This window comes from Streptomyces sp. BBFR102 (assembly GCF_051397025.1).
Classification (GTDB): domain Bacteria; phylum Actinomycetota; class Actinomycetes; order Streptomycetales; family Streptomycetaceae; genus Streptomyces.
This window is the reverse complement of the sequence record NZ_CP195757.1, coordinates 283,334-338,482: the sequence shown is the minus strand read 5'-3', so window position 1 is coordinate 338,482 and position 55,149 is coordinate 283,334. Positions and strand designations below refer to the sequence as shown.

Genomic DNA, 55,149 nt, shown 5'->3' with positions numbered 1-55,149 from the left:
GTCGGCGTATGCCGAGAGGTCTTCTTTCCGCTCCAGATAGAGGCTACTCGTCAGGTGGTCAAGAACGACCAAATCCAGATCGTTCATGTTCGGAAAAGAGAAGATAACGAAAGGGCCGGTGAGGCCGATGTGTTCTCCCGAGGTGAACGGCAGCACCTGGACCACGACATGGGGGAGCGCGGCCGCCTCCCGCAGCGCCGCCAACTGGCCGCGCATCACCTCCGGGCCGCCGATCCGGCGGTGCAGCACCGACTCGTCGATCACCGCGCTCAGCTCCAACGGCCGGTCGGCCCGCAGCACCTCCTGGCGCGCCAGCCGCACCTCCACCAACTCGTCCACCTGCGCCTGAGGCACCCCTGCCAGGGAGGCCCTGGTCACCGCCCGCGCGTACTGCGGGGTCTGGAGCAGCCCCGGTACCACCGAGGTCTCCAGTGTCCGCATCCGCGTCGCCTGCGACTCCAGGCTGATGAAGTCCCGGTACTCCGGGGGCAGCACGCCCCGGTAGCGGTGCCACCAGCGCCGGTGCTCCCCGTCCCGCTCGGTGCCGGTCAGCGCCACCAGCAGTTCGCGCAGCCTCGGCTCGCGGACGTCGTAGGCGTCGAGCAGGCGGCGCACGTCCTCGGGCTTCACCCCGCTGCGGGCGGTCTCGATCCGGCTCACCTTCGACTGGTGCCAGCCCAGCAGCCCGGCCGCCTGGTCGCTGGTGAGGCCGGCGCGGCCGCGCAGGGCCTTCAGCTCGGCTCCGAGTTTGCGCCGGCGCACGGCGGGTCCGTTCCGCATGCGGGTCTCCTTCCGGTGGCCGTTTCGGTGCGGGCGACGCCGCCCATGGCACACCCGTGGGAGGGGCCGGATGCGGTCGCCCGTCGCAGAGTTCACCGCATCGAGCGACAGATATATGCACATCTTGAGGGATCGGCTCACGTGACGGACGACACAGTGGCAGTCTGACGTGGAGGCAACCGGTCCCGCCACACCCCGAGTTCATCCGTCCACGGGGCCGCGACCGGCTCCGAGGAAAGGGCGACGCAGCCATGGCAGACCACCACGAAGCAACCGTCACTCTGCCGAGCGATCCGGCCTCGGTCTCCGCCGCCCGCACCCACGTCCTGACCGTTCTCTCCGAGTGGGGCCTTCCGGCGGACTCCGAGGCGGCGGACACCGTCCGCCTGATCATCTCGGAGCTGGTCACCAACGCCGTCCAGCACACCCAGGGCCACTCGCCGACCTTCACCGTCTCCATGGCGCTCCACCAGGACGAGCGGCTGCGACTCGGCGTCACCGACAGCCATCCGCGCTGGCCCAGAAGGCTTCAGGCGGCGGTCCAGGAGGACAGCGGCCGGGGCATGGCCATCGTCCGCTGGCTCACCGCCGAGCAGGGCGGCCGGCTCACCGTCGTGCCGACCGCGGAGGGCGGCAAGACCGTCCGCGTCGACCTGCCCTGGCCCGGCACCGTCGGCGGCTGACCCGTACGCGTACGTCCGGGGCGTACGGGCCGGCCGCCGGCGGCGCCGCTCAGTTCACGCGCCCGTACCGCACGCTGCCGGTCCAGATCTTCTCCAGCCGCACCACCGCGCCGCTCTTGGGGGAGTGCCAGATCTTGCCGCCCCCGGCGTAGAGGCCCACGTGGTAGACGTGGCCGCCGGAGTGGAAGAAGACCAGGTCGCCCTTGCGCCGACTGGCGGCGGAGATCCGTTTGGTCCGGTTGTGCTGCTGCGCGGCCGTCCGTGGCAGCTTCTTGCCGGCCTTCTTGTACGAGTAGAGCGTCAGCCCCGAGCAGTCGAAGCTGCGGGGGCCTGTCGCGCCGTACCGGTAGGGCGAGCCCTTCATCGAGGAGGCGATCTGCAGCGCCTTGGCGGCGTGGGTGGCCGCCGCCGCCTCGGGCGCGGCGCCCGGGGCGACCAGGGTGGTGCTCATCGCGGCGAGGGAGAGGGCCGATACGGCGCCGGCCCGGGAGAGCAGGGACGGGACTCGATTGCGCTCAGTCATGCGTAACCCTTCGTCAGCCGCCTGTGAAGGATGACCTGTCGGGTTCGGACCTGCGAAGTCGCCCGGCCGCCGCGGCGGCTTCACCCCAAGGGCCGTGGGAGTCCGTCGCCGGTCTCCTGGGCCCGTCGTGCCTGGGTCCTCCACTCCTGCCGATCCACTCGGTGTCGACCTGTCGTCCGGACGGCGGCAGGACTCGGCGTCCGCCCGGACCGCCCCGCCGCTGCGGCGGGGGCTTGTCGTCCTGACGGATCTTCACGTACGAGGGCGGCGTTTTCGGGGAGGAGGGGGCGGTTTGTGAGTTCGGCCTCCCCTGCCCTGTTCGAGTGGGCACGGTGCGGGGCCCGGGCGTGTCCACGTCGGGACGCAGGGCCGGACCAGCGGCGGAGCGGCCGACGCGTAGACGGGGGCGGACCGCGTGCGCAACCCGGAGGGGCCGGGAAGAGGGGCCCGGAATACACCGTCCGGGGGTAGCCCGTACGGGCCGTTCCGGGCGTGGCGCGCCGGGCGTGTGGCGGGTTGTGCGCTCCGCCGCGCGGTGAACGGCGCTCGGCGGGGGCGGGGGAGCGCGACGGGCCCCTCCGCTGACGCCCCACCGGTCCGGAGGGCGTGCCCGGCGCACGGCGACGGCGGCCCCCGCTGTCCGGCTCCGGTCCTGATGAGACCCAGTCCCGCCGTCTCCCGGAGTGGGACGCGTGCCTCCGGTGTCGCCGCCCCCGCACCCGTCGGGCAGGGCTGTGCGGAGCCTCGGCGCCCCGGTTCACGGCGCGGCTGCGGCAGCGGCCCGATCGGCCCGTGGCACACACGGATGTCGCGGACACCGCACAGGATCCGCCGGATCCTCTAGCCCTTGCGGCTGCCGATCAGCTCATCGGCGAGGCCGTACGCCACCGCCTGCCGGGCGTCGAGGTGCAGGTCCCGTTCGATGTCCTCGGAGATCCGTGCCCGGTCGCGGCCGGTGTGGCGGGCGAGCAGTTCCTCCAACAGGGCGCGCATGCGCAGCAGTTCCTCCGCCTCGATGGCCAGGTCGCTGACCTGCCCCTCCACCGGGTCGGTCAGTGCGGGCTGGCGGATGACGGCCCGGGAGCCCGGCAGCATCAGCCGCTTGCCCGGAGCGCCGGCGGCGAGCAGGACGGCCGCCGCCGAGTTGGCCTGTCCGAGGCAGGTGGTCGCCACGTCGCAGCGGACGTACTGGAGGGTGTCGTAGAGCGCCGTCATCGCGCTGAAGGAGCCGCCGGGGGAGTTGATGTACAGCTGGATGTCCCGGTCGGGGTCGGCGTGTTCGAGGTAGAGGAACTGGGCCATGACGTCGGTGACGCAGGCGTCGTCGACCGGGGTGCCGAGGAAGACGATCCGCTCCGAGAAGAGCTTGCTGTACGGGTCCTGCGTCCTGGTTCCCTGTGAGGTGCGCTCGGTGAACTCGGGGAGGTGGTGGCGGGCGGTGGCGCGCTGCATGGAGGACCCCAGATCTCACGGACGGCGGTGCGGCGCTCGTTCGCCGCATCATCTGTAAAAAATGTACAGGACGTACATGACGTTATGATGGGCGGCATGGCGTACGAGATTCCAGTGACGCAGGCGCGCGCCGAACTGGCCGAGTTGATCAACCGCGTCGTCTACGGCGGCGAGCGGGTCGTCGTGACCCGCCACGGCAAGCCGCTGGTGGCGCTGGTCTCCGCCGCCGACCTGGAGCGGCTGGAGGCCGCCGCGGGCCGGGCCGCCGAGGAGCGGGGGGCGGCCGGGGACGAGGTCGTCAGCACTGTCTCCCACCTCGGCGAGGGCGGGGCGGGCGCCGCGTGGAACGAGCCCCGGCGGTACGGTCTGACCGCCGAGCACGGCGACCCCGGAGTCCACTGACGCGTGGTCGGCGGCCGTTCGGCCCCGAGTCCCGATGCCCGCGCCTGCTCCCCGCATACGCTCCAGCCCCGGGCCCGGGGCGATCCGCCGGTCCCCGATTCGCGAACTGGACGGGACCCAACGCCGCCGAAGCGGCGGCGCCTCGTCATCCGCCGCCACCGTGCTCGCGCGGGGAACGGCCAGATGCGGCCGGCGGTCGGCCGGCTCCGCGACGGCCCCGTGGCGGGCGGCGTGGGGCCGAGCAGCGCGAGGGCGCGCACGCGTCGCAACCCGACCCCGCGCGAGCAGGGGCCGGCCGTCGTCCGGCTCGGCCGCCGTCACCGCTGTCCTGCCCAGATTACGCGGCGGCCTCACCGGGTACGGCGTACGGCTCGTGGTGGGCCACGGCGCCCGCCTCGGCCGAATGCCGGAACGCTCGTCCCGGCGGCCGGGAGCGACCGGGGGCCGCCACCCGTGCCGAGGTCGAGGGGCCGAGGGCGACGTGCGGGTCGTCCTGCGCGAGGAACAGCCCCCAGCCGGACCGGCGGCCCCGACGGGACCCAGACCAGCCGCCTGGTGGCGCGCCGCGACGGGCGGACCCCGCTCGACCGGGAACCCGTCTACGGCCTCGGCGCTCCGGGAGGCTGGAGAAGCCGTGCCCGAGCCCGCGCTCCCCGGCTCCCTCCGCACCGGCTTGGGCGCCGGGGACGACGGTGCGCCCCTGTCAGAACCAGTGCAGGCAGTGCGGGGGGCGTTCGGTGCGGAACAGGGCGTCGGCGCGGGCGGCCGCTTCGGGCCGGTGGGCCCGGACGTGTCCGGCGCGTATCAGCGTGCTCGGGGCGGTGCCGCCCAGGTAGAGGGAGCCGAGGTCGCGGATGTCCAGGGACAGGTCGGGCTCGCGGTCCGTCGGGACGCAGTCGGCCCTGCCGTCCCGGACGGTCAGCAGGTGGCGCCCGCGCTCACCGAGGAACGGGTCGTCGACGTCGAGGACCAGCTCGCCGTCGAGGGACCAGCCGCGCGCGGTCAGCGCGCCCGGGACGTCCAGCAGCCGCACCCAGAGCCAGTCGGTGTCGCCGCTCACCTCCCCGGCGCGGAAGTCCGCGAACTGCCAGCGCAGCGGGTGGCCGGCCGGAACGTGCCTGAAGACGACCTTCGAGACCAGGTCGTGTCCGAGGGCGAACCGGGCCAGGGCGGTGAAGACGGTGTCGTCGGTGGCGATGGTCTCGTCCACGGTCAGGGTGCCCGCCTCGACCGCGTAGCTGGCGTAGCCGTCCGGGGTGCCGTCGGCGTCCCGGTGGACGGCGATGTAGCGCGGCGCCGGGGAGACCGGCGGCTGGCCCGCGCGCAGCTCCCACCAGCGGTGCGGGCGGGAGAGCGCGCCGGGCTGGGCGCGCCGGTACCGGTCGTAGACCTTCTCCAAGAGCTCGCCGCACTCGGCCCGGCGCAGCACCTCGACCGAGCCGGTCTCCGGCGCCGGGGCCCCGCCCCGCGCCCGGGGGGCGGCGAAGGCGGCCTGGTGGCGGGTGACCGTCAGTTTGGCCGTGCAGGTCGCCGGGCCGTAGCCGAACCTGCCGTAGATCGGGGCCTCGGAGGCCAGCAGGACGGCGAGGGACTCGCCGCGGGCCCGCAGGTCCGCGAGTTGCTGGCGCATCATCGCGCTGAGCACGCCCTGACGCCGGTGCGAGGGCAGCACACCGACGGCGCTCACCCCGCCGACCGGGACGAGGGCCCCGCCGGGCAGCGTCAGCTCGAAGGGGTACGTGGCGGCGGTGCCCACGGGCTGCCCGTCCGCCGTGGCGGCCAGCAGGCAGCGGTCCGCCTCCAGCGCCGACCACCACCGGCCACCGCCGTCGACCGGGGCCTCCGGGAAGAGCCCGAAGGCGGCATGGAGAGTGTCGACGAAGACCTCGAAGTCCTGGTCGGTCGTGGGACGGATCTCCATGCGGGTGCTGCCTCCTCGGAGCGGCGGAGACCACGGCTCGTGGTCCGTGGTCACAGTGCCGCACCGACCCGTGGCGGGTGCGCGTGGGTGACGGCCGGGCCGACGGTACCCCGCTCACTTCCCGGGTCGGAGACCGGCCCGCCTGCTCCCCTGGGGCGCTGGTCCTCCTCGGCTTTGACCTCGGGGGCTTTGCGGTCCACGTACTCCTGGCCGGAGAGGGCGAGGACCGCCGTGAAGAGCTCGTCGGTGACAGCGCGCAGGACGGCCTTCTCCTCGGCGAGCCCGGCGTGCCGGGAGAAGCCCGGCGGCTCCCCGAAGCGGATGCGGCGCGGAGTCGGGAGATTCCGGCCGGGTGGCTGTGCCCCCAAGGCGCGGCGGGGTCAGCGTCTGCGGGCCAGCGCCAGCCGGCTGCGGCGGGGGGTGCCGCGGCGCAGCCGCACCTCGGCCTCGCCGTCGGTGACCCGTACGTCGAAGGCGGGCTGCGGTGCGGTGGCGGGGCCCTCGACGTTCCAGCCGTCGGAGAGGCGGAAGACACTGCCGTGCCAGGGGCAGGTGACGCAGCCGTCGCTGATCGTCCCCTCGGAGAGCGGGCCGCCCAGGTGGCTGCAGTGGTCGGCGATGACCGAGAGCGTGTCGTCGGCGTCCCGCACCACCAGGACGGGGAGGTCCTCGATCATCCGCCGGACCGGTCGGCCCAGTGGGATCGTGGCCAGCTCACCCAGGCTGTGCCAGCCCGGCGAGACCAGGTGCGGGAAGCTCTCGGTGTGGTTGGCGCCGGAGGCCTGGCGGAAGGCGAGGTGCCCGCCGATCGCCCCGCCCGCCCCGACCGCGGTGAGTCCCGCCAGTGCCAGCATCCGCCCGGTGGCCTCCCGGCCGATGAGCCGCGCGCCGAGCGAGCCCGCGTAGCAGAACACCCCGGCCGAGTTCAGCACGGCGTGCGCCAGGCCGACCCGCAGCTGCTCCTTGTGCAGGTCCGCCCAGTCGGCCCAGCCGGTGATCGCGGCCGGCCCCGCCCCGGCCAGACCCACCGCGATGAGCACCCGCGAGGGCACCTTCGCCCCCGGCACCAGGTCCAGGACGGCCGAGGAGAGCCAGGCGCCGACCGGGATCTGCACCATGACCGGGTGCACGGGGTGGCCGAGCCACTTGCCGTGCAGGACGTCGCGGGCGGCCCGGGAGAGCGGCAGGGACCGCACCCCGCGCCGCAGCGGCTCGGCGACGGCGTCCAGGACCGAGGCCCGCTCCAGCCGGTCCATGGCACGCAGTACCAGGCCGGGGCGCTCGTTCTTCGGCAGGGCGCGGCGCAGCGCCGAGCGGACCTGTGCCGTCGTCGTCTCCGCGGTGATCATGTGGGACTCCCTCAGGGTCGGCTGCGGCGCCGGGCGGCCCCGGCGGGCGCCGGGCCCCTGGCCGTCGCGCCCATCCTGGGACGGCCCGCCGGGGCGCGCACCCCGGCCGGGCCGGGGCGTCACGGGTCGGCGCCCCTCTCGGGCGGGAAAATCGGCAGGGGAAGCGGGAGGGATTTCCGAGGCGGGACGCGATGAGAACAGGGCCGAACGGGTACAAATACCCCATGAGCGCACACTCGATCACCGCGAAGTCGCGCGTCACCCCCGGAATGAGGGGCGGTGGCGGGCCGCAACCGCAAGAGACACCCCCGGCCGAGGACGGCATCGGAGGCACCGGCCCCCGGGAGACCTACAACCCCACCAAGGGCTGGGCGGGCGGGCCCCTGGCGGCGATCATCGCCGTCAGCCTGCTGATGGCCGGGTTCTTCCTGGCCTACGCGATCATCATCCTCTGAGGCCGGGGCGGGCGCGACGCTCCTGGGGCGTGACCGGATCGTTCCGGAGCGAGCCCCGATCGTGCCTGCCGCAGGGCGGTCTCCGCAGGCCACCCTGGTTCCCATGAACCGCGCCCTCATCGTCATCGACGTCCAGGAATCCTTCCGCGCCCGACCCGGGTGGAGCCGCATGGCCGACCCGGGCATCGCCCGTTCCGTCGACCGCCTGGTGGCACTCGCCCGCGACCGCGGCGACCTCGTCGTCCGCGTTCTGCACTCCGAGCCCGGCACCGGCGACGTCTTCGACCCCGAGCAGGGCCACGTCCGGCCGTTCGCCGAACTCGCCCCGCCGCTGCCCGGCGAACCGCTCCTCACCAAGACCTCGCACAACTGCTTCACCACCACCGGGCTCCAGCGTCTGCTGACGGAGGCCGGTGTGAGCGCGCTGACCGTCTGCGGCATCCGTACCGAGCAGTGCGTGGAGACCACCGCGCGCGTCGGCAGCGACCTCGGCTACGCGGTCACCTTCGTCACCGACGCCACCACCACCGAGGGTGTCGGCGGACTCAGCGCCACCCAGATCGTGGAGCGCACCGAGGCCGTGCTGCGCGACCGGTTCGCCAGGATCGCCACCGTCGCCGAACTGGAGGCCGAAAGGGCGGCCGAGCGCACCACCGGACCCACCGGGCTGGCAGTATCGGCCGGGTGACCCACGTCGTCCTCCTCCTGCTGCCCGGCGTCCACCTGCTCGACCTGGCCGGACCGGCCCAGGTCTTCAGCACCGCCACCGATTTCGGCCACCCGTACCACCTCAGCTACGTCGCCGAGCGCGAGCAGATCGTCAGCGCCCAGGGGCTGCCGCTCTCGGCCACCACCGACTGGCCGCGCCTGGGCGCCGACGACCTGCTGCTCGTCCCCGGCCGCCGCTCGATCCGTCTGGGCGGCGGTCCCTGGTTCGGTCCCCGGGTCCGGGATGGGCTGCGCGCCCACCACGCCGCCGGGGGCACGGTCGCCAGCGTCTGCTCCGGTGCCGGGGCGCTGGGCGAGGCCGGGCTGCTGGACGGGCGGCGCTGCACCACCCACCACGAACTCCAGGACGAGCTGGCCGCACGCCATCCCCGCGCGACCGTGGTCCGCGACGTCCTGTACACCACCGACGACCGGGTGGTCACCTCGGCGGGCATCGCCAGCGGCATCGACCTCGCCCTGCACCTGCTCGCCGAACGCCACGGCCCGGCACTCGCCGCCCGGGTCGCCCGCGGCATGGTCGTCCACGCTCGCCGCAACGGCCACGAACCCCAGGCCAGCGTCATGCTCCGGCACCGCGCCCACCTCGACGACGCCGTCCACCGCACCCAGGACCTGATCGACGCCCGCTTCGTCGAACCCCTGCCGCTGGCCGACCTCGCCGCCGCCGCCCGGGTCAGCCCCCGCACCCTGACCCGGCTCTTCGCCCGGGCCACCGGAGGGCTGACCCCGCTCCGCTACCAGCAGCAGCTACGGCTGGAACACGCCCGCCACCTCATCGGCCAGGGCACCCCTGCCGAGACCGCCGCCCGCGCCGTCGGCTTCAGCGACGCCCGCATGCTCCGCCGCCTGCGGCACCGGGTAGCGGCCGCGGCCTGAGGCACCCCTACGGAACCCGTGCCACCCCCACGTAGAAGCCGCTGCGCTCCCTGACCGGCGCGGGCTCCTTCCGGTACCAGTCGGTCGCCGTGACCAGCCCCGGCGCCGCCAGCTCCAGCCCCGCGAAGAACGGCTCGACCTCGGCACGGGTCCGCATCCGCAGCGGGATGGCGCCCTCCTTGTAGGCGTCCTTGGTGCTGCTCTCCAGCTCGGGGTGCTGGTCGGCGGTGCCGTGTGTGAGGACCAGCCAGCTTCCCGACGGCAGCGCGTCGACCAGCGCCCGCGTGATGCCGTACGGGTCGTCGTCGTCCGGGACGAAATGGAGCAGGGCGATCAGCGACAGGGCGATCGGCCGCTCGAAGTCCAGGACGGAACGGGCGTGGGCGAGGATCGCCTCGGGGTCGCGGACGTCCGCCTCGATGTAGTCGGTGACACCCTCCTCACTGCTGACCAGCAGGGCCTCGGCGTGGCGCAGCACGATCGGGTCGTTGTCCGCGTAGACCACCCGGGCCGAGGGGATGACGGCCTGGACGATCTGGTGGAGGTTGGGCTCGGTGGGGATGCCGGTGCCGATGTCGAGGAACTGGTCGATTCCCCGCTCGGCCAGCCAGGCCGCCGCCCGGTGCATGAAGGCGCGGTTGCGCGCGGCGTTCCCCCGCGCCTCGGCCGGCAGCTTCTCCCCGACCTCCTGGTCGACGAGGTAGTGGTCCTTGCCGCCGAGGAGCCAGTCGTAGACCCGGGCCGGGTGCGGCCGGCTGGTGTCGATCGCGGGCTTGGGCGTTGCCGTCATGGGCTGCTCCGGTGAGGCTCGGAGGTATGGGACGCGGAACGGGCCAGGCGCCGACCCGGCCACCGGCGTCTACCTGAGGGCCGCTCAACTCCCTTGCCTGGCGGGCGAGGTGCGGCACGGCCGGACAGGCGGGCCCCGGTCAGCCGGATTATGTCATCGCTCACCTGCTCGATTCCGCCGGGGCGGACGGCGTCCGGGCCCCGGTGCCTCAAGGAACAGGTCTCCGGGCTGACGGAACGCCTCGCCGCGCGTGACGCGCGGATCGATGGACTCACTGGCTTCAGGGGGCGGGCTCTGTCGCAGCTCGCTGCCCAGAGGATGGAGGTCGAGCGGCTTCGCGAGTCCTGGCCGCGCCGTCGAATGTCCGTGCTCTGCCGAACAGTTCAGGAGCGAGCGTGCCGTCTGGCCCGGGAGTCCGAACGACGCCCGGCCGCCCTGCGGGACGCCGGAACGGTTCCCGATCCCCGTGCCGGGCACGGCGCGGTACGGGTCGTGCGGCTGACCAGCCGTTCCTGGCCGTACGAATGAGCTTGATCGCCGAGCGCGACCAACCCCGCCTTGCGCATCCTGCGGTTGAGCCTGAGCGGCAAGGGGGACAGGGCCGTGACCACCGCGCCCCGATAGGTTGGATCGGGCCGTCACAGCACACGGTGGCCTGCCGTGCACTTCTCGGAAACGTTCCACGGACGAGAGGCGTTCACAGTGCGGCGAACTCTGCGATACCTGCTCTTCGCGGCTGACACCGGTTTCCCGGTCCTCGCTGTGACGGCCGTACAGGGTGTCGCTCGCCTGCCGTTCGCCGCCGCCCTGTACGCCGACGCCGTGATCGGCCTGTGCTGGCTCGTCGGCGAGGCCCTCCTCCTTCGGCGCCGGCCACCGGACCCACCCGGCGACGACGCGCCCGGCTCCGGTCACCATCGCGCCGTACGGTCCTCCACTGACGGTGAGCCCCTTGCCCGGCCTCACCGGGGCAGTCGCTACCGTCTCTGATCCGGCCAAACTCCCGATACACCGGTCCTCGTCCGCCTGTGCTCTGCGAGCATGACCGGCGACCCCTTGCCGAGGAGCACATGTTGACCAAGGTGACCAGGACTCAGGTGAGTTCGGCCGTCATGACCCATCCCGTTCGCCTCGCTCAGGCGCAGGACCTCGCGGACCGGCTGGGGCTCGACAGCCTGGCCCTCGACCCCGATCCGCAGGGCCCGCCCTCCGCCCTGCGCACCGCTCTGGTCGCCTGGTCGGCAGCGTCCCCCGGTGCGAGTCACCACCTCGTCGTCCAGGACGATGTCGAAGGGCCTGCCGAGCTTCTGGAGATCGTCGCCGAGGCCGCTTCCCGGTTCCCTGACGAGGCGCTGGTCTTCTACACCAACTGGCATGCCCGCAATGGTGGTGCCGCTCGCCTCGCCGCACTCGCGGGTGCCTCCTGGGTGCGGGCCGTTCCCGACGAGTTCACTCCGTCCCTCGCCGTGTGTCTGCCGGCAGCGACGGCCGCCGCCTTCCGGGCGTACGCGCAGGGCAGTGCGGAACGGCATGACGACGAACTGTTCTCCGTCTTCTTCCGGGGACGGGGCAGGATGGGCCTGCTCGCCGTGCCGAACATCGTCGAGCACATCGGGACCAGCAGCATCAACGGTCACGCGGCGCAGGGCATCCGGCTCGCGGTCTGTCCCACTTCCGCAGCCGACGCCGGCCCCCTGCTCGCCCGCGGGCGGGTTCTGGAGGAGCCAGGCTGGGTCCCGTACATGCGGTACGGGGAGGGCTACATCCGGCTGCCCGGCCAGGAACGGGACGCCGACGGCGGTCGCGGCCACCACGACTGGCACGAAGCCCTCCCCGCGACCGGGCTCACAGAGGAGAGCATTCACGCCATTCGGAAGGCTCGCCTGCCGGAGGACCTCGCCGCTCAGGTGGCGGGTACCTTCGGCAGGTCCTTCGCCGAGGAGCTGTGGACGCACTGCCTGCTGCTCGGGCGGCAGGCCGCCCGCGCCGCCCGCAGCCTCGGGCCCGCCCTGGGCAACGTGCCCGACGCCGCCGTCAGCAGGATGCGGCGCTCGGCCATCGCCACAGCCGGGCCCGCCGGGCTGCCGCCCGAGCGCCGTCCCGAGGCGGGGCCGCAGGAGGTCCGGGTGATGGCCGCCCTGGCGCAGAGCGCCGTCCGGGCCGGGGAGACGCTGCTCTAGGCGGAGACCTGGTGGGTGATCCACACCCCGGGTTCCCAGTACGTGCCCCGGTCCCGTTCCCGGTCGACGCGGAGCGGTGCGAGTCCGCCGGGGAAGACGTAGTCCCCGTCTTCCGGGAAGGCCATGCCCGTCCAGCCTTCCCACTCGGCCACCGTTCCGGTGATCCGCGAGGAGTGCCCGGATGCCGCCGCGACGGTGCCGCCCGCGCCCACCTGCGTACGGATCCACGGGTCGAACGGGGTTCCGTCCTCGCGGGTCCACACCGCGTACCTCTCGATCGGCGCGAGCGGGTACCGGTCCTTCCAGGTGGGCCTGACGGGTACCAGGACGGTTCTGAGGCCGGCGCGCAGGGCCGTGTCGGTCATCGCGTCGAGCAGGACCTTGGACAGGCCCCTGCCCTGGTGGTCCTCGGCGACCTCGATGCCCAGTGCGCACAGCGCCCCGGGGGCGCGTCCGGCGTCCCGGTCGGCGAAGGCCCGGGCGATCGAGTCGTCCAGGCCCGGGCCGAGATCCGCCGCCGTGCCGTCCCAGCTGCGGGGCAGTGAACGGCCCGCACCGGCGATTACGTCGCGCTCGTCGTCGTACAGGAGGAACTGGAAATCCGGGAACTCGTCGAACAGCCGGTTCCAGTAGTCGTCATTGACGTCGCCGTGCAGGTTGTAGTCGGGCACCACGCCGGCGAACTGGTCCGGGATGCGGTCCCACAGCTCGGGTCGTTGGGTGTGGCGTACCAGCGTCAGGGCCATCGGCTCCGGCTCCTTCCTATGCGGGGACTTCGAGGTCCCAGACGATGACGATGGGCAGTCCGTCCCAGGCGGCGCGGGCCGCGTCCGCGATGTACTCCTCGTATCCGCCGGGTGCGAGCCGTCCGTTGAACACCGGCTCGTGGCAGGCTCGCACGCGCAGACCGGCCCGCCCGAACGCCTCCAGGTAGCGGCCCGGCAGGTGGACGTGGTTGCGGACGAACGCCAGCTCGTCGGAGCCGCGTACGAAGAGGCACTGCCCCTGGAGGGCGATCACGAACGGATGCATATCGGTGACGACGATCCTCCCGCCCGGCCGTACCACCCGGGCGAGTTCCTCCGCGCCCGGGGCGAGTTCCGGCAGATGGGTCATGGCGAGAGAGCAGACAGCCAGGTCGACGGAGTCGTCGTCGAAGGGCAGCTTCTCCAGGTTCCCGAGCCGGAACTCGGCCTCCGGCGCGTTCACGCGGGCCTTGTCCAGCATCTCCGGTGACTGGTCCACACCGATGACGCGGTGGCCCCACTTGGTGAGTGCCCGGGTCTGCCGCCCGGTGCCGCAGGCGGCGTCCAGGGCCACGCCCGGTGCGAGGCCGTCCAGGACCGAAGCGACGACCGGCTCCTCCACCTCGATGTAGGAGCTGGGCAGCGAGTCGTACACCGTCGACCAGGCTGCGTACCCTGTCGCCGCGTCGAGTTCGCTGACGGTGGCGCCACCGTCCGGCAGCAGATTCTCCGCACCGGGCTCCGCGAGAGCGAAACGGCGGATCTCCGCCACCCGTTCCTGGAGGAAGGCGTCGTCGCCGTCCACCGCGTGACGCAGCAGCGCGAGCCCCTCGATGCCCAGCAACAGCTCCCGTACCCGGAATTCACCACTCATACGAGCCCCTTACCGATCTGAGGACGGTTCCGTCTCCTGATGCATTCCGCAGTACCCAGAAGGTTCGAAGGGGATTCAGGGAGAATCCAGCGTGTCCGAAAACTCGGTTGGAATGGCCGGTTGGCCGCACCGTTGTCGCCGGACCGTCGGCTGGCTAGCATGAATCACATGATCGAAGGTTATCTTGAGCGTGAAAGTGTCACCGTCGGCGACGAAATATCGTTACACGTCTCCACCGACTCGCCCCGTTTCCGGCTCCGATTCTACCGGCTCGGCCGGGAACTCGTCCCCGTCGGTGAATCCGGCGAGTACTCCGGCGCTCTGCACGCCGCACCCGCCCACCCCGACGGGTTATCCTGCCTGGCGTCACCCTCCGACGACTGGAACTGGCCGCCTTTCGATTTCACCGTGCCGGAGGATTGGCGGCCGGGAATCCATGTCGTGGAATTCATCGAATGCGGTCGGGGCCTGGCCGTCAACCCGCCGCTGCTGGATGCGGCACACCTTGAGGGGTACGCGCGGGAGTTCTTCGTCGTCCGCCCGCGCGTGCACGGCAGCCGCTCCCGCATCCTCTACAAGAAGTCCACCTTCACCCGGCACGCCTACAACCGGTCCGACCGGCCTGGGACAGAGCGGGGGGCGAGCTTGTACGACCACCCCGTCCACCGGGGCGGCGGGGCCGGCGAACCTCGTGGTCACAAGGTTGCCTTCCACCGGCCGGGTGGTGTCATCGATCTCGCGTACTGGGACGCGCCCTTCGTCGCCTGGCTCGAACGCCACGGCTACCCGGTCGAGTACTGCACCGATCTCGACCTGCACGAGGACCCCGGACTGCTGGCCTCCTACGACCTGCTGCTGAGCGTCGGACACGACGAGTACTGGAGCGAGGCGATGCGTGCCCACGCGGAGGAATTCGTCCGCGGTGGTGGGAACATCGCCTTTCTCAGTGCCAATGCCTGCTGGTGGCGGGTGCATCCGACGGACAGCAATACCGCTTTCGTTTCCGACACCGATCACCACGTCGGCGAGGAATACCCACACCTTCCCGCGACGGACCAGTGGTGGGTGCCCGCGCCCGACGGCGTGGGCAGGCCGGAGAACTCGCTCACCGGGGTGAGTTTCCGTAACGGGGGAATGTGGCCCGCCACCGAATGGCCTGGAGACCGGCCCCGCATCGGATACACCGTGCAGCATGCCGACCACTGGATATACGAGGGGACGGGGCTGCGCGACGGATCAGGAGGAGGTGTGCCGGACCGCCTGGGCGCCGGAACACCCCTCATCGGATACGAATGCGACGGCGCCGCTTTCGCGTACAACGCCGACGGAATCGCCTGCGCCACCGGAGAGGACGGAACCCCCGACTCGTTCCTCATTCTCGGGATCTACGTCCTCGAACCGGTGCATGAGGATTTCCACCACTTCAAGTGGGGCCACTGGAACGGGCCCGTGCGCGAGACGACCCTCAGCAGTCCCCGTGCCGCCACCATGGGCCTCTACACCGCCGGCGGCACGGTCTTCACGGCCGGCACCACGGACTGGCCGGTGGTCTGCGGGCACGAGCAGGACCCGGCCGTCGTCCGGGTCACCCGCAACCTCCTGGACCGCCTGCGTCACAGGGCCCCGTCACCCCGGTGAGCAGGTCCCTCAGATCGGTGATCCGCGCCGCCCCGGCGGGCAGGGGCGGCGCGGCGCCCTCCACCGCCCGGTCGGGACGGTGCACGTGTACGGCCCGCATCCCCGCCGCCAGCGGGCCGAGTACGTCGGGCACCCACATGTCCCCGACGAAGAGGACCCGCCCGGGCGGCAGCGCGCACCGGTCCAGCAGTTCGCGGTAGATCAGCGGGTGCGGCTTGCGTGCTCCCGCTCGGGCGGAGCCCACCATCACGTCGACGGAACCGCCGAGTCCGGTCTCCTCGACGTGCTCCTCCAGGTTCCAGAACCAGTTGGAGCACACCCCGACGAGGAGTCCCCGGTTCCGCAGGGCCGCCAGGACTCCGGGCACGTCCGGGAAGAGTTCCAGCCGGACGGCCTTCATCGCCCGGTCCAGCTCGTCCACCAGCTCGTCGAGCGCCTCTTCCGGAACGCCGCAGGACTGTGCCCGGCGCCGCAGCCGGCCGCGTTCCCACGCCGTGTACGCGGCCTCGTCGGCCGAGTGCGCGGTGTGTTCCTCACCCTCGCCGGGGCCCACCGACCACTGGTCGCCCCAGAGCTCGCCCTGGTCCGCCAGCCCCCGGCGGGCGAAGATGCCGTGGTGATCGGGAGGGAGCGGCTCCACCATCCGTACCAGGGTGCCGTAGAAGTCGAAGACGACCGCGCCGATCCCGTCCACCAGTACCGGTCCGGTCCTAGAAACGGCCGTGCCTGCGCGGGAAGTAGTCCTGCAGTGCGCCGTCCCGCTCGATGTCGACGGTCGCGCAGTGCAGCCCGCCGCCGAACGGCCCGACCGCCCGGAACGGCACGGGCACGATCTCGAAGCCGTACGACGACAGTTGGTCCGCGAGCCGGACCTCCTTCTCCTCGATGCACAGGGTGTTCTCGTCGAGGTTCAGCATGTTCCCGGCGAGCCACGGACTGCTGAAGGACAGCTTGGGCGGGTGGTCCCAGCTGGCCGGCTGCACGGCTTCGACGATCTCCCAGTCGTTGAGCCTGAAGAACTTCATCAGCTCGGCGTCGGCGAGCCGCTCGCCGCAGTGCAGCACGAGTCCGGGCCGCAGCGGCACCCAGGTCGCGTCGATGTGCAGCGGGTGGGTGTTGGTCGAGGTCACCGCGTGCACCCTGTGGTCGGGGAAGTGCCGCCGCAGCCAGTCGTAGCCGCTCCTGTTGGTGACGAACGACAGCTGCACGAACAGGTCCTTGCCGAACCGGGCCACGTCGGCGGCGTCGAACAGCGGCTCGGCTTCGGTGAGGACCAGGTCGTAGTCGCGGACGCGGGCCAGTTGTACGTCGGTCGGCAGGTCGTTGTAGGTGTCCCAGAACCCGGTCTTGTACGAGGCGTCCGTGAGGCGCGGTTTGGGCGCGGCTTCCCAGCGCATCCGGTCGTCGGCGTCGAAGAGTTCCTGGAGAACCGGCCGGTAGCTCAGGTACTCGAACCAGCGGCTGCGGTACGACATGGTCGCTTCCAGGACCTCGCTGCCTACCGTGAGGAGCAGGTCGCGGGGAGGCATGCAGCCGAACATCGAGTCGTGTGTCCACTCCGGCGTGCCCACTTGCTGGGTGAAGTCGACGGGTGTGGGGCGGTCCACGCGGATGCCGCGCCGACGCAGCATGGCAGCGAAGTCGTCGAGCTGCTGCTCGGCCTCCGCCACCATGTCGGCCGGCATCGGGCCGTGCGTTCCCAGCGGGAAGCCGTCGTCAGGGTAGTCCCGGCGCACCGCATGCTCGGGGGCCTGCACCACCGTGCCCTCCGCGCGACCGACGATCACATGCCGCAGCGGGTCCCAACCGTTCCAGGAGTTGACCCGCACCGGGCGGGCGGGGATGTCGGGTCCGGTCGTCCTGTGCTCGGTCACGTACAAGCCCTTCGGTCGAAAGTCGCGGGGGCGCCGCTGGGGCAAACCTGCGCCACCGGATCGTCACCGTCAAGAGTCACTCCGTCGCTGATCGTCGCGTTCGCGTCAGGGTGGCCGGAGTCCGGCCCACTCGTCCTTGGGGCGGGCGGCGTTCTCGCAGCGCAGCGGCGCGGCGGGTATGCGTGGCGGGGTGGTGACCGCAGTCTTCCGGCCGAAATCCCTTCGTGTCGGGCGGAGACGCGATCAGCTGGGTAGGCACAGATGCGGTCGCCGACCGCATGAGCCCCGACGTACCCGCACGGAGGATTCCGATGGCACTGCGCATGCTCGGCCGGTGCCTGGTTCTGGGAACCCTCCTGTGGACGGTGGTGGGGTGTGGTTCCTCGGACACCGACGGCTCCGCCGAGGGAGAGGGCGGGGACAAGCTGACGGTGTGGCTTGCGGTGGATGCCAGGGAGAGCTGGCCGAAGCTGGTCGCCTCCGCCAACAGCCGGTTCGCGAAGGAGCACCCGGGGGTGAAGGTGGATGTCCAGTACCAGCAGTGGACGACGAAGAACCAGAAACTCGACGCGGTCCTCGCCGGACAGAACGCTCCCGACGTGGTGGAGATGGGCAACAGCGAGACCACCAACTACATCGTCAACGACGCCTTCGCGCCGCTGGACCCAAAGGGTTTCGACCATTCCGGGCAGTGGCTGCCGGCGCTCGCGGACGCCTGCCGCCACGACGGCCGGACCTACTGCGTGCCGTACTACGCGGGCGCGCGGATCGGCATCTACCGCACCGACTACTTCGGGCAGGCGGGAATCACCCAGGCTCCGCGCACCTATCCCGAACTGATCTCCGCTCTGGACCGGCTGAAGGAGGAGTTCGGTTCCAAGAACCCCCGGTTCTCGGCGTTCTACCTGCCCGGCCGCTACTGGTATGCCGCCATGGCCTTCGTCAAGGACGCCGGCGGTGAGATGGCGGTCGAGGAGGACGGCCGCTGGCACGGCGCCCTCTCGTCGCCGAAGTCGGTCGCCGGACTCACCACCTGGAAGAAGCTTCTGGACGACTACTACGTGGGTGACCGGGCCAAGGACAACAGCGACCAGCCGGCTGTCGTCGGCCAGGGCAGAGTCGGCGTGTTCTACGGAAACACCTGGGAGGCGCAGGCGGCCACCGACTCCCGCTCCGGCGGAGACCCCGGGCTGAAGGGGAAGTTCGCCACCTTGGCCTTCCCCGGCCCGTCCGGGGAGCTGCTGCCGCCGTTCCTCGGAGGCTCCACCCTGGCCGTGCCCGCCAAGTCGGCGAACAAGGACCTCGCCGCGGACTGGATCCGTATCTTCACCGACCGGAAGTCCCAGCGGCAGCTGATCGCCGCCAACACTCTGCCCAACAACACCGTCCAGCTCGCCGACGTCGCCGCCGGCGGCGTCAACGGTCCGGCGGCCCAGGCCGCCACCCGTGGCTGGGTCACCCCCCTCGCGCCCGGCTGGACCTCGGTGGAGAAGTCCAACATCCTGCCCGCGATGCTGGAGCGCATCGCCACCGGCAAGGCATCCGTCCAGGACGCCGCGCGGGAGGCGGACCGCAGGATCGACGCCGTGATCAATGAGCGCTGACCCAATCCGGCGCCGCCCGCGCCCTCTGCTGCCGTATCTCCTGATCGCGCCGACCGTGCTTGCGCTTCTCGTGGTCCTCGGCTACCCGCTGGCCGACATGGTGACCCTGGCGTTCCAGGACATGACCCGCAGAGAGCTGTTCAGTGGCGCGGCGCCGCCCTTTGCCGGGCTGCGGCAGTTCCGAACGATCCTCGGCGACGGGTTCTTCTGGACGGTGGCGGCCCGCACCGTGCTGTTCGCCGTGGTGTGCGTGACCCTGACCATGGTGCTCGGCCTGCTCGCCGCCCTGCTGATGCGGCGGACGTCGACATGGGTGCGGGCGTTGTTGACCACCGTGCTCGTCGCCGTGTGGGCGATGCCGGTGATGGTGGCGGCGGCCGTCTTCCGCTGGCTCTTCGACGCGGACTACGGCGTGATCAACTGGCTGCTGTCACAGCTGCCCGGGGTCGATCTCGACCGGCACAACTGGTTCACCGACCCCTGGCAGGGCTTCGCCGTGATCACCGCGGTCGTCGTCTGGGGAGCGCTGCCGTTCGCCGCCATCACCCTGCGGGCAGCGCTCGCCCAGATCCCGCCGGAACTGGAGGAGGCCGCCCTCATCGACGGCGCCCGGCCGTGGCAGGTCTTCCGGTATGTCACCTTCCCCGCCGTCAAACCGGTGTTCGTAGTGGTCACGACACTGATGGCCATCTGGGACTTCGGGGTTTTCAACCAGGTGTGGCTGATGCGCGGGGCCCAGCCCGAACGCGAGTACTACCTGCTCGGCGTGTACTCCTTCATCGAGTCGTTCGCCGTCAACCGCTACAGCACCGGGGCCGCCATCGCCGTGGTCACGGTCGTCCTGCTGCTCGCCGGGGCCGTGGTCTACCTGAGGCAGATGCTGCGGCTGGGAGAGACCGAATGAGACCAGGACCGCGGCGCAACACCCGGCCGGGACAGCCGTCCCGGCGCCGCTACGACGTTCTCGGCGTCCTTGTGGCCGCCGTCGTCGGCTTCCCCGTCTACTGGATGGTCCTCACGGCGTTCCGGCCCGCGAGCGAGATCCTCAGCCTGCCACCGGAGTTCTGGCCCAGCCACGCCACACTCGACAACTTCGCGCGAGCGATGCGCACGGAGAACTTCTGGGCCAACGTCCGCTCCAGCGTCGTCATCGGAATCGGCACCGTCCTCGCCTCCCTGCTGGTCGGCGCCCTCGCCGCGTTCGCCCTCGCCCGTTTCCGCTTCGCCGGCCGCAAGGCGTTCGTCGTAGTGATCCTCACCGTCCAGATGATCCCCCTGGCGGCCCTCATCATCCCGATCTACCTGTTGCTGAACGAAGCGGGTCTCACGGACAGTCTCGCCGGCGTCATCCTCACCTACCTCGTCTTCACCTTGCCGTTCACGGTGTGGATGCTGCGCGGCTTCGTCGCCGCCATCCCGGTGGAGCTGGAGGAGGCGGCGATGGTCGACGGCTGCGGCCGGCTCGGCGCGTTCGTCCGCGTCGTGTTGCCGCTGCTCGCCCCCGGCCTGGTCGCCACCTCGGTCTTCGCGATGGTGCAGGCGTGGAACGAGTACGTCCTTGTCTACGTCCTGCTGTCCACTCCGGAGAAGCAGACCCTCAGTATCTGGCTGGTCTCCTTCCAGACCAGTTTCGGCACCGATTACGGCGGACTGATGGCCGGAGCCACGCTCACCGCCCTGCCCGTCGTGGTCTTCTTCCTGATGCTCCAGCGCAAGATCGCCGCGGGACTAGCCAGCGGAGCGGTCAAGGGCTGAGCCCTTGACCCGCCCCAGGACCGCCCGCCCGCGACACCCTTTCCCACCCCGTGGAGGAGAACACCGTGACGCACGACCGCCTCGACCTCGTCGCCAAGCTGTACCAGCCCTCCGGCTGGCCCCGGGTCCTACAGGCCGCTTCCGGTACGCCCTCCAGCGCCCCGCTCGTCGTGGACCTCGACCCGACCACGTTCTGCGACCTCGCCTGCCCCGAGTGCATCAGCGGAAAGCTCCTCAACCAGGGCCGGTTCACCCCGGAACGGCTCGCCACGCTCGCCGAGGAACTCGTCGCCCTGTCCGTGCGGGCCGTGGTCCTCATCGGCGGCGGGGAGCCCCTCGCGCACAAGGGCACCCGCCGGGTCTTACGCATCCTCGGCGAGGCCGGCCTGGCCGTCGGAGTCGTCACCAACGGCACCATGATCAGGCAGAACCTCGCCGAGCTCGCCCAGTACGCCACCTGGGTCCGCGTCTCCCTCGACGCCGGCACCGCCGAGACCTACGGCCTGTTCCGCCCCGACCGCAAGGGCCGCAGCGTCTTCGACAAGGTGATCGGGAACATGCGGCTGCTCGCCTCCGAGAAGAAGGGGGCCCTCGGCTACTCCTTCCTCGTGATGTCACGCAGGGAATCCGACGGCCGCGTAGTCACCAACCACCACGAGGTGCTGCGCGCAGCCGAACTCGCCCACGACATCGGCTGCGACTACTTCGAGACCAAGGCCATGTTCGACGACGAGCACCACATCGTGCAGGTCCCCGAAGAGATGCTGGAATCCGTCGACCGCCAGCTCGCCGAGGCCGCCCGCCTGGAGAGCGACCGGTTCCAGCTCGTCAACTCCTCCACCCTCACTTCCCTGCGTACCCGTGTCGGCGCCGTCCAGCCCAAGGACTACCACCGCTGCCGGACAGCCGAACTCCGCACCCTCATCACCCCCTCCGGGGTGTACGTGTGCTCCTACCACCGGGGCAACCCGCTGGCCAAGATCGGCGACGCCGTCACCGACCACCTCGCAGACATCTGGCAGGACTCGGACCGGGGCGTCGTCGACCCGAGCAGGGACTGCCGCTTCCACTGCGCGCGGCACCGCTCCAACCTGGAGCTGGAGCGCATAGATCGCCGTGAGACCGGTGAGTTGCCGCTCGCGCAGGACTACGACCCCTTCATCTGACGCCCCGGCAGGCCACGACCGAGTGCCGGCAACGCCGGCGTCCGGCGCCGCGGTGTGAGCGCCCGGCGCCGTAGACCGCCCAGCGGTCTACGGCGAGGCGACTGCTGCCTGCGGCCCCGTGCGATTCTGGCTTGCCGACACCGACGGCAGCGGATCAGCAGTGAGCCCCACCGGTTGCGCCCGGCTGCCATCCGCCGGCGACCGGCACCCGGCGGGCCCCCGGGGCGGCAGGCGTCGGTATAACCCTGGCCTGCGGGTGGCGGACGCTCAGCGCCCGCGTCAGACGCGCCGCCGTCTCCTCCACCGTGTCGGCCGGGCAGACGCCCACCAGTGCACCGCCTCCGCCGGCCCCGCTGAGCTTCAGCGGCAGGTCGGCGGCGCGCAGTGCGAGAGACCGCAGTTCCTCCAGGAGCGGTGTCGACATCCGCTGGTGGTCCCGCATGGCCTCGTGGGCCCGGACCATCGCTGCCCCGAGTCCGGGCAGGTCCCGGTCGCGCAGCGCCTCCCACACCTGCACCGACGCCTCGTCGGCCACTGCCCGGTAGGCGACGAGTTCGGGGTCGCGGGCTGCGAGCTGTGCCCGCACGTCACGGATGTGGTGCCTGGTGTTCTTGCGGGTGCCGGAGTCCACGACGATGACCCGCCACTCGTCCGGGAACTCCAGTTGCTCCCGCACGGCCGGGAGCCCGTGTTCGCGGCCTTCGAGGAGCAGCGCACCTCCCTCGACGACCGCGAGGTGGTCCATGCCGCCGCCGTGGAAGACGGCGAACTCGAACTCGTACGCCCACTGGGCGATCATGTCGTCGCCGATGTGCCGGCCCGTGAACGACGGGTCCGTGAACACCCGGAACAGCGCCACGATCCGTGCTGTGGACGACGACAGGCCGCTTGCCGCGGGCGCCTCACTGCGCACGGTGACGGCGGGCGGGCGCGGGGCGAGGCCGGTCAGCCGCTCGCGCAGGAACGCCCACACCTCCCGCGACCATTCGTCCGCCGCCTGCGTGTGCGAAGGCCCGGCCTCCGCGGTCGTCGTCAACGAGAGTGCGACGCTGACCGAGTGACCGCCGCCCAGCCAGTCCAGGTCCTCTCCGGACAGGCAGGCCCGGCAGGGCACCACCGCGTGTATCGGATGTGTGGGGATCACCGGGCCTGAAACCTTCCCTCCGCGCGGAACCTCTCGTACATGGACAGCACCACCGCCGTCGGCGGATGCAGCGGCTGGAGCGGGGCGTCGAGCGGCCTGAACACGGCCTGGCGCACCTCGTCGACGCCCGGGGACAGCTCCCCCGACCAGCGGTGGGTGACGAAGCAGAGCGCGAAACAGTGCGTGATGTCCCCGTTCGGGTAGGTCAGGGTGTGCACTCGCGGATCGGACAGCGACCCGAACGCCACCAGGTCCTCCCGCTCCACCCGCAGACCGGTCTCCTCGGCGACCTCCCGCACGGCGGCGTCCGCGAAGTCACCGCCCTCCTCACAGGAACCGGCCGGAAGCTCCCACACCCCGGTGTCCACGCGCTGCTGGAACAGCCCGCGGCCCTCGGAGTCGATCAGCAGCACCTGCGCTCCGGGCACCAGCAGCGTCCGGGAGCCGACCTTCTGGCGCAGCGACCAGATATACGAACCGGTGTAACTCATGCCGTGCGTGTCTCCTCCGTCGCCGTACCCGCGTGCAGCGGGCCTGTCCGGTACGTGACAGCCCCTCACACCACGCCCGTCGCTCCCGCCAGCCAGCGCGGGGTGGCCTCCGGTGTGGCGAGCAGCCATCGCACGTACCGGTCCACACCCTCTCGGACACCGATGCCCGACTGCCAGCGCAGCAGTTCCCGGGCGCGTTCGGTCGAGGCGTAGCCGCCGAGCGGGTCCCCCTCCGGTCGTGGGGTGATGATCCGCCGCGCCCCGGGGAAGTACGGAGCGATCAGGTCGGCGACCTCGCGAACCGATGTGGGGGTGCCCGTACCGATGTTGACGGTCTGCGCGGCCATCTGCTCCTCGGTCAGGGCAAGTGCGGTGGCCTCGGCGATGTCGTCGACGTGGACGAGGTCACGGACCTGGACACCGCCGCCGTTGAGCCGCATCGGCCGGCCCAGGCGCGCCTGGAGGGAGAGCCAGGGCACCATCCAGGAGTGGCTGCCCTGCTTGGGGATCTGAGGCTCCCCGTATACGGAGAAGTAGCGCACCACCGCGTACTCGGTGCCGCTGGAGGCGTTCAGCATCAGCCTGGTCTGGTGCTCGGCCCAGAGCTTGGAGTTGGCGTACACGGACACCGGGAAGAGCGGCTGGTCCTCATGGAAGACCCGCGGCCCCTCGTCGGCCGGTGTGCCGTCGCCGTATACGGAGGCGGAGGAGACCAGCACGAGCCGGCGGACGGGGTGCCGGGCGGCCTGCTCCAGGACGACCTGGGTGCCCTCGACATTGGCGCGGAAGGCGATGTCGGGCCTTCGGGTGCAGGCCGCGACATCCGCGTAAGCGGCGGCGTGGACCACGAAGTCGGCCCCCCGCAGCAGGGCGCCGACGGTGTCGGCGTCGCGGACGTCGCCGACGACCACGCGGGCGTTGCCCCGGGTCGCGCCGAAGAGCTCGTGGCCGGGCTCGGGGTAGGCGTCCATGCGGTCCAGGACGGTGACGGTGGCCCCGGATCTCTGCAGCACGGCGACCAGCCTGCTGCCGACGAGGCCGCCGCCACCCGTCACGACGACGCGGGCGTCGCGGAGCTTGTCGAGCCGGGAGCGGACGGTCTCCTCGGCGACGTCGGCGGTGGCGGCTGCGGCGGACATGCTGGGTAAGGCGGGCATGTGAGCCCCTTTCCGGTGGCAGGCAGGAAGGCACGCGGTCCACGGACCCCGGCGCGCCGGGGCCTCAGCATTCAGCGCTGATCGCCCACCTGCCAGAGGGCCATTTCGGCACTCTTGCGGCGTGCCCGCGCCCTCCGTACTGTCCGGGACTGGCTGACGGACACGGGCCTCGCCCCCGTACCCGGTACGGCCTGGACCGATCCGGAAGGCGGAGGACATATGGCACGGCAACGACTCAGCGCGGTGGTCATGACGCACCCCAGACGCCGAGCGGCGGCCGAGAAGCTGGTGCTCAGCGCGCCGCCCGGCCTGCTTCGGGTCGTCATGGACCCCGACCCCACCGGCACGCCCTCGGTGCTGCGCACCGCGCTCGCCGCGTGGTCGGCGATCGAGGACGGAGCCACACATCAACTGGTGGTTCAGGACGACATGACGTTGTCCGAGTTCTTCTTCGACCGGGTCCGGTCCGCGATCGAGGAGCAGCCCGACGCGGCTCTGGCCCTGTTCGCCCTGTGGGACTCCCGCAATGGGGCGGCCGTGCGCTGGGGGGCGATGGCGGGAGCCCGCTGGGTCGGCGCCGTCAACGAGTACTTCCCGTGCGTGGCCATCGTGCTGCCACGCACGGTCGCGGAGGGATTCGTCGCATACGGCCGGCCCCGGCTCGGCGGCTGGCCCGACGACATCCTGATGTACCGCTACCTACACGCCGCCGGCGTCCCGCGCTACGTCGCCGTCCCCAACCTCGCCGAGCACCAGGACCACGGCTCCATCTCCGGAAACGCCTTCCGCGGCCCACGCCGTTCGGTCTGCTTCCTGCCGGGGGACCGGCCGGACACGGAGGGCCGGACCGTCTCGGCTCCGGCCGCGCTGCCGTTGTTCAAGTACGGCGTTGCGCAGTGCGCGGTCCGCGTCCCGGGTCCCGGCCCGGAACGCCGGCTGCACCTGGGCACCGAGCAGTACCTCCGCGGCGCCGGACTGCCCGCATCGCTCCTGCGCCCACCCGGCGCCGGATCCGCTGGGGCCGATGTACGCGGGACCTGGCTGACCGCCCTGGCCATGGGCTTCGAAGCGGCCCGCGCCGGACTCCCCGCACCGTCCCCGGAGTCGGAGGCCTACGCGGAGTCGGTGGCCACGATCGGCACCGGCGGCATCAGCAACACCAGTACGGAGGAACACCTCGCGCAACGCCGCGAACCCCTGACAGAGGTGGCACGCCGCGCACTCGACGCCGGACGTGAAGCCGCCGCCGCACACCGCTCAGGTCCACGCCCACGACGACAGGGTGGCCTCGTCTGGCGAGCGGCGGCGAACCCCCTTGGCGAGCACATCGCCCGCAGACTGGCCGACCTCCGGGAGCGATCCGACGCCGTGATCGACCTGACACGCCTCCAGACAGCCGAACCCGCGGTCATCATCCGCCCGCACGACGACCCCGTCCCCTACTCACTGACCGTGGGCGAGGTGTACGGACCCGGCTGCTCCCGTCACACACCGATCGGCCGCATGGTGTGGGACGCGCTGCGCAGCCACCCCGTCACGGTCGACGGGCCCCCGGACGCCGAGGTCCATCCCCTCCACGTCAACGACCTCGCCGACGCCATCGCGGCGGTTCTGCGTACCCGGCCGGCGAACCATGACCTCACGGCCGTATCCGAGAAGCCATGCACAGCGGCCGAACTGGCTCAGGCCGTCCATGACACCGTACGGCCCGTACCGATACAGGCGGCACCGGGCGAAGAGCCCGGGTGGCACACTCCGGCCGACGAGGCCGGACAACCAGCCGGCTGGAAGCCCTCCACGGGCCTGCCCTGGGGGCTGCACACCTTCGCCCAGTGGCTCGCCTACGAGGGAGTCCTGATCGAACCGAGCTGACCGCGGGTCGATGCCGATCGTGGTCTGAAGTGAACCGCCCCGGGTCCGGTAGAGATCTCAGATTGTGGTGGTGACCTGGGGTTTTGTGAGTTGCGTGGAGTAGTTGGTCTCGTACTCGACGGGTGGGACGTGGCCTGACACACCGCGGATTCGTCGGTGGCAGTACCCGTCGATCCACCCGGTGGTGGCCAGCTCGACCCCGCCGGAGCGGGCCCGGTGCTCGTCGACGAACGCTACGAGCGCGTGTGCGGCCGGTCGAGCTCGGACGCGAAGAAGGACGCCGCCGCCTTCATGGTGCCGTTTGCCCGCTTCAGCTCGGCGATCTCCTTCTTCGTCGCCTTGATCTGCGCGGACTCCTCCGTGGTCGTCCCCGGCCGCTCGGGATCGACCTCGTCGCGCTTCACCCAGTTCCGCCGGACAGGCCCCGCTGTTCTCTCCGCGGACCTCGGCGACCATACGGACCGCTCGTTTGCACAGCTCAACGGGATAGGAGGAGGGACGTGCCGGGACTCGGTCCCTTCACGGAATCGAGCCTCTACCGAACCCGGGGCGGTTCACCCCGGGGTGCCCCGGGCGCCCCTCGCACAGCGGCCGGGGCGCCCGGGGGCCGGGGATCAGGCGTCCAGGGCCGCCCGGACCACGGCCTTCGCCTCGTCCTGCACCTCGGCGAGGTGCCGCTCGCCCAGGAACGACTCGGCGTAGATCTTGTACACGTCCTCGGTGCCGGACGGCCGGGCGGCGAACCAGGCGTCGGCCGTCGTCACCTTGATGCCGCCGATCGGCGCGCCGTTGCCCGGCGCCTCGGTGAGCACCCCGGTGACCGGCTGCCCGGCCAGCGTGTCCGCCGTGACCTGCTCCGGTGAGAGCCGCGCGAGGACCGCCTTCTCCTCGCGGGTCGCCGGCGCGTCGATCCGGGCGTACGCCGGGGCGCCGAACCGCGTGGTCAGTTCCGCGTACCGCTCGGAGGGGCTGCTGCCGGTCACCGCCAGGATCTCCGAGGCGAGCAGGGCCAGGATGATGCCGTCCTTGTCGGTGGTCCACACCGAACCGTCCCGGCGCAGGAACGAGGCGCCCGCCGACTCCTCCCCGCCGAAGCCGAGCGAGCCGTCGAGCAGCCCGTCCACGAACCACTTGAAGCCGACCGGCACCTCCACCAGGTCCCGGCCCAGGTCGGCGGCGACCCGGTCGATCATCGACGAGGAGACCAGCGTCTTGCCGACGCCGGTGGTGACGGGCCAGCGCTCGCGGTGCTCGAAGAGATAGCCGATCGCCACCGCCAGGTAGTGGTTGGGGTTCATCAGCCCGCCGTCGGGCGTGACGATCCCGTGCCGGTCGGCGTCGGCGTCGTTGCCCGTGGCGATGTCGTACCGGTCGCGCCCCTCGATCAGCGAGGCCATCGCGTAGGGCGAGGAGCAGTCCATGCGGATCTTGCCGTCCCAGTCGAGCGTCATGAACGACCAGGCGGGATCGGTGCGCGGATTGACCACCGTCAGGTCCAGGCCGTACTGCTCGGCGATCCGGCCCCAGTAGCCCACCGAGGCGCCGCCCAGCGGGTCGGCGCCGATCCGCACCCCCGCCTTGCGCACCGCCGCCAGGTCCACCACCGAGGCGAGCGCGTCGGCGTACTGGCTCAGGAAGTCGTGCCGGCCCGTCGTGGGCGCGGCCAACGCCCGCGCCCACGGCAGACGCCGGACCTCCCTCAGCCCGCCCGCGATGATCTCGTTGGCCCGGTCCTGGACCCACCGGGTCGCCTCGCCGGCCGCCGGGCCGCCGTTCGGCGGGTTGTACTTGAACCCGCCGTCGGTGGGCGGGTTGTGCGACGGCGTGACCACCACACCGTCGGCCAGGTGCCCGGTGCGCCCCCGGTTGTGCTCCAGGACCGCCAGCGACACCGCCGGGGTCGGCGTGTACCCCTCGTCCAGGTCGAGCAGCACCCGCACCTCGTTGGCGGCGAAGACCTCCACGGCCGTCACCCGGGCCGGCTCCGACAGGGCGTGGGTGTCCGCGCCCAGGTAGAGCGGCCCGTCGGTGCCCTGGAGCGCCCGGTACTCGCAGATGGCCTGGCTGGTGGCGGCGATGTGCGCCTCGTTGAACGCCGTGGCCAGCGAGGAACCCCGGTGGCCCGAGGTCCCGAACGCGACCTGCTGGGCCGGGTCCTCGGGATCGGGCCGCAGCGCGTAATAGGCCGTCACCAGCCGGGGTACGTCGACCAGATCGTCGGGCCGTGCCGCCTCTCCCGCACGCTCGTGGGCCATCCGCGTTCTCCTTCTCCTCGTCCGGCCGTGGTCTGCCGCCATCTTCGCCGCTGGGCGCATCCGCCGCGAGTACACCCCGCCCGTGACGGGCCACGCCGCCGCCCGCCGCTACGGTGGCCGCATGCCCCACCCCGCCGCCCCCGGCCCGGACGACCGCGACCACCCCGCGCTCAGCGCCCCCGGATGCCCGGACCTGGACGCCCTGGACGCCCGGCTGGTCGGCTGCCGGGCCTGCCCGCGGCTGGTGGCCTGGCGGGAGGAGGTGGGCCGGGTGCGCCGGGCCGCGTACCGCGACGAGACGTACTGGGCCCGGCCCGTCCCCGGCTTCGGGCCGGGTGACGCCTGCCTCGCCGTCATCGGGCTCGCCCCCGCCGCGCACGGCGGCAACCGCACCGGGCGCCTGTTCACCGGCGACCCCACCAGCGACTTCCTCTTCGCCGCCCTGCACGCCGCGGGCCTGGCCGCGCTGCCGTACTCCCGCAGCCGCGACGACGGCCAGCGCCTGTACGGCACCCGCCTCGTCTCCCCGGTGCACTGCGCCCCGCCCGACAACCGCCCCACCCCCGCCGAACGCGACACCTGCCGCCCCTGGATGGCCCGCGAACTCGCCCTGCTCGGACCCACCCTGCGTGCCGCCGTCGTCCTCGGCGGCTTCGGCTGGCAGGCGCTCATGCCGGTCCTCGCCGCCGCCGGGTACGTCCTGCCCAGGCCCCGCCCCACCTTCGGCCACGGCGCGCACACGCGGGTCGAGGGCCCCGGAGGCCCGCTCGACCTCCTCGGCTGCTACCACCCGAGCCCCCGCAACACCTCCACCGGCCGCCTCACCCTGGAGATGGCCACCGACGTCTTCCGCCGCGCCGCCCGCCTCGCCCGCCCCGGCGGCTGAGGCCCTCTGCGGCGCGCCCGGACCCCGGGGTGCGGTGCGGCCATGCAGCAGCATCCCCGGCTCCGCTCCCAGGGAGCCCCCGTCCGCGCCTCCTGCGCGCAGGAGGCGCGGGCTCAGCCGGCTGCGCCGCCGTGGCCGGGTGGGTTCACCCCTCCCGTGCCTTCCTGCCCCTGATCCCCGGTTCCCCGCCGCGGCCAGGAAGCCCGCCCCGGACCCCCGACTCCGCGGGGCCCGCCTCCCTCGCCGCCCCCGCACGCACCGCCCGGCGCGAAGAATCGCCGTACCCCCACTAGGGTGCGACGAGGGGGCGGCCCCCCGGCCGCACCGTCCCACATACAGGGGGCAGCCCGGTGAGTCAGCAGCAGCACGCGCCCGAGGCGCACGAGCCCGATCCGCGGCGCTGGCGGGCCCTCGGCGTCTGCCTCGTCGCGGGTTTCATGACGCTCCTGGACGTCTCCATCGTCAACGTCGCGCTGCCCTCCATCCGGGACGGCCTCGACACCCCCGAGTCCGACCTCCAGTGGGTCCTCTCCGGCTACGCACTCGCCTTCGGCCTCTTCCTCATCCCGGCCGGCCGCCTTGGCGACGCCCGGGGCCGGCGGACCGTCTTCATCGCCGGGCTGATCCTCTTCACCCTCTCCTCGGCCGCCTGCGGAGCCGCCCAGAACAGCACCTGGCTGGTGGTCGCCCGCCTCGTGCAGGGCGTGGCCGGCGGCCTGATCTCCCCGCAGATCTCCGCCCTCATCCAGCAGATGTTCCAGGGCCGCGAACGGGGCCGCGCCTTCGGCATGTTCGGCACCGTCGTCGGCATCTCCACCGCCGTCGGCCCGCTCCTCGGCGGCCTCCTCATCCAGGCCGCGGGCCACCAGGAGGGCTGGCGCTGGGTCTTCTACGTCAACCTGCCGCTCGGCATCCTCTGCGTCCTGCTCGCCCGCCGCCTGCTGCCCGACACCCCGCACGCGGGCCGGGTACGGCTGCGCGACCTCGACCCCGTCGGCGTCCTCCTGCTCGGCCTCGGCATCGTCGCCCTGCTCCTGCCGTTCGTGCAGTCCCAGCAGTGGAGCGGCAACGGCAAATGGCTGATGCTCCCTGTCGCCGCCGTCCTGCTCGTCCTCTTCCTCCTCTGGGAACGGCGCTGTTCGCGGCGCGGCTTCCAGCCCGTCGTCACCCTCTCGCTCTTCCGGGTGCGCTCGTACTGGCTGGGCTGCCTGCTGATCCTGCTGTACTTCGCCGGGTTCACCTCGATCTTCTTCATCACCACGCTCTACCTCCAGGTCGGCCTGGAGTACACCGCGCTCCAGGCGGGCATCGCCATCACCCCCTTCGCACTGGGCTCGGGCCTGGCCGCCGGCGCCGGCGGCCGGCTCGTCTCCCGGTTCGGCAGGCCGCTGGTCGTGGTCGGGCTCGGCATGGTCGCCGCCGGGCTGGCCCTCACCGCGCTCGCCGTGCACCTGGTCCCGGGCACCGGCGCGGGCTGGGCGATGGCGCCGCCGCTGCTCCTCGCCGGACTCGGCAGCGGCCTGGTCATCGCCCCCAACCAGACCCTCACCCTCTCCGAGGTGCCCGTGCACACCGCCGGCTCGGCCGGCGGCACCCTCCAGACCGGGCAGCGGGTCGGCTCGGCCGTCGGCATCGCCGCCGTCGGCTCCGTCTTCTTCGCCCAGGTCGGCCCGGACGGCTGGGCCACCGCCTACGACCACGGCCTGATCGTCTCCGTCGCCTTCGTCGTCGCCGCCCTGGTCGTCGCCGTCGCCGACGTCGCCGCCGGCCGCCGGGAGGGCCGACACGGCAGCGGCGGCTCCGCCACCCCCTGACCGCTCCCCCTCGGAGCCGGGGGGACAGGACGCGACTGGTTCCCCCGGACGGGTGGGGAGGAGCCACGCACACCGCGGACGGGGAACGAATGATGACCGTCCCCGCCACCGACCCCCACCGGAAGGAGCCCGGCGATGAGCAGCCCCACCACCGCCCCCGCGGCCGACCCCAGCGGCAACGCCGAGTACGGCCACAAGCCCTTCAAACGGGCCCGCAGCCACTTCGCCGACCGCATCACCGCCGACGGCCGCGACGGCTGGCCCGTCGAGGCCGGCCGGTACCGTCTGGTCGTCAGCCGCGCCTGCCCCTGGGCCAGCCGGGCCTTGATCGTCCGGCGTCTGCTCGGGCTGGAGGACGCCCTCCCGCTCGCCGTCACCGACCCCGTCCAGGACGACCGGAGCTGGCGCTTCACCCTCGACCCCGACGGTGTCGACCCGGTCCTCGGCATCCGCTATCTCGGCGAGGCGTACCGCGCCCGCGAGCGGGAGTACGACGGCGGGATCAGCGTCCCGGCCGTCGTCGACGTGCCCAGCGGCGAACTGGTCACCAACGACTACCAGCAGATCACCCTGGACCTGGAGACCCAGTGGACCGACCTCCAGCGCGCCGGTGCCCCGGACCTCTACCCGGAGCGGCTGCGCGAGGAGATCGACGAGGTGATGGACGCCGTCTACCAGGACGTCAACAACGGCGTCTACCGCGCCGGGTTCGCCTCCACCCAGGAGGAGTACGCCGAGGCGTACCGGGCTCTCTTCCGCCGGCTGGACCGGCTCTCCGAGCGCCTCGCGGGCCGCCGCTACCTGGTCGGCGACACCATCACCGAGGCCGACGTGCGGCTCTTCACCACCCTGGTGCGCTTCGACGCCGTCTACCACGGCCACTTCAAGTGCAACCGGGAGAAGCTCAGCGAGGACCCGGTGCTGTGGGCGTACGCCCGGGACCTCTACCAGACCCCCGGGTTCGGCGACACGGTCGACTTCGACCACATCAAGCGGCACTACTACCAGGTGCACACCGGGATCAACCCCACCGGCATCGTCCCGCTCGGCCCGGACCTCACCGGCTGGCTCTCGCCCCACCACCGCGAGGAGCTCGGCGGCCACCCCTTCGGCGACGGCACCCCGCCCGGTCCGCCGCCCGCCGCCGAGGTCATCGGCCCGGCCGGACGTCCCTGACCGGTCAGCCGAGGCCGCCCGGCAGCCGGCCGCTGACGATCCGCGTCGTCGAACGGCCCGGGGTCTCAGCGATCTCCCAGGCCCGCGCCCCCAGTTCGGCCGCCGCCCGCCGCTTCTGCTCCGTGTACGGGTCGTGCACGGTCCAGGCCATCGCGCCGGGGGCGAGCGGTGCCAGCAGCGCCGCGTAGGCGCTCCAGTGCGTCACCGACGGGTCGCCGTGGACGAGGAAGGTCCCGTCGACCGGGCGGAGGGCACGCAGGAGCTCCGCCCGTTCCTCCGCCGGCTGGAACGGGCGCGCGGGCCCCTTCCAGCCCCGCGTCCGCCGGTCGTCCTCGACACCCACCAGCAGTGGCAGCCCCCGCTCCCGCACCTGAGCCAGGAACCGCACGTGCCCCACGTGCAGCAGGTCGAAGACCCCGGTCACCACGGCGGCCCCGCCCCCGGCCGCCTCGGGCACCGAACCGTCGGGCCAGGACAGGGTCAGACCCCCGCCGTGCCCGACGGGAGCGGCGGGGGAGGGGGACGAAGCGGACGACGCGGAACGGCTCATGGGCACACGCTAGTACCCAGCGTGACCTGCCGCGTCGGGTACCGGTGCCGGTGTGATCGACACCATCGCACGTCAAGGGCGTGGCCCACCGCCGGGTCGCCGTGTCAGTGTGCGCAGCCCTGCGGGCGGGTGTCCGGGATCTTCGGCACGGGGGTGGCGATCAGCAACAGCGTGGCGAACACGAGCGGCGCGGCTGTCTGGTAGCCGATCCACACCTCGCCTCCGGCGCTGCCGCCCTGCCGTGCCGTCAGCAGGCCGGCGAGCGCCGTCAGTACCCAGCCGCTGTCGTAGACGACCATGAGCCACACGCAGGTGCGGACCGGGCGGCTGCGCGCGAACGTGATCTCGGCCCCGCCGCCGATCAGCAGGGCGACGCCGGAGACGACCATCAGCCAGGCGGACACCCCCAGCAGCTCGCCGAGCCAGAAGGCGCCGATCAAGTACGCGGCTCCGAGCAGCGCCTTGAACGCACCGTCGGCGACGATCCCGGTCACAAGGCGCCTCACCGCCGGTGTCACAGTCCTGGCCCGCGTCATGAGCGTTCCCCTCTCCGATGCCTCTCCTGTTCCCGTAACCACGTTACGGGAATAATGGAGTTATGAGAATGACGAGAGCCGAGGCCAAGGAACGCAACCGCCGCGCCCTGCTGGACGCCGCCCTCCAGGTCGTCTCCCGGGACGGGCACCGCGCCAGGCTGGACGAGATCGCCGAGCGGGCCGGACTGACGACGGGCGCTGTCTACTCACTGTTCGGCAGCAAGGGCGGCCTGGTGGCGGCCTTGGTCACCGACCATCTGCAACCGCACTACGAAGAGGTCGAGCGGGCGGTCGCCGCCGAGGCGGACCTCCTGGCCGCGGTCGAAGCCTTCGCCCGGCACCACCGGCGCGGCTGTGACACCCCGGCCGCGACCGCCGCCCTGTCGTTGCAGATCACCCTGTTGGACATGGCCCTGCACGACCCCGCCCTCGGTTCCCGGCTCGCCGCGTCCGTACGGGAGCAGGAGAGCCGCCTGACCGCGTTGTTCACCGGCAGGTCGCACCACGGGAAGGCGGTGACGGCACATCAGGCGGGACGCCTGGTGACCGCGCTCAGGGCCCTGCTCGTCGGTCTCACCCAGGGCGTGGTCCTGGGCCTCGCCCCCGGTGCCGACGAGCAGTACTTCGCCGACGCCGCCCGCGCCCTGGTGTCCCACGCGCCCCTCGTCGACCAGGACGCCGACGCCCTTGTGTGATGCGGGCCGCGCCCCCTGTGCCTCCCCCCACACGGAGGCCGGATCAACCGCGCGCTGTCCCAGGGGAGTTCACGATGGCCCAGCGAATCCGCGAGCGCGGTGCCGTCGACGGCGGCGTCACGGTCCCGCCGAGTCCGTCGCGTGCCGACAGGCGTACGGAAAGATCGCCGGCCGGTCGGAGGGCGGCGGCTAGAGCCTGTCGGCCGGAGTGCCGGGGGCGGCGGGAACAGGCGCGTGCCCGTTCCCGCCGCCCCACGACCACGGCGGTGGGTGCCTTGGGGCCGGCGGACGACGCTCCCTCCGGTGCATCCCGGAGCGGGGCCAGGGCCGGGCTGAGGCGCTGCGGAGCCTCTCACCGCGAGGCGTCCGGGCCCGCCCCGGCCCTCCCCGGCGGGACCCCGCTCAGCGGCGGCGCACCCGCGCTGCCTCCTCGCAGAGCCGGGTGAACGGGCCGCCAGCCGACGCCAGTTCCTCGAAGCGTCCCTCCTCCACCACCGTGCCGCCCGCCAGCACCACCACCCGGTCGGCCAGTCGGGCATGGTCGAGTCGGTGCGTCACCATCAACGTGATCCGCCCCGGGGCGCCCTCGCGGACCGCCGCCAGGACGTGCTGCTCGCCGGTGGCGTCCATCGCGCTGGTCGGCTCGTCCAGCACCAGCAGCCCGGGGGAGCGGTGCAGGGCCCGGCCGCAGGCCAGCCGCTGCCACTGGCCGCCGGACAGCTCGTGCCCGCCCCACAGGGCGCGGGCCAGCAGCGTGTCCAGGCCCTGCGGCATCCGCCCGACCGCCTCGGCCATCCCGACCCGCCGGGCCGCCCGCCCGAGCGCGTCGTCACCCGGTGCCCCCGGCAGCCCGAGGTGGAGGTTCTCCCGTACCGTCAGCGGCCACCTTCCGATGTTCTGCGGGACCAGCCCCACCTGGCGCCACACCGACTCGGCGTCCGCCCCCGCGAGGTCGGCGCCGTCCCAGCGCACCGTCCCGCGGGTCGCCGTCACCAGGCCCGTGACCAGCCGGACCAGCGTCGACTTCCCCGCGCCGTTCCCTCCGACCAGGGCCACCACCTCGCCCCGCCGCAGCGTGAGCGACACCGGTCCGAGCGTGGGCCGCTCCGCCCCCGGGTGGGTGTAGCCGACCGCCTCCAGCCGGATCTCGCGCGGGGGAGCCACGGCCCGGGGGCCCCGGCGCACCCGGCGCGCCCCGGCGTCGGCGACGAACCGGTGGTAGCCGTCCAGGTACAGACCGTCGTGGAAGAGCGCGGCCCCGTACCGGACCATCTCGGCCATCGCCCGGCCCGCGCCCTGCGCCGCCACCACCGCCGCCCCGGCCGTCGCCGCCGGCATCCGCCCGGTCAGTACCAGCCCCGCCAGCGTCGCCCAGAGCGCCGCGGTGAACAGCCCGCCCAGTGCCGCCGACACCGCGCCCACCCGCAGGAACCGGGGCGCGGCGGCCAGCGCGCGGCCCTCGACCCGCTCGCACATCCCTCGGTACCAGCGGTACAGGTACGGCCGCATCGTGTTGGCCCGCAACTCGTCCGCGAGGTCGGGCGTGGTCAGGAACCAGCGCATCACGTCCCGGGTGGTGCGCGCCGAGGCCGACGCCTCGAAGACCTGGTGGTCGATCCGGGCCGCCACCGCGCCGCCCACGGCGCGCGGCACCACCGACAGGGCGAGCACGCCCAGCAGCAGCGGGTGCAGCACGGTCAGCACCGAGGCGGCCACCGCCAGTTGCACCAGCCCCTCCGTGAGCGCCTTGGCGTCCTCGGTGAGCGTCATGGCCCGGCCCACGCCGGTCTCGGCCGCCCGGCTGCGGTCGGTGAAGCCGGGATCGTCGAAGGCGTCGAGTTCGGCCCGCATGTGCAGGTCGACCAGGGCCAGTTCCATGGCCCCGGCGATCTTCGGGTTGAGGCGCCGGGTCGCCCACTCCGCCACCAGCCGCGCTCCGGCCCCGGCCCCGGTGGCCGCCGCCGCCAGCAGCAGCGCGGGGGCGGCCTCCCGCACCGTCCGGGCCGGGTCCCCGGCGCCGAACAGCACCGTCATGGCCCGGGCGACGGCGGTGAACGTCACCGCCGTCGAGGCCCCGGCGGCGAGCTGGCAGCCCAGTACGGCCAGCACCATCCACCGGTCGACCGACCAGGCCAGGCGTACCGTCCTGACCAGCGCCGCCGGGATGCGCCGCAGCATCCGCCCGAGCGGCACCTCAGGTACCGCCCCTGCGGCCGGGCCGCCGCAGCGCAGCTCGGGGCCGTCCGGCGCCGGGGGCTCGGGCCGCTTGCGCTGTCCGGGCAGGGCGGCCCCCGGCCGGCTCATCGGCGGCCCCCTTCGGCAAGGGGGGCAGCGGCGGCCGGGCGGTCACCGGACCGGTCCGTGGCAGGCGGTGCCGCGTCAACCCGGCCGACGGGCACGGGTGGCGCGGAACGGGGCTGATCGAACGCCGGGGATGCGGCGCCGGAGACAGGGCAAAGGTGCACGGGTCCTCCGCTGAGGTCGTCGACGGATACGAGCGACCGGAGAACGTGCCTGATCAAGAAGGGGTCACGGTCACCCCGGGGCGAGGTGTCGCGCGTATGTGCGAAGGTTCGAGTGGCTCCGAAGCGGGGTCGGGGCTGCACTCGTCCCGGGCCTTGTTCGATTCACCCGTCGGTGTGGAGTCACCCCTGAGGGGGATTGCCCCGCACCGTCCGGCGCTGCGTGCCCGGCCGCGCCACCGGCCCGGTCTTCGCCCTCTGGCCTCCGGGGCGCGTCCACGCACACGCCGACGGGCGGGCCCCCGGGGGAACCCGCCCGTCCGTCGCTCTTCGGACGTGGCCTCACGCACTGCGCGAGGTCGCCACCATGCTGACCGTGGCCATCGCCAGGACCACCCAGCTGAACCAGACCCAGCCGTTGCTCTCCAGCGCCACCGAGTACGCGGTCGCGAGCACCAGCGCGCCGACGGTGAGTCCCCCCATGGTCTTCGTGGAACCGTGCATCGGACGCCTCCTTCCGGCGGCCGGGACCGGAACCGGTGCGAGACCGCCTCGGCCTCCATGGTCGCCCGCCGGCACCCGCACCGCCAGGTCTGCGACCCGGCCGGTGACCTGCCGTACCGCTCGTCAGCCCCGCCGGGCGTGCAGCGAGGCGAGATAGGCGTTGTACGCCTCCAGCTCCTGGTCGCCGTCCCGGTCGGCGGCCCGGTCCTTGCGCCGCGCCTGCCGCTCCTCCGAGCGCCGCCACTGGAACAGCAGCGCCAGCAGCACCACCACCGAGGGGATCTCGCTGAACGCCCAGGCGATGCCGCCGGCCGCGCTCTGGTCGCTCAGCGCGTCGATGCCCAGCGAGGCCGGCGGGTGCAGGTAGGTCCCGATCATCGGCCCCGAGGCCATCATCAGGGCGATGCCGAAGAAGGCGTGGAAGGGCATGCCCGCGAAGAGCTCCAGCATCCGCATCACGTAGCCAGGCCGGTGCGGGCCCGGGTCGACGCCCATGATCGGCCAGAAGAAGACCAGGCCGACGGCGAGGAAGTGCACCATCATCGCGATGTGGCCGACCGTCGAGCCCATCAGGAAGTCGAAGAGCGGCGTGAAGTACAGGCCGTACAGGCTCGCGATGAACATCGGGATGGTGAAGGCGGGGTGGGTGATGATCCGCATGTACCAGCTGTGCAGGAGCTTCAGCAGCAGCTCCCGAGGCCCGGTCCGGCCGCGCGCCGCCACCGGCAGCGCCCGCAGCGCCAGCGTGATCGGCGCGCCCAGCAGGAGCAGGAGCGGCGTCAGCATGCTGATCACCATGTGCTGCACCATGTGCACGCTGAACATGACCATGCCGTAGTCGTTCAGCTTGGTGCACATCACCAGCAGCAGGGTCAGCACGCCGATGACGAACGAGACGGTCCGGCCCACAGGCCAGCGGTCGCCGCGCGCCACCAGCCGTGCCACGCCCCAGCCGTAGAGGGCCAGCCCCAGCAGGCAGGCGAAGAGGAAGAAGCCGTTGAACGACGGCTCCAGGCCCCGGCTCAGCGTGAACGGCGGCAGATCCGTCATCATGCCGTGCCCGCTGTGATCCATGTGTCGCGCTCCCACGGGAAAGGTCCGGCGCCGTACGGAAGGATTCGTACGGGATGTCCGCACCAGACTAGAGGCGCCCCCGGCCGCGTCGGCGGCCGGGGGCGCCGTTTCCGTGTGTGGCGGCGGACGGGCGCGGTCAGAGGACCGTCTGCGCCTCCGCGTACCGCGCCTCGGGGACCGTCTTCAGCGTCTCGACCGCCTCGGCGAGCGGCACCATGTCGATCTCCGTGCCGCGCAGCGCCGTCATCTTCCCGAACTCCCCGCGGTGCACGGCCTCCACCGCGTGCCAGCCGAACCGGGTGGCCAGCACCCTGTCGTACGCGGTGGGGGTACCACCGCGCTGCACGTGGCCGAGGATGACCGCGCGGGCCTCCTTGCCGAGCCGCTGCTCCAGCTCGATGGAGAGCTGCTGGGCCACCCCGGCGAACCGCTCGTGGCCGTAGACGTCGGTGCCGCCCACGTCGAACTTCATGGTGCCCTCGACGGGCTTCGCGCCCTCGGCGACGACCACTATGGCGAACTTCTTGCCCATCGAGAACCGCTCGCCGACCACCCGGGTCAGCTCCTCGATGTCGAAGGGCCGCTCCGGGACGACGATGGCGTGCGCTCCGGCGGCCATGCCCGAGTGGAGCGCGATCCAGCCGGTGTGGCGGCCCATGACCTCGACGATCAGCACCCGCTGGTGGGACTCGGCGGTGGTCTTCAGCCGGTCCAGCGCCTCCGTGGCGACACCGACGGCGGTGTCGAAACCGAAGGTCACGTCGGTGACGGCGATGTCGTTGTCGATGGTCTTCGGCACCCCGACGATGGGCAGCCCCGCGTCGGAGAGCAGCCGGGCCGCCTTGAGGGTGCCCTCGCCGCCGATCGGGATGATCGCGTCGAGGCCCAGCTCGGCGACATGGCCGCGGGCGCGTTCGACGCCGCCGCGCAGGTGGGCCGGCTGCACCCGGGAGGAGCCGAGGATGGTCCCGCCGCGGGCCAGGATGCCGGAGACGGCGTCCAGGTCCAGCTTGCGGTAGTCGCACTCCAGCAGGCCCTTCCAGCCGTCGTGGAATCCGATGACCTCGTCACCGTGGTCGACCACGGCGCGGTGTACGACCGAACGGATGACGGCGTTCAGACCGGGGCAGTCGCCGCCGGAGGTGAGGACACCAATACGCATGGCCCGCAGAACCTTTGCAACGAGGGCGGAGACCGGACCACGTCGTCCGGCTGGATGGCCGTCACCCTACCGGCGACGAGGGCTCGTTTCCGAATCCGGAGTCCGCCTGATGGACGTCTGTCAAGTGTGCGAAGAGGCCGTCGTTTGAGCGGAGTTGGCGCAGTTCAGCGGCTTGCGGGGAACTCCCGCCGGGGCCACGTGGGTTGACCTGCGGCGGGTACGCGGACGGCGCCGCCCCCGGGTCGGGGAGCGGCGCCGTGGGACGCCTGGGAGCGCCGGTCGCGGTCAGGCCGGCTGCTGGGTCGCGGCGGCGATCCGCTCGGCGCGCAGCGCCTCGTACCAGCGGTCGTCGGCCGGGGGCAGCGCGTTGACGTCCAGCGCCAGCTTCAGCAGCATGTCGCCGATGAGCGGGTTGCGGGCGAGGACCGGACCGTGCATGTACGTGCCGAAGACGGTGCCGTTGAAGGCGCCCTCGGTGCCGTCGCCGGTGCCGTTGCCGCGCCCCATCCGGACCTTGGCGAAGGCGCTGGCCGAGGGGCCGAGGTGGGTGACGCCCTGGTGGTTCTCGAAGCCGGTCAGCTGGGGCAGGCCCAGGCGCGGGTCGATGTCGGCGAGCACGTCACCGACGCACCGCTCGCCCTCGCCCCGGGTCGAGACGACGTCCAGCAGGCCGAGGCCGGCCTGGCGCTGGCCCTGGTCGTTGATGAACTCGTGGCCGAGGATCTGGTAGCCGGCGCAGACCGAGAAGACGATGGCGCCGTTGCCGACGGCGCGGGAGAGGCCGCCGTCGCGGTGCAGCCGCTCGGCCGCGAGCCGCTGCGGCCGGTCCTCGCCGCCGCCGATCAGGTAGATGTCGCCGGAGGTCGGCACCGGCTGGTCGCTGCGGACGTCGATCCGCGTCACGTCCAGCCCCCGCTGCCGGGCCCGGCGCTCGACGACCAGGGCGTTGCCCTGGTCGCCGTAGGTGCTGAGGAGGTCCGGGTAGACCCAGACCAGACGCAGGCTGTTGTCGCTCATGCTGTGGTGTCCTTAACGGGCTGGGGCGGATCAGTTGCCGACGCGGCGGCGCACGTCCTGGAACGCGGTGTAGTTGGCGATGACCTCGATCCGGCCGGGCGGCGCGGACTGCACCGCCTCGTCCAGGGTCTCGCAGACCCGGAAGTCCAGCCCCGCGACCTCCAGGCGCACCGCCAGGTCCAGCTTGCGGTCGCCGATCACGAAGATCGGGTGTCCGGCCAGCTGCGTGTAGTCCACGTCCCACAGCCACGAGGTGTCGGTGCCGTCGGCGCCACGCGCGTTGACGGAGAGGACGACCGGGGTGGGCGGCGGGTCGATCAGGGAGAAGGTCTCCAGCCAGCCGGCCGGGTTCTTCGCCAGCAGCAGCCTGAGGTCGCGGCCGAGGAACGACACCACGTCGTACCGCCCGGCCACCGCCTGCACCTGGTACATCCGCTCCAGCGCCACCTGCGGCGGTACGCCGAAGACGGCGGCGACGGCCGCCGAGGAGGTGGCGTTGGCCTTGTTGGCGCGGCCCGGCAGCTGGAGGTGGATCGGCCAGGCCGAGCCGTGCGGGTCCAGCACGTGGTCGCCGGTGAGCGCCCAGGTCGGCGTCGGGCGGCGGAAGCCGCACTGACCGCAGAACCAGTCGTCGCCGGGGCGCTGCATGACGCCGCCGCAGGAGGGGCACGACCAGGCGTCGTCCTTCCACGCCTGCCCGGCCGCGACCCAGACCACCTGCTGCGAGGAGGAGGCGGCCCACACCACCAGCGGGTCGTCGGCGTTGGCGACGATGACGGCCTTCGAGCCGGCCAGGCCCTCACGCCACTTCTCGGCCAGCATGCGGGTCTCGGCGGCGCGGTCGAGCTGGTCGCGGGAGAGGTTGAGCAGTGCGATGGCCTTCGGCGTCACGTCGCGGGCCACCCCCGCCAGGTACTTCTCGTCGACCTCGATCACGCCGAACTTGGCGTCGGAGCCGCCCGCCAGCGCCGAGGTGATGCCCGCCGGCATGTTGGCGCCGAGTGCGTTGGAGACGACCGGTCCGGCCGCCCGCAGCGCTTCGGCGATCAGCCGGGTCGTCGTCGTCTTGCCGTTGGTCGCCGAGACCAGGACCACGTCCAGGTGCTGCGCGAGCCGCGCCAGAAGATCGGGGTCGAGCCTGAGGGCCACCTTGCCGCCGATCACCGATCCGCTGCCGCGGCCCGCGGCGCGGGACACCGCCGCCGCCGCCCTTCCCGCCGTCACGGCCAGCTTGGCCCGCGGCGACAGCGGCTCCGTGTTGCCTGCCATCGTCCTAGCTCCTCCTTGCGTCCGCGCCCGCGCCTCACACCCGGCGGCTCGCCGTCGCACCGTGTGCGCCTCGGCTGTCGCCCCTGGGCACCGCACACCGGCCGGGGGGCGTGCGGTCGGGATCAGCCTATCGACTGACGCGCCCGGCCCCGAACCGCGGCACCTGCCCGCCCGTCCGCCGCGCCGTCCTGCGTACGCTGATCACCATGCGACAGCGTTCCATTCCGGGCAGCACCGGACGTGTCCGGCCCTTGGCCCTGCTCGGCGACCCGGTCCTCGCCGCCCCCTGCGAGGAGGTCGCCGACTTCGGCCCCGCACTGGAGCGCCTGGTGGAAGATCTCTTCGCCACCATGTACGCCGCCCGGGGGGTGGGCCTCGCCGCCAACCAGATCGGCGTACCGCTGCGCGTCTTCGTGTACGACTGCCCGGACGACGAGGACCGCCGCCACCTCGGCCACCTCGTCAACCCCCGCCTGGTGGAGGCCGACGGCGTGGTGGTCCGGGGCCCGGAGGGGTGCCTGTCGCTGCCGGGTCTGGAGGCGGGGACCGAGCGGTACGACCACGCGGTGGTGGAGGGGGTGGACCTGCGCGGCGAGCCCCGCTCGGTGCACGGAACCGGCTTCTTCGCCCGCTGCCTTCAGCACGAGAGCGACCATCTGGAGGGGACCCTCTACGTCGACCGGCTCACCGGCCTGCGCCGCCGCCGAGTGCTGCGGGCGGCCGCCCGGGCGCCGTGGGCGGGGGAGCGGGAGGGGTAGAGCACTGCTCTTGCCAGGCAGATGCCGGCCGTGTCAGAACCCGGGGCCGCCGGCCTTGTCCCCCGCCGCCGCGAGCCGGCCCCACAGCAGGTCGGCCAGGGCGCTCACCAGGGCGGCGCGTCCGCACGGGCGGTCCGAGAGCCACCAGTCCCCGGCGGCGTGCATCATGCCGACGATGCCGTGTCCCCAGGCGCGGGCCAGTTCGTCGCCGCGCGGTCCGAGGTCCACGCGCTCGGCGACGACCTCGGCCAGCTCCTCGCCCATCAGCCGCAGCAGCGGCGCCGAGTGGCGGCCCGCGCCGAAGGCGGTGTCGCCCTCGGCGGGGTGCATCAGGAAGCGGTAGACCTGCGGCCGGGACTCGATGGCCGCCAGGTAGGTGTCCAGGGTCGCCTCCACCCGCTCCCGGCGGTCGGCGGGGGCGTCCAGCGCGGCCCGCAGTGAGGCGAGCAGTGCGTCGGTGTGCCGCTTGGCCAGCGCGCTGTAGAGGCCGCCCTTGTCGCCGAAGTGCCGGTAGAGGATCGGCTTGGTGATCCCGGCCTCGGCGGCGATGGCGTTCATCGAGGCGCCGGGGCCGTCCCGCAGGACCACCCGGTCCGCGGCGTCCAGCAGTTCGCGGCGCCGCTGGGCGGCCCGCTGCTCGGCGGTCCGCTGTGTGGTCTCCATGGATTCTCCCCGCCGGCTGCTCATTCGTGACGCCTCGGCAACGTAACACCCTGGGCCTCGCCGACTGTGACCGGGCGGCCGGGCGTGAGCGCCCCGGTGGTGGAGGTTGACAGATGCTACCGACCGGTAACAGACTCGCGTTACCGCAAGTAACAAGCAGCTGGAGGGGTCATGGCCGAGTTCACCATGGAGCTCAACGACGAGCAGAAAGAGGTGCGGGACTGGCTGCACGGCTTCGCCGCCGACGTGATCCGCCCGGCCGCCGCCGAGTGGGACGAGCGGGAGGAGACCCCCTGGCCGATCATCCAGGAAGCCGCCAAGGTCGGAATCTACTCCCTCGACTTCTACGCGCAGCAGTACTTCGACCCCACCGGCCTCGGCATCCCGATGGCGATGGAGGAGTTGTTCTGGGGTGACGCGGGCATCGCCCTGTCGATCGTCGGCACCGGCCTCGCCGCCGTCGGCGTCCTCGCCAACGGCACCGAGGAGCAGATCGGCACCTGGATACCCCAGATGTACGGCGACGCCAACGACGTCAAGGTCGCTGCCTTCTGCTCCTCCGAGCCCGACGCCGGCTCCGACGTCGCCTCCATGCGGACCCGCGCCGTCTACGACGAGGCGAAGGACGAGTGGGTGCTCAACGGCACCAAGACCTGGGCGACCAACGGCGGCATCGCCAACGTCCACGTCGTCGTCGCCGTGGTCGACGCCGAACTGGGCTCCAAGGGCCACGCCTCCTTCATCGTGCCGCCGAACACTCCCGGCCTCTCCCAGGGGCAGAAGTTCCAGAAGCACGGCATCCGCGCCTCGCACACCGCCGAGGTCGTCCTGGAGGACGTCCGCGTCCCCGGCTCCTGCCTGCTCGGCGGCAAGGAGAAGCTCGACGAGCGCCTGGCCCGCGCCCGGGAGCGCGCCAGGAGCGGCGGCGAGCGCGTGAAGAACGCCGCCATGGCCACCTTCGAGGCGTCCCGCCCGGCCGTCGGCGCCATGGCCGTCGGCACCGCCCGCGCCGCCTACGAGGAGGCCCTGGAGTACGCCAAGACGCGGACCCAGTTCGGCCGCCCGATCATCGACAACCAGGGCGTCGCCTTCCAGCTCGCCGACATGCGGACCTCTGTCGACGCGGCCCGGCTGCTGGTCTGGCGCGCCTCCTGGATGGCAGTCAACGGCAAGCGGTTCACCGCCGCCGAGGGCTCCATGTCGAAGCTCTTCGCCAGCGAGACGGCGAAGAAGGTCACCGCCCAGGCCATCCAGATCCTCGGCGGCAACGGCTACACCCGCGAATACCCGGTGGAGCGGATGCACCGCGACGCCGCCATCTACACCATCTTCGAAGGAACCAGCGAGATCCAGCGCCTGGTCATCGCCCGCACCCTGGCGGGCATGCCCATCCGCTGAGCGGCTCCGGACGCAACGAAGCCCTCCTCAAGACGGGAGGGGCTTCGTTGCGTCCCTGGAAGCGTCGCGAGTGGGCGCCGGGGACGGAATGCGGAAGATCGGCTTCTGGCTTCAGCTCCGTGTCGCGCCCTGCGTTGTTGTGCGGCGTCGGCGTCAGTGGCGGGTGGGCGCCGCGCTGGACCTCATGCCGACGGACGGCATCACGGACCGCCTCCGCCCACTCCGCGAGCAGCCGCTCGTACCGGGCTCGTCGTCGGCGGACCGGCGGCCTCCCGAGCGCGGCATCAGCGCGCGGATCTCCACGTTCACCGCCCGCGGCGGGGCGCGGCGGGACCGTGGGCGGGGAGGGTACGGGGGCAGACTAGCGGCCCTCACCGGCAGCGCGTTCCACCTCGGCAAGGGCTTGGTTCCACCCGAAACCGCAGGCTGCGCCCTGCTTCGGCTGGTGCGGCTCCCCCTCGGTGAACACCACCCGCACCCCCTGCTCCCGCAAGGTCTCCACCGCCTTGCTCACTGCTGGCTGCGCCCCGAGCGCGGTGGACCAGAAGGGCGCGGCCACCACCGGCACGCCGAGGTGGACCGCTTCGGCCGGTAGGCCCAGCGCCACCGTGTCCGTGATCCCGGCCGCCCACTTGCAGGCGGACGTGGTGGTGAGCGGCGCGACGAGCATCGCGTCCGCCTTCGGCAGGCCGCCGGACTGGCCGGGCAGGGTGTACCGATGCCGGACCGGGTGCCCGGTCAGGGTCTCCAGCTCGGCCAGGGAGTCGGCCCACCACGTCGCGGCGGTCGGGGTGAGGAGCAGGCAGGTGTCCCAGCCGGCTGCCTGTGCCGCGCGGACGCCGTCGTCCACGTACTGGGCGGGGCCCGCAGCGGTCGCGATCAGGTAGAGCACGGGGCGAGTCATGCGGGCAGTCCACACCGGCGGGCGAGGCCGGTCAACTCCGGTCCGGGGACGGGGACCAGCTCCATGAGTTCCTCGACCAGGCGGTTCACCGAAGGCCGCCGCACCTCCTCGGGCGCCAGGCGCTCCGCGTCGAGAAGGTCCCGCACAGCTGCACTGCGGTCCCGGGTCAAGGCCCGAGCGCGTGCCGTGGTGACGAGGTGCCGGGCCTGCCGTTCCCGGCTCAGCGCGCGGAGCGCTCCAGGGGTGATGTCGGCCGACGACTCGACGGCCGACCAGGCGTCGTCCAGGCGGAGGGCCACGTCCACCTCGTGAAGGGCGACGTTGGTCGAGCCGAAGCTGGTGTAGTCCGCGCCCTGCTCGCCTTGCTGGGCTGCGACGTCGCCTGCCGCGCCGAGCGTGTCGGCGGCCACCTTGACGGTGTGTGGCGAGCGGCCGTCTCCGGTCACGGCGATGGCGGCGACGAGGTACAGCATGCCGAGGGTGGAGAGGCCGGAGGCGCCGCCGGTCTCCAGGGCGGGGCGCAGGGTTTCGGCGGTGGCGGTGGCGTACCCGGCGGCGGCGCCGTACCGCTGCTGATGCATCAGGCCGCGGGCGACGCGTCGTGACGCCGCGCCGATCGCGACCGCGTCACCCGACTGCTGGGCGGCCGCGAGGGCGCGGTCGGCGGCGAGGACGGCCGGGGTGCGGGCGCCGTCCCCGTACTTGAACAGCAGTGATGCTGTGAGCTGGTAGGCACGTGAGAGGAGCACGGCGGCAGCGGGGCCGGTGTCGGCGGTGCGGTGCGCGTCGGCCAGCACGCGGGGGAGTTCGCGGGCGGCGGCCGTGTAGTGGCACGCCTCCCACGCCTGGCAGCAGTAGGCGATGCGGCGGTGTAGCGCGCCGATCGGCACCTTCCGGCCGGAGGGGGAGGGGGCGTGGAGGGAATCGATGAGCGCGGCGACGTCCGCCGGCGGTGTGGTGGCGGCCGAAGGCGGCGGTGTGTCGGCCACGAGGCGGTCCAGGGGGATGCGCAGGGCGTGCGCCGCCCGTTGCAGAACGGACAGGCGCGGGTCGGTCTGCCGCTGCCCGCCTTCGAGGTCCTGCACCCAGCGGCGCGACTGGCCCATGAGGCGGCCGAGGTCAGCCTGGGTCAGTCCGCGCTGGTCACGCCAGTAGGCGATGCGCCGGCCGAGGTGAGCAGCATCCATGGCCATCCCTGTGACAACGCACGCACTCTGCGTGCCTGCGTCCGTTGTACCCCGGCTTACCGTGCGCCGTACCTGATCCGCAGCAACGGGGGCGCCATGACGACCATGCAGTTACCGCAGCCGGCACAGCTCACCGACGGGCAGCTGCGCGGGGCGCGCTGCGTGTGGTGCGAGGCGCCGCTGGCCACGACGGCAGCCGTGGACCTCGGTATCCGCCCGCACCCGCAGTACCCGGGGGCCCGGTGGTTCCCCCGCGCCTGCCCGTCGTGCCACCGGGCCCGGTCGTGACCGGCCGGCTCTGCTCGGCGTGCCGCATCCAGGAGCACGCCTTCTGCACGGGCAGTTTCGACCTGTACGTCGGCGGTAGGCCCTGGCCCGCGATGCGGTACCGGTGCGTGTGCCCCTGCTGCCCCAGCGAGGTGCGCGGGGTCTGCGACCGGTGCGGCGGGCCGTGCGGCCCGGACACCGCTGCCGGGCACCGCACCTGCCGACACCCCCGTACTCTCGCCCGCCACACCCTCCCGGAGGAGACCCCGGTGAACATCTGCGCCCGCTGTGACAAGCCCATCCTGTACAGCGAGGAGTACGACCGGATCGCGGTGGAGGCCGTGTCCGGGGCCCGGCCGGACGTCCTCCTGCACCGCGAGTGCCCCGGCAGTCGGCCCCGCGACCGCGCCTGAACCAGACCCCGGCCGGGCCCCGTACCGCCCGAGGCGTCCGGTGGAACGCGACGCAGGGCGCAACACCGTCCGGGCTCACCGGGCGTTCACCGGCGAGAAGCGCCTCAAAGCCAGCCCCCGCCGCCGTCTGCACCCTCTTCGAAGGAACCGGCGAGGTCCGGGGTCCGGTCGGCGCCCGCACTCCGGCAGGCATGCGCGTCAGCTGAGGCCGACTCCGCCGGGAGGGGCTTCCGAGCGGCGGAGGCCGCCTGTGGGCAAGCGAGACAAAGCGGGGCGAATTAGCCTGTTGTCCGGCGTCGTGCGCCAACCGCCCGCAGCAGAGGGAGTACCTCATGAAGGCAGCCGTGGTCCGCAGCTTCACCGAGCCGCTCGTGGTCGAGGAGCGGGAGGTGCCCGAGCCCGCGGGGCACCAGGTGCTGGTACGGATGGAGACCTCCGGGCTCTGCCACACCGACATCCACGCCGCCCGCGGCCACTGGCCGGTCAAGCCCAGCCCGCCGTTCGTCCCCGGCCACGAGGGCATCGGCATCGTCGAGGCCAAGGGCGACCAGGTGGACCACGTGCAGATCGGCCAGCGGGTCGCCATCCCCTGGCTGGGCGAGGCGTGCGGGCACTGCGAGTACTGCGTCACCGGCTGGGAGACGCTCTGCCTGGAGCAGCGGAACAGCGGCTACTCCGTCGACGGCAGCCACACCGAGTACGCCCTGGCGAACGGCAACTACGTCGTCCCCGTCCCCGACGGCATCGACCCGCTCGACGCCGCCCCGCTGACCTGCGCAGGGGTCACCACGTACAAGGCGGTCAAGCTCTCCGGCGCCCGCCCCGGCAAGCGGGCCCTGGTCTCCGGCATCGGCGGGCTCGGCCACCTCGCCCTCCAGTACGCCAACATCTTCGGCGCCGAGACCATCGCCGTGGACATCACCGACGAGAAGCTCCAGCTCGCCCGCGATCTCGGCGCGGACCACGTGATCGACGCCCGCACCCAGGAGGTGGCCGAGGAGGTGCGGCGGCTCGGCGGCGCCGACGCGGCCATCTCGCTGGCCGTCAGCAACGACTCGTTCCGCGCCGCCTACGAGTCGCTCAACCGGGGCGGCACCCTCGTCCTGGTGGCGCTGCCGCCCGAGGGCGAGCTGTCGATCCCGGTCTTCGACACCGTGCTGGGCGGCATCACGGTCACCGGCTCCATCGTCGGCACCCGCGAGGACCTGGTGGACGTCTTCCGGCTCCAGCAACTCGGCCGTACCCGCGTCGTCCGCGAGAGCCGCCGCCTGGAGGACATCAACACCTCGATCGACGAGGTGCTGGACGGCAAGGTGACCGCCCGCCTCGTCTTCGACCTGCGCTGACCGGGGCGCGGTCCGCGTCCGCGGCCCCCGGCCGGCGCCGGTTCAGCGGTAGTCCAGCTCCACCAGCTCGTCCCCGTCGGCCAGGTGCCCGGTCACCCGGGGATCGGGCTCGCCGTCCGTCCGTACGGCCACCGTCCGGCCGCCTTCCCGGTCGTGCCCGGAGACCGTCAACGCCCGTACCTCGCGGCTGCCCGCCGCCAGCGCGTACCAGCGGCCCGACGGCGCCCGCCACGCGGTGCTCGCCACCAGGTGCCGCCCGAACCGGCCGCACGCGGCGGTGGGCCCGCTCTCGCCGACCAGCCGCACCGGCGTCGCCGCACGCCGGGCCGGGAGCCGCAGGTGGACCATGACCTGCCCCGGTCCGCGCCAGGTGCTGACCCGGGTGCAGCCCCACACCGCCCGCCCGGAGTCCTCCGGCAGGGGCTGCTCGGCGAAGTCCCAGGTGTTCACCGACCGCACCCCGCTCCGCTCCAGCCCGGCCAGGCGGCACCCGACCCGGGCCCACGCCGCCGCCGCGGCCTCGCCGGTCGTCTCGCCGGGCGCACGGGAGGCCCCCGGACCGGGCAGCGGTGTGTGGGAGAGGCGGGCCGCCGTCAGCTCGCCCAGGTCGGTCACGAGGAAGGCGTGGTCCTCCACGACCCGGGGCGAGGAGCGCAGCCGTACCACCGGCCACCGCTCGCAGGCCGCCCCCGCGACCGGCGGCCCCGCCACCGCCTCCGTCACGCCGTCCTCGGCGACCCGCAGCTTCTGCCCGGCGGCACCGGGACGCAGCAGGTCCCGGGTCTCCGCCCCGCTCACCCAGGGGGCCAGCAGGAACCGCACCCCGCGCTCCGTACGGCTGAGCACCAGCGCCGCCGCCGTCGTCACGTCCGCCCCGTCGGTCCTGGCCACCTCCAGCGACGGCGGGGAGGAACCATTCAGCGGTTCGGCGTAACGGGCCGCGCGGGTGCCGTCGTGGAGGAGGACCACCGCCGCCCCCGCCACGTCCCCGGCGTAGAGCAGTTGGGGCGGGCCCGCCGGGGGCACCGCGGGCGTGGTGCGCGACCGCGTCAGCTCCACCCCGGCCGCCTCCGGGGAACTCCAGGCACGCAGCGCCCGGCCCAGCAGTTCGGTGTCCTCGGTACGGCCGCCGCGCGGCGGCCACGCCGTGAAGTCCACCCGCGCGGTGTCCGCCCACACGGCGGCGTCGGCGCGCCGCAGCAACCCCGGGTTGAGCGCGGGGGTCGCGCCCCGCGCCTCGGCGACCGGGGCCACCCCGCCCTTGCCGTCCGCCTCGCTCGCGCCCGGTCCGGGCACCGGCGCCGGTCCGGCCACCGCCAGCGCGCACGAGGCGGCCACCGCGACGAGGCCCACGCCCACCAGCCGGGTCCTGCGGCGGCGGCTCAGCAGATCGGTCGGCCCGATCTGCACCTGGCACGGGTCGAACCCCTCGGACGCCGGCAGCGCGTCGGCCGCCGGGCCGGTCCGCTTCCGCACCCCGGCCGCCTCCGCCAGCGCGGCTCCCACGTCCGCGACCCCGGCCGCGGTCAGCAGCGCGGCCACGTCCTCGGCGCCCAGCCCCTCCAGAGCACCCAGCGCGAAGGCGGCCCTGGCCGGTGCCGAGACCCCCGCCAGCGCCCGCTCCAGCGCCAGTTCCTCCGTACCGCCGGCCCGGGGGAAGAACCGCAGCCCCCACGCGGCGGGCAGCCCCGGCCGCAGCGCGCGCGGCGGCGGCAGGCGGCGCGGCCAGAGCGGGGGGCGACGCCCGAAGGAGAGGGCGGCCGACAGGACCCGGCCGCGCACCCAGGCGTAGCCGACCGGGTCCGTGCTGCCCCGGGGGACCGGGACCTGGCCCCGGCCGGTGGTCAGGCCGGGCAGCGCCCGCTGCACCACGCCGTGGGCCAGCAGCACCCGCCGGTGCCGGCCCAGCGCGGGAGGCAGTACCAGATGGGCCAGGCGCACCAGCCGCGCGTACTGCTCGACCACCACCGCCTCGGCCCGGTCGAGCCCGATCCGGGCGGGGGGTACGGCGTCGGGACGGTGGGGGAGGGGCGCCATGGGACGGAGAGCCTTTCGCGGGGCACAGGAGGACTGCTGCTGACGAGCACTCCGTCAAACGAGTGAACCGGGGGAGGGTCACAAGGCCCGCGCGCACCCGCCCCCACCTGCGCGGCGGCCCCGCGCACCGGCCGCGGGCCGGCGATCTGTGATCCTTGTCCCTGCGACCGGCGCACGGTGGACGGGAACCCGCCGCGCCGGGGCCACCGGACGGCGCCACCGCGCCGCACGACGAAGAGGAGAGGCACCAGAGATGGCACAGCACGTGCGGGGCGTCATCGCCCGCGCCAAGGGCGAGCCCGTGGAACTGACGACGATCGTGGTGCCCGACCCCGGGCCCGGCGAGGCGGTCGTCGACATCCAGGCGTGCGGCGTCTGCCACACCGACCTGCACTACCGCGAGGGCGGCATCAACGACGACTTCCCCTTCCTCCTCGGCCACGAGGCGGCGGGCGTCGTGGAGTCGGTCGGCGAGGGCGTCACCGAGGTCGCCCCCGGCGACTACGTGATCCTCAACTGGCGCGCCGTCTGCGGCCAGTGCCGGGCCTGCAGGCGCGGGCGCCCGCAGTACTGCTTCGACACGCACAACGCGAAGCAGAAGATGACCCTCCTGGACGGCACCGAGCTGACCCCGGCCCTCGGTATCGGCGCCTTCGCCGACAAGACCCTGGTCGCCGCCGGGCAGTGCACCAAGGTCGACCCGGCCGCCTCCCCGGCCGCCGCCGGGCTGCTCGGCTGCGGGGTGATGGCCGGCATCGGTGCCGCCATCAACACCGGCGGCGTCGGCCGCGGCGACTCGGTCGCCGTCATCGGCTGCGGCGGCGTCGGCGACGCGGCTGTCGCGGGCGCCCGCCTCGCCGGGGCCCGCCGGATCATCGCCGTCGACATCGACGACCGCAAGCTGGAGAAGGCCCGTTCCGTCGGTGCCACCCACACCGTCAACTCCCGCGAGAGCGACCCCGTCGAGGCCATCCGCGAACTCACCGACGGCTTCGGCGCCGACGTGGTCATCGAGGCCGTCGGCCGCCCCGAGACCTACCGCCAGGCGTTCTACGCCCGCGACCTGGCCGGCACCGTCGTCCTGGTCGGCGTCCCCACCCCCGAGATGAACATCGAGCTTCCCCTCCTCGACGTCTTCGGCCGCGGCGGCGCCCTCAAGTCCTCCTGGTACGGCGACTGCCTGCCCTCCCGGGACTTCCCGATGCTGATCGACCTCTACCTCCAGGGGCGGCTGGACCTCGACGCGTTCGTCACCGAGACCGTCGGCCTGGACGACGTCGAGGAGGCGTTCGCCCGGATGCACCGCGGCGACGTGCTGCGCTCGGTGGTGGTCCTCTGATGGCCGCCCGCATCGAACACCTCGTCACCAGCGGCACCTTCTCGCTGGACGGCGGCACCTGGGACGTCGACAACAACGTCTGGATCGTCGGCGACGACACCGAGGTGATCGTGGTGGACGCCGCCCACGACGCGGACGCCATCGCGGCCGCCGTCGGCGAGCGGAAGCTCGTGGCCATCGTCTCCACCCACGCCCACGACGACCACATCGACGCCGCCCCCGCCCTCGCCGACCGCTACGGCGCGCCGATCCTCCTCCACCCGGACGACCTCGGCCTGTGGGACGCCACCCACCCGGCCCGCCGCCCCGACGCCGACCTCGCCGACGGCCAGCAGATCACCGTCGCCGGAACCACCCTGACGGTGCTGCACACTCCCGGCCACAGCCCGGGAGCCGTCAGCCTCTACGCCCCCGAGCTGCACACCGTCTTCAGCGGCGACACGCTCTTCCAGGGCGGCCCCGGCGCCACCGGGCGCTCCTTCAGCGACTTCCCCACCATCGTCGCCTCGATCCGGGACCGCCTGCTCACCCTCCCGGAGGCCACCGTGGTCCGCACCGGCCACGGGGACACCACCACCGTCGGCGAGGAGGCCCCCCACCTCGACGAGTGGATCGCCCGCGGCCACTGACCCGCGTCAGGCGGTCACCGGCCGCCGCACCCGTCCCAGGCAGGCGCCCGCTCCCCGTCCGGGGGCGGGCGTCCGGGTTCGCGCGGACCGGCGCGCCCTGTTCCCCACACACCCCTCACGCACCCCAGGCACTCGGAGACCACCCCCGCGCGCCCCCGATGGGGCACCCTGGCCACGTGTCCTTCACCTCGACCCCGTCGTCCCTTCTGCCGAGCCAGCCCCCGCCCGCCGCCCCGCACATGGTGGTCTGCGGGGACGACGCGCTCGCCCAGCGGCTCGCCGCCGAACTCGCCGACGTCTACCGGGTCCACGCGGTCCTGCTGACCCCGGCCGGCTCCGAGAGCCGCAGCCCCGGCCTGCCCGGCGCCACCCGCCCACCGGGCCGCGCCTCGCTGCTGCTCGGCCGCGTCTCCTCCGTGATGAGCCGCAACGGTGGTGGCGCGGAACCGGGGAGCGCCCCCACCACGCCGCCCGCCCCGCAGGGCGCCCGACGGCCCGGCCAGGTCCGCGTGGTGGACGCCCCGGCCCCCGACGACGAGGCGTTCGCCGTGGCCCGCGTCCACACCGCCGAGGCGCTGGCCCTCGTCTACGACGACGACGAGACCAACATCCACGCCGCCCTGCGCGCCCGCCGCCTCAACCCCCGGCTGCGGCTGGTGATCCGCCTCTACAACCGCAAACTCGGCCAGCACCTCGAAGAACTCCTCGAACAGGCCGCCCACCTGGCCGGACTGGAGGACGTCGACGCCGGTGTCACCGTCATGTCCGACGCCGACACCGCCGCCCCTGCCCTCGCCGCGGCCGCCGTCGCCGGGTCGAGCAAGGTCGTCGAGGCCGACGGCATCCTGCTGCGTGCCGCCGAACGCGACCCCTCCCTCCCGCGCCGCCCGGGCGACCCGCCCCCGGTCACCCTCGCCCTGCTCTCGGCCACCGTCAGCGACCCGGCCGGCTCCGAGGGCTCCGACAGCGACGGCGACACCCCCACCCTGCTCCCCGACGACACCGACGTGGCCGGCTCCCGGAGCCGGGCCACCGTCGTCCTGGAACGCGTCGGCACCAGCGTGCCGCAGCTCCCGCGCCGCCGCCTGCGCGGCCGCGGTGCCCCGCTCGGCTCGCTCTTCTCCCGGCAGCTGCGCTGGTCGGTGGCGGGGCTGGTGGCGGCCGTCTGCTGCCTGGCGGTGGTCGCGATCGTCACCACCGACGAACGCCCGCTGCACGCCATGCACATGACGCTGCTGGACCTGCTGGCGATCAACGAGCCGGCCGTCGAGGAGGGCGAGGTCCTCACCCGGAAGATCCTCCAGCTCCTCGCGTCCGTCGTCGGCATGCTGCTCCTGCCGTTCCTGCTCGCCGCCGTCCTGGAGGCGCTCGGCACCTTCCGCACCGCCACCCACCTGCGCCGCCCGCCGCGCGGACTGAGCGGCCACGTGGTCCTGCTGGGGCTCGGCAAGGTCGGCAGCCGGGTGCTGAGCCGCCTGCACGAGATGGAGGTGCCGGTGGTCTGCGTGGAGGAGGACCCCGAGGCCCGCGGCATCGCGCTGGCCCGGCGGCTGCGGGTGCCGACCGTCATCGGCGACGTCACCGAGGAAGGCGTCCTGGAGGCGGCCAAGATCCACCGGGCCCGCGCGCTGCTCGCCCTCACCAGCATCGACTCGACCAACCTGGAGGCCGTCCTCTACGCCCGGGGTGTCAAGCAGGACCTGCGGGTGGTGATGCGGCTCTTCGACGACGCCTTCGCGACCGCCGTCTACCGCACCCTGCGCGCCGCCCACCCTCAGGCCCGCACCCGCAGCCGCAGCGTCTCCACCCTCTCGGCACCGGCCTTCGCGGTCGCCATGATGGGCCGCCAGATCCTCGGCGCCGTCCCCGTCGAGCGGCGCGTCCTGGTCTTCGCCGCGCTCGACGTCGCAGGCCACCCCGAGTTCGAGGATCGCACCGTCGAGCAGGCGTTCCGCCCCGGCTCCTGGCGCGTCGTCGCCCTCGACGCCGCCCGGCCCGACGAGCGCCGCGACCACCTCGGCGCGGTGCCGGGGGAGCGGCGCCCGCCCACCCTGGTCTGGGACATCCACCCCGGGTACGTCCTGCGGGCCCAGGACCGGGTGGTCCTGGTCGCCACCCGGCAGGGCCTCGGCGAACTGCTGGGCCGGCAGGGACTGACCGACCCGGCCGGCCGCGCCTGACCGTGCGGTGCGGCCGGCTGGGCGGTATGCCGCTCAGACGCCCGCGGCGGCGTCCCGCAGCGCCTGGATGTCGAGCTTCTTCATGCCCAGCATGGCCCGGGTGGCGCGGGCCGCGGCCTCGCGGTCGGCGGAGGCGAGCAGCTCGGCCAGCGCCCGGGGCACGATCT

The 55,149-nt window shown here is 73.0% G+C and carries 52 protein-coding genes, 1 pseudogene and 1 riboswitch (2 of these 54 only partly in view); of the genes and pseudogenes, 24 read left to right on the top strand and 29 right to left on the bottom strand.

Annotated elements, in window-relative coordinates; all coding sequences use genetic code 11:
• A protein-coding gene (locus tag ACSLIC_RS01550; RefSeq protein WP_436735870.1) for a helix-turn-helix domain-containing protein crosses the window boundary here: on the bottom strand, positions 1-780 show its 5' portion. Its footprint begins 84 nt before the window's first position; the window shows 780 of its 864 coding nt (coding positions 1-780); it begins with the start codon at positions 778-780; its stop codon lies off the left edge, out of view.
• Between the two features lie 251 nt (positions 781-1,031).
• Here ACSLIC_RS01550 and ACSLIC_RS01545 point away from each other — a divergent pair, with 251 nt between their 5' ends.
• Positions 1,032-1,463, top strand: coding sequence for an ATP-binding protein (locus ACSLIC_RS01545; protein ID WP_436735869.1), 432 nt, complete (start codon positions 1,032-1,034; stop codon positions 1,461-1,463).
• A gap of 49 nt (positions 1,464-1,512) precedes the next feature.
• On the opposite strand, the gene ACSLIC_RS01540 is transcribed toward ACSLIC_RS01545, so the two are convergent.
• A complete protein-coding gene (locus ACSLIC_RS01540; RefSeq protein WP_436735868.1) occupies positions 1,513-1,986 on the bottom strand; it encodes a C40 family peptidase in 474 nt (157 codons plus the stop codon).
• A 3-nt stretch (positions 1,987-1,989) separates the two neighbouring features.
• Positions 1,990-2,160, bottom strand: a riboswitch (cyclic di-AMP (ydaO/yuaA leader).
• 666 nt (positions 2,161-2,826) lie between these two features.
• Positions 2,827-3,438, bottom strand: coding sequence for an ATP-dependent Clp protease proteolytic subunit (locus ACSLIC_RS01535; RefSeq protein ID WP_436735867.1), 612 nt, complete (start codon positions 3,436-3,438; stop codon positions 2,827-2,829).
• A gap of 96 nt (positions 3,439-3,534) precedes the next feature.
• Between ACSLIC_RS01535 and ACSLIC_RS01530 the strand changes: the two genes are divergently transcribed.
• Entirely contained in the window at positions 3,535-3,840 is a 306-nt protein-coding gene (locus ACSLIC_RS01530; protein WP_436735866.1) for a type II toxin-antitoxin system Phd/YefM family antitoxin, read from the top strand.
• A gap of 703 nt (positions 3,841-4,543) precedes the next feature.
• Here the strand turns inward: ACSLIC_RS01530 and ACSLIC_RS01525 are convergent.
• The 3 genes and pseudogenes from ACSLIC_RS01525 to ACSLIC_RS01515 all read right to left on the bottom strand — a co-directional run bounded on the left by ACSLIC_RS01525 (position 4,544) and on the right by ACSLIC_RS01515 (position 7,110).
• Positions 4,544-5,761, bottom strand: coding sequence for a GNAT family N-acetyltransferase (locus ACSLIC_RS01525; RefSeq protein ID WP_436735865.1), 1,218 nt, complete (start codon positions 5,759-5,761; stop codon positions 4,544-4,546).
• A gap of 50 nt (positions 5,762-5,811) precedes the next feature.
• Positions 5,812-6,123 (bottom strand): annotated as a pseudogene (locus ACSLIC_RS01520) (hypothetical protein); the annotation flags it as partial.
• An 18-nt stretch (positions 6,124-6,141) separates the two neighbouring features.
• On the bottom strand, positions 6,142-7,110 hold the full coding sequence (locus ACSLIC_RS01515) for a Rieske 2Fe-2S domain-containing protein (RefSeq protein ID WP_436735864.1): 969 nt from the start codon (positions 7,108-7,110) through the stop codon (positions 6,142-6,144).
• Between the two features lie 224 nt (positions 7,111-7,334).
• On the opposite strand from ACSLIC_RS01515, the gene ACSLIC_RS01510 reads away from it, so the two are divergent.
• The 3 genes from ACSLIC_RS01510 to ACSLIC_RS01500 all read left to right on the top strand — a co-directional run bounded on the left by ACSLIC_RS01510 (position 7,335) and on the right by ACSLIC_RS01500 (position 9,170).
• Positions 7,335-7,565: a DUF6480 family protein gene (locus tag ACSLIC_RS01510; protein ID WP_436735863.1), complete on the top strand. Its 231-nt coding sequence runs from the start codon at positions 7,335-7,337 to the stop codon at positions 7,563-7,565.
• A 103-nt stretch (positions 7,566-7,668) separates the two neighbouring features.
• Positions 7,669-8,253, top strand: a complete 585-nt coding sequence (locus ACSLIC_RS01505) for a cysteine hydrolase family protein (protein ID WP_436735862.1) — start codon at positions 7,669-7,671, stop codon at positions 8,251-8,253.
• Positions 8,250-9,170, top strand: a complete 921-nt coding sequence (locus ACSLIC_RS01500; protein WP_436735861.1) for a GlxA family transcriptional regulator — start codon at positions 8,250-8,252, stop codon at positions 9,168-9,170. Before ACSLIC_RS01505 ends, ACSLIC_RS01500 begins: the two co-directional genes overlap by 4 nt.
• 7 nt (positions 9,171-9,177) lie before the next feature.
• Here the strand turns inward: ACSLIC_RS01500 and ACSLIC_RS01495 are convergent, their stop codons facing one another.
• Entirely contained in the window at positions 9,178-9,960 is a 783-nt protein-coding gene (locus tag ACSLIC_RS01495; RefSeq protein WP_436735860.1) for an SAM-dependent methyltransferase, read from the bottom strand.
• A 1,112-nt stretch (positions 9,961-11,072) separates the two neighbouring features.
• Between ACSLIC_RS01495 and ACSLIC_RS01490 the strand changes: the two genes are divergently transcribed.
• Complete coding sequence (locus tag ACSLIC_RS01490; protein ID WP_436735859.1) at positions 11,073-12,140, top strand: hypothetical protein; 1,068 nt, start codon at positions 11,073-11,075, stop codon at positions 12,138-12,140.
• On the opposite strand, the gene ACSLIC_RS01485 is transcribed toward ACSLIC_RS01490, so the two are convergent.
• On the bottom strand, positions 12,137-12,886 hold the full coding sequence (locus tag ACSLIC_RS01485) for a GNAT family N-acetyltransferase (protein ID WP_436735858.1): 750 nt from the start codon (positions 12,884-12,886) through the stop codon (positions 12,137-12,139). The two genes, ACSLIC_RS01490 and ACSLIC_RS01485, sit on opposite strands and share 4 nt — an antisense overlap.
• Positions 12,887-12,902: 16 nt before the next feature.
• The gene (locus ACSLIC_RS01480; protein ID WP_436735857.1) at positions 12,903-13,760 is read right to left on the bottom strand and encodes a class I SAM-dependent methyltransferase; all 858 of its coding nucleotides are present in this window, start codon (positions 13,758-13,760) and stop codon (positions 12,903-12,905) included.
• Between the two features lie 120 nt (positions 13,761-13,880).
• Here ACSLIC_RS01480 and ACSLIC_RS01475 point away from each other — a divergent pair, with 120 nt between their 5' ends.
• On the top strand, positions 13,881-15,398 hold the full coding sequence (locus tag ACSLIC_RS01475; RefSeq protein WP_436735856.1) for a N,N-dimethylformamidase beta subunit family domain-containing protein: 1,518 nt from the start codon (positions 13,881-13,883) through the stop codon (positions 15,396-15,398).
• Here ACSLIC_RS01475 and ACSLIC_RS01470 read toward each other — a convergent pair.
• Together ACSLIC_RS01470 and ACSLIC_RS01465 are read right to left on the bottom strand one after the other, a co-directional pair.
• Positions 15,346-16,092, bottom strand: a complete 747-nt coding sequence (locus ACSLIC_RS01470) for an HAD family hydrolase (protein WP_436735855.1) — start codon at positions 16,090-16,092, stop codon at positions 15,346-15,348. The genes ACSLIC_RS01475 and ACSLIC_RS01470 overlap by 53 nt on opposite strands.
• 16 nt (positions 16,093-16,108) lie before the next feature.
• A complete protein-coding gene (locus ACSLIC_RS01465; RefSeq protein ID WP_436735854.1) occupies positions 16,109-17,272 on the bottom strand; it encodes a serine/threonine protein kinase in 1,164 nt (387 codons plus the stop codon).
• Positions 17,273-17,583: 311 nt separating this feature from the next.
• Here ACSLIC_RS01465 and ACSLIC_RS01460 point away from each other — a divergent pair, with 311 nt between their 5' ends.
• The 4 genes from ACSLIC_RS01460 to ACSLIC_RS01445 all read left to right on the top strand — a co-directional run bounded on the left by ACSLIC_RS01460 (position 17,584) and on the right by ACSLIC_RS01445 (position 21,797).
• On the top strand, positions 17,584-18,876 hold the full coding sequence (locus ACSLIC_RS01460; protein WP_436735853.1) for an extracellular solute-binding protein: 1,293 nt from the start codon (positions 17,584-17,586) through the stop codon (positions 18,874-18,876).
• On the top strand, positions 18,866-19,780 hold the full coding sequence (locus tag ACSLIC_RS01455; RefSeq protein WP_436735852.1) for a carbohydrate ABC transporter permease: 915 nt from the start codon (positions 18,866-18,868) through the stop codon (positions 19,778-19,780). Before ACSLIC_RS01460 ends, ACSLIC_RS01455 begins: the two co-directional genes overlap by 11 nt.
• A complete protein-coding gene (locus ACSLIC_RS01450; protein ID WP_436735851.1) occupies positions 19,777-20,631 on the top strand; it encodes a carbohydrate ABC transporter permease in 855 nt (284 codons plus the stop codon). Before ACSLIC_RS01455 ends, ACSLIC_RS01450 begins: the two co-directional genes overlap by 4 nt.
• Before the next feature lie 65 nt (positions 20,632-20,696).
• Positions 20,697-21,797, top strand: a complete 1,101-nt coding sequence (locus ACSLIC_RS01445) for a radical SAM protein (protein WP_436735850.1) — start codon at positions 20,697-20,699, stop codon at positions 21,795-21,797.
• Between the two features lie 154 nt (positions 21,798-21,951).
• Here ACSLIC_RS01445 and ACSLIC_RS01440 read toward each other — a convergent pair whose 3' ends face one another.
• The 3 genes from ACSLIC_RS01440 to ACSLIC_RS01430 form a co-directional block, all read right to left on the bottom strand.
• A complete protein-coding gene (locus ACSLIC_RS01440) occupies positions 21,952-22,941 on the bottom strand; it encodes a mevalonate kinase family protein (protein WP_436735849.1) in 990 nt (329 codons plus the stop codon).
• The gene (locus ACSLIC_RS01435; protein ID WP_436735848.1) at positions 22,938-23,432 is read right to left on the bottom strand and encodes an NUDIX domain-containing protein; all 495 of its coding nucleotides are present in this window, start codon (positions 23,430-23,432) and stop codon (positions 22,938-22,940) included. The genes ACSLIC_RS01440 and ACSLIC_RS01435 overlap by 4 nt, the downstream gene beginning before the upstream one ends.
• A 65-nt stretch (positions 23,433-23,497) precedes the next feature.
• Positions 23,498-24,589, bottom strand: coding sequence for an NAD-dependent epimerase/dehydratase family protein (locus ACSLIC_RS01430; protein ID WP_436735847.1), 1,092 nt, complete (start codon positions 24,587-24,589; stop codon positions 23,498-23,500).
• Positions 24,590-24,808: 219 nt separating this feature from the next.
• On the opposite strand from ACSLIC_RS01430, the gene ACSLIC_RS01425 reads away from it, so the two are divergent.
• Positions 24,809-26,461, top strand: coding sequence for a hypothetical protein (locus ACSLIC_RS01425; RefSeq protein WP_436735846.1), 1,653 nt, complete (start codon positions 24,809-24,811; stop codon positions 26,459-26,461).
• 233 nt (positions 26,462-26,694) lie between these two features.
• Here the strand turns inward: ACSLIC_RS01425 and ACSLIC_RS01420 are convergent, their stop codons facing one another.
• On the bottom strand, positions 26,695-26,865 hold the full coding sequence (locus ACSLIC_RS01420; protein WP_436735845.1) for a hypothetical protein: 171 nt from the start codon (positions 26,863-26,865) through the stop codon (positions 26,695-26,697).
• 210 nt (positions 26,866-27,075) lie between these two features.
• Positions 27,076-28,716 (bottom strand): phosphoglucomutase (alpha-D-glucose-1,6-bisphosphate-dependent), encoded by a 1,641-nt coding sequence (gene pgm / locus ACSLIC_RS01415; protein WP_436735844.1) that lies wholly within the window; start codon positions 28,714-28,716, stop codon positions 27,076-27,078.
• Positions 28,717-28,837: 121 nt separating this feature from the next.
• Here pgm and ACSLIC_RS01410 point away from each other — a divergent pair, with 121 nt between their 5' ends.
• The 3 genes from ACSLIC_RS01410 to ACSLIC_RS01400 all read left to right on the top strand — a co-directional run bounded on the left by ACSLIC_RS01410 (position 28,838) and on the right by ACSLIC_RS01400 (position 32,592).
• On the top strand, positions 28,838-29,602 hold the full coding sequence (locus ACSLIC_RS01410; protein ID WP_436735843.1) for a uracil-DNA glycosylase: 765 nt from the start codon (positions 28,838-28,840) through the stop codon (positions 29,600-29,602).
• A 350-nt stretch (positions 29,603-29,952) separates the two neighbouring features.
• The gene (locus ACSLIC_RS01405; RefSeq protein ID WP_436735842.1) at positions 29,953-31,416 is read left to right on the top strand and encodes an MFS transporter; all 1,464 of its coding nucleotides are present in this window, start codon (positions 29,953-29,955) and stop codon (positions 31,414-31,416) included.
• A 135-nt stretch (positions 31,417-31,551) separates the two neighbouring features.
• Positions 31,552-32,592 (top strand): glutathione S-transferase family protein, encoded by a 1,041-nt coding sequence (locus ACSLIC_RS01400; protein ID WP_436735841.1) that lies wholly within the window; start codon positions 31,552-31,554, stop codon positions 32,590-32,592.
• Between the two features lie 4 nt (positions 32,593-32,596).
• Here ACSLIC_RS01400 and ACSLIC_RS01395 read toward each other — a convergent pair whose 3' ends face one another.
• Together ACSLIC_RS01395 and ACSLIC_RS01390 are read right to left on the bottom strand one after the other, a co-directional pair.
• Positions 32,597-33,142, bottom strand: a complete 546-nt coding sequence (locus tag ACSLIC_RS01395) for an adenylyltransferase/cytidyltransferase family protein (RefSeq protein WP_436735840.1) — start codon at positions 33,140-33,142, stop codon at positions 32,597-32,599.
• 104 nt (positions 33,143-33,246) lie between these two features.
• Entirely contained in the window at positions 33,247-33,678 is a 432-nt protein-coding gene (locus ACSLIC_RS01390; RefSeq protein ID WP_436735839.1) for a hypothetical protein, read from the bottom strand.
• Positions 33,679-33,746: 68 nt separating this feature from the next.
• On the opposite strand from ACSLIC_RS01390, the gene ACSLIC_RS01385 reads away from it, so the two are divergent.
• Positions 33,747-34,373: a TetR/AcrR family transcriptional regulator gene (locus tag ACSLIC_RS01385; RefSeq protein WP_436735838.1), complete on the top strand. Its 627-nt coding sequence runs from the start codon at positions 33,747-33,749 to the stop codon at positions 34,371-34,373.
• 402 nt (positions 34,374-34,775) lie between these two features.
• On the opposite strand, the gene ACSLIC_RS01380 is transcribed toward ACSLIC_RS01385, so the two are convergent.
• The 6 genes from ACSLIC_RS01380 to ACSLIC_RS01355 all read right to left on the bottom strand — a co-directional run bounded on the left by ACSLIC_RS01380 (position 34,776) and on the right by ACSLIC_RS01355 (position 41,861).
• Complete coding sequence (locus ACSLIC_RS01380; RefSeq protein ID WP_436740241.1) at positions 34,776-36,566, bottom strand: ATP-binding cassette domain-containing protein; 1,791 nt, start codon at positions 36,564-36,566, stop codon at positions 34,776-34,778.
• Positions 36,567-37,177: 611 nt separating this feature from the next.
• On the bottom strand, positions 37,178-37,339 hold the full coding sequence (locus ACSLIC_RS01375; RefSeq protein ID WP_436735837.1) for a hypothetical protein: 162 nt from the start codon (positions 37,337-37,339) through the stop codon (positions 37,178-37,180).
• Positions 37,340-37,462: 123 nt separating this feature from the next.
• Complete coding sequence (locus tag ACSLIC_RS01370; protein ID WP_436735836.1) at positions 37,463-38,413, bottom strand: cytochrome c oxidase assembly protein; 951 nt, start codon at positions 38,411-38,413, stop codon at positions 37,463-37,465.
• A 136-nt stretch (positions 38,414-38,549) separates the two neighbouring features.
• The gene (locus ACSLIC_RS01365; RefSeq protein ID WP_436735835.1) at positions 38,550-39,575 is read right to left on the bottom strand and encodes a 6-phosphofructokinase; all 1,026 of its coding nucleotides are present in this window, start codon (positions 39,573-39,575) and stop codon (positions 38,550-38,552) included.
• Positions 39,576-39,860: 285 nt separating this feature from the next.
• Entirely contained in the window at positions 39,861-40,592 is a 732-nt protein-coding gene (locus tag ACSLIC_RS01360) for a type 1 glutamine amidotransferase (RefSeq protein ID WP_436735834.1), read from the bottom strand.
• Positions 40,593-40,622: 30 nt separating this feature from the next.
• Complete coding sequence (locus ACSLIC_RS01355; RefSeq protein ID WP_436735833.1) at positions 40,623-41,861, bottom strand: MurT ligase domain-containing protein; 1,239 nt, start codon at positions 41,859-41,861, stop codon at positions 40,623-40,625.
• A gap of 206 nt (positions 41,862-42,067) precedes the next feature.
• On the opposite strand from ACSLIC_RS01355, the gene def reads away from it, so the two are divergent.
• Entirely contained in the window at positions 42,068-42,619 is a 552-nt protein-coding gene (gene def, locus ACSLIC_RS01350; protein WP_436735832.1) for a peptide deformylase, read from the top strand.
• 33 nt (positions 42,620-42,652) lie between these two features.
• On the opposite strand, the gene ACSLIC_RS01345 is transcribed toward def, so the two are convergent.
• Complete coding sequence (locus ACSLIC_RS01345; protein ID WP_436735831.1) at positions 42,653-43,282, bottom strand: TetR family transcriptional regulator; 630 nt, start codon at positions 43,280-43,282, stop codon at positions 42,653-42,655.
• A 171-nt stretch (positions 43,283-43,453) separates the two neighbouring features.
• Between ACSLIC_RS01345 and ACSLIC_RS01340 the strand changes: the two genes are divergently transcribed.
• A complete protein-coding gene (locus ACSLIC_RS01340; protein ID WP_436735830.1) occupies positions 43,454-44,680 on the top strand; it encodes an acyl-CoA dehydrogenase family protein in 1,227 nt (408 codons plus the stop codon).
• A 361-nt stretch (positions 44,681-45,041) separates the two neighbouring features.
• Here ACSLIC_RS01340 and ACSLIC_RS01335 read toward each other — a convergent pair whose 3' ends face one another.
• Both ACSLIC_RS01335 and ACSLIC_RS01330 read right to left on the bottom strand, forming a co-directional pair.
• Complete coding sequence (locus ACSLIC_RS01335; RefSeq protein ID WP_436735829.1) at positions 45,042-45,584, bottom strand: flavoprotein; 543 nt, start codon at positions 45,582-45,584, stop codon at positions 45,042-45,044.
• Complete coding sequence (locus ACSLIC_RS01330; protein WP_436735828.1) at positions 45,581-46,771, bottom strand: helix-turn-helix domain-containing protein; 1,191 nt, start codon at positions 46,769-46,771, stop codon at positions 45,581-45,583. Before ACSLIC_RS01330 ends, ACSLIC_RS01335 begins: the two co-directional genes overlap by 4 nt.
• A 96-nt stretch (positions 46,772-46,867) precedes the next feature.
• Between ACSLIC_RS01330 and ACSLIC_RS01325 the strand changes: the two genes are divergently transcribed.
• The 3 genes from ACSLIC_RS01325 (at position 46,868) to adhP (ending at position 48,797) form a co-directional block, all read left to right on the top strand.
• Positions 46,868-47,059: a hypothetical protein gene (locus tag ACSLIC_RS01325; protein ID WP_436735827.1), complete on the top strand. Its 192-nt coding sequence runs from the start codon at positions 46,868-46,870 to the stop codon at positions 47,057-47,059.
• 248 nt (positions 47,060-47,307) lie between these two features.
• Positions 47,308-47,451, top strand: a complete 144-nt coding sequence (locus tag ACSLIC_RS01320) for a hypothetical protein (RefSeq protein WP_436735826.1) — start codon at positions 47,308-47,310, stop codon at positions 47,449-47,451.
• Between the two features lie 332 nt (positions 47,452-47,783).
• Positions 47,784-48,797, top strand: a complete 1,014-nt coding sequence (gene adhP / locus ACSLIC_RS01315) for an alcohol dehydrogenase AdhP (protein WP_436735825.1) — start codon at positions 47,784-47,786, stop codon at positions 48,795-48,797.
• A gap of 42 nt (positions 48,798-48,839) precedes the next feature.
• Here the strand turns inward: adhP and ACSLIC_RS01310 are convergent, their stop codons facing one another.
• Positions 48,840-50,834 carry a hypothetical protein gene (locus tag ACSLIC_RS01310; protein ID WP_436735824.1) on the bottom strand — a complete coding sequence of 665 codons (1,995 nt, stop codon included), beginning with the start codon at positions 50,832-50,834 and terminating at the stop codon, positions 48,840-48,842.
• Positions 50,835-51,087: 253 nt separating this feature from the next.
• Here ACSLIC_RS01310 and ACSLIC_RS01305 point away from each other — a divergent pair, with 253 nt between their 5' ends.
• From ACSLIC_RS01305 to ACSLIC_RS01295, 3 genes are all read left to right on the top strand, one after another.
• The gene (locus ACSLIC_RS01305; RefSeq protein ID WP_436735823.1) at positions 51,088-52,173 is read left to right on the top strand and encodes an S-(hydroxymethyl)mycothiol dehydrogenase; all 1,086 of its coding nucleotides are present in this window, start codon (positions 51,088-51,090) and stop codon (positions 52,171-52,173) included.
• Positions 52,173-52,802, top strand: coding sequence for an MBL fold metallo-hydrolase (locus tag ACSLIC_RS01300; protein WP_436735822.1), 630 nt, complete (start codon positions 52,173-52,175; stop codon positions 52,800-52,802). The genes ACSLIC_RS01305 and ACSLIC_RS01300 overlap by 1 nt, the downstream gene beginning before the upstream one ends.
• A gap of 176 nt (positions 52,803-52,978) precedes the next feature.
• Positions 52,979-54,982, top strand: a complete 2,004-nt coding sequence (locus tag ACSLIC_RS01295; RefSeq protein ID WP_436735821.1) for an NAD-binding protein — start codon at positions 52,979-52,981, stop codon at positions 54,980-54,982.
• Between the two features lie 33 nt (positions 54,983-55,015).
• Here ACSLIC_RS01295 and ACSLIC_RS01290 read toward each other — a convergent pair whose 3' ends face one another.
• On the bottom strand, positions 55,016-55,149 hold the 3' end of the coding sequence (locus ACSLIC_RS01290) for a VOC family protein (protein WP_436735820.1). Its footprint extends 343 nt past the window's final position; only the last 134 of its 477 coding nucleotides appear in the window; its start codon lies beyond the right edge, outside the window; it ends in the stop codon at positions 55,016-55,018.

Coding starts and splice junctions, on each gene's coding strand:
- ACSLIC_RS01490 (WP_436735859.1), top strand. CDS start 11,073: ATGACCCATCCCGTTCGCCTCGCTCAGGCGCAGGACCTCGCGGACCGG.
- ACSLIC_RS01325 (WP_436735827.1), top strand. CDS start 46,868: ATGACGACCATGCAGTTACCGCAGCCGGCACAGCTCACCGACGGGCAG.
- ACSLIC_RS01335 (WP_436735829.1), bottom strand. CDS start 45,584: ATGACTCGCCCCGTGCTCTACCTGATCGCGACCGCTGCGGGCCCCGCC.
- ACSLIC_RS01390 (WP_436735839.1), bottom strand. CDS start 33,678: ATGACGCGGGCCAGGACTGTGACACCGGCGGTGAGGCGCCTTGTGACC.
- ACSLIC_RS01340 (WP_436735830.1), top strand. CDS start 43,454: ATGGCCGAGTTCACCATGGAGCTCAACGACGAGCAGAAAGAGGTGCGG.
- ACSLIC_RS01365 (WP_436735835.1), bottom strand. CDS start 39,575: ATGCGTATTGGTGTCCTCACCTCCGGCGGCGACTGCCCCGGTCTGAAC.
- ACSLIC_RS01425 (WP_436735846.1), top strand. CDS start 24,809: ATGGCACGGCAACGACTCAGCGCGGTGGTCATGACGCACCCCAGACGC.
- ACSLIC_RS01355 (WP_436735833.1), bottom strand. CDS start 41,861: ATGGCAGGCAACACGGAGCCGCTGTCGCCGCGGGCCAAGCTGGCCGTG.
- ACSLIC_RS01395 (WP_436735840.1), bottom strand. CDS start 33,142: ATGAGCCGTTCCGCGTCGTCCGCTTCGTCCCCCTCCCCCGCCGCTCCC.
- ACSLIC_RS01515 (WP_436735864.1), bottom strand. CDS start 7,110: ATGATCACCGCGGAGACGACGACGGCACAGGTCCGCTCGGCGCTGCGC.
- ACSLIC_RS01300 (WP_436735822.1), top strand. CDS start 52,173: ATGGCCGCCCGCATCGAACACCTCGTCACCAGCGGCACCTTCTCGCTG.
- ACSLIC_RS01385 (WP_436735838.1), top strand. CDS start 33,747: ATGACGAGAGCCGAGGCCAAGGAACGCAACCGCCGCGCCCTGCTGGAC.
- pgm (WP_436735844.1), bottom strand. CDS start 28,716: ATGGCCCACGAGCGTGCGGGAGAGGCGGCACGGCCCGACGATCTGGTC.
- def (WP_436735832.1), top strand. CDS start 42,068: ATGCGACAGCGTTCCATTCCGGGCAGCACCGGACGTGTCCGGCCCTTG.
- ACSLIC_RS01400 (WP_436735841.1), top strand. CDS start 31,552: ATGAGCAGCCCCACCACCGCCCCCGCGGCCGACCCCAGCGGCAACGCC.
- ACSLIC_RS01535 (WP_436735867.1), bottom strand. CDS start 3,438: ATGCAGCGCGCCACCGCCCGCCACCACCTCCCCGAGTTCACCGAGCGC.
- ACSLIC_RS01480 (WP_436735857.1), bottom strand. CDS start 13,760: ATGAGTGGTGAATTCCGGGTACGGGAGCTGTTGCTGGGCATCGAGGGG.
- ACSLIC_RS01540 (WP_436735868.1), bottom strand. CDS start 1,986: ATGACTGAGCGCAATCGAGTCCCGTCCCTGCTCTCCCGGGCCGGCGCC.
- ACSLIC_RS01360 (WP_436735834.1), bottom strand. CDS start 40,592: ATGAGCGACAACAGCCTGCGTCTGGTCTGGGTCTACCCGGACCTCCTC.
- ACSLIC_RS01485 (WP_436735858.1), bottom strand. CDS start 12,886: ATGGCCCTGACGCTGGTACGCCACACCCAACGACCCGAGCTGTGGGAC.
- ACSLIC_RS01525 (WP_436735865.1), bottom strand. CDS start 5,761: ATGGAGATCCGTCCCACGACCGACCAGGACTTCGAGGTCTTCGTCGAC.
- ACSLIC_RS01510 (WP_436735863.1), top strand. CDS start 7,335: ATGAGCGCACACTCGATCACCGCGAAGTCGCGCGTCACCCCCGGAATG.
- ACSLIC_RS01375 (WP_436735837.1), bottom strand. CDS start 37,339: ATGCACGGTTCCACGAAGACCATGGGGGGACTCACCGTCGGCGCGCTG.
- ACSLIC_RS01330 (WP_436735828.1), bottom strand. CDS start 46,771: ATGGATGCTGCTCACCTCGGCCGGCGCATCGCCTACTGGCGTGACCAG.
- ACSLIC_RS01370 (WP_436735836.1), bottom strand. CDS start 38,413: ATGGATCACAGCGGGCACGGCATGATGACGGATCTGCCGCCGTTCACG.
- ACSLIC_RS01450 (WP_436735851.1), top strand. CDS start 19,777: ATGAGACCAGGACCGCGGCGCAACACCCGGCCGGGACAGCCGTCCCGG.
- ACSLIC_RS01430 (WP_436735847.1), bottom strand. CDS start 24,589: ATGCCCGCCTTACCCAGCATGTCCGCCGCAGCCGCCACCGCCGACGTC.
- ACSLIC_RS01530 (WP_436735866.1), top strand. CDS start 3,535: ATGGCGTACGAGATTCCAGTGACGCAGGCGCGCGCCGAACTGGCCGAG.
- ACSLIC_RS01310 (WP_436735824.1), bottom strand. CDS start 50,834: ATGGCGCCCCTCCCCCACCGTCCCGACGCCGTACCCCCCGCCCGGATC.
- ACSLIC_RS01410 (WP_436735843.1), top strand. CDS start 28,838: ATGCCCCACCCCGCCGCCCCCGGCCCGGACGACCGCGACCACCCCGCG.
- ACSLIC_RS01495 (WP_436735860.1), bottom strand. CDS start 9,960: ATGACGGCAACGCCCAAGCCCGCGATCGACACCAGCCGGCCGCACCCG.
- ACSLIC_RS01460 (WP_436735853.1), top strand. CDS start 17,584: ATGGCACTGCGCATGCTCGGCCGGTGCCTGGTTCTGGGAACCCTCCTG.
- ACSLIC_RS01505 (WP_436735862.1), top strand. CDS start 7,669: ATGAACCGCGCCCTCATCGTCATCGACGTCCAGGAATCCTTCCGCGCC.
- ACSLIC_RS01455 (WP_436735852.1), top strand. CDS start 18,866: ATGAGCGCTGACCCAATCCGGCGCCGCCCGCGCCCTCTGCTGCCGTAT.
- ACSLIC_RS01435 (WP_436735848.1), bottom strand. CDS start 23,432: ATGAGTTACACCGGTTCGTATATCTGGTCGCTGCGCCAGAAGGTCGGC.
- ACSLIC_RS01305 (WP_436735823.1), top strand. CDS start 51,088: ATGGCACAGCACGTGCGGGGCGTCATCGCCCGCGCCAAGGGCGAGCCC.
- ACSLIC_RS01545 (WP_436735869.1), top strand. CDS start 1,032: ATGGCAGACCACCACGAAGCAACCGTCACTCTGCCGAGCGATCCGGCC.
- adhP (WP_436735825.1), top strand. CDS start 47,784: ATGAAGGCAGCCGTGGTCCGCAGCTTCACCGAGCCGCTCGTGGTCGAG.
- ACSLIC_RS01345 (WP_436735831.1), bottom strand. CDS start 43,282: ATGGAGACCACACAGCGGACCGCCGAGCAGCGGGCCGCCCAGCGGCGC.